We start from the raw sequence: 57,671 nt of genomic DNA on the forward strand, positions 1-57,671 counted from the left end.
ATGCGCCATTACAACGCCCTGCCGATCGACCCTTCGGCCAACGGCGGTTTTGGCCTGCATACCATCTCGACCCACGAGCACAACGGCCACTCCCCCGCCGAAAGCGACGGCTATGCCAACGCCTACTTCTTCCCCGGCCAGTACTACGACTACCGTTGGCCGGTGCAGCTGGCCGGCTACGACACCATCAACACCCGCGCACAAGACCCGCGTGCCGCGTTCCCTTGCTCACCGGGTGAAACCTTGTTCGTCAATGACGGCTCGCCCGGGCTGAAAACCTGCCAGAACGGCAGCATCAAGATTCGTGGCGACTGGCGCGAAACCATGAGTACCCACTGGTTCCACGACCACATGATGGATTTCACGGCGCAGAACGTCTACAAGGGCAACGCCGTGATGATGAACTACTACAGCGCCCTGGACCGCGGCAACGAGGCCTTGCAGGATGGCGTGAACCTGCGCTTCCCCAGCGGTTCGGGCATGCCTTGGGGCAACCGCGACTACGACGTCAACCTGGTGATGGCCGACAAGGCCTGGGATGCAAACGGCCAGCTGTGGTTCAACCCGTTCAACACCGATGGCTTCCTTGGCGACCAGATGCTGGTCAACTGGCAGTACCAGCCCAAGCTCAAGGTGCGCGCGCGCAGTTATCGCTTCCGTCTGCTCAATGGCTCGGTATCCCGCTACTTCAAATTCGCAGTCGTGCGTGAAATCGCCGGGACCAGCGGCGAATTCAAGGGGCCATCCGGCTCCAACGTGTCGTATGCGCGGGTGCCGTTCCACATGATCGCCAACGACGGCAACATCATGGAGCACGCCGTGCCATTCGACGGCACCATGGACCTCAACGGTGACGGCAACCTGCAGGACAACAACGGTATCCTGCCGCTGCAAGGTATTGCCGAGCGCTACGACATCATCATCAACTTCGCCAAGAACGGCATCAAGGTGGGCGACAAGCTGTACTTCGTCAACCTGGAGGAACACCTCACCGGCAAGGGCCCGGAAGGTGCCATCTCGCTGGCCGACGTGCTGTCGGAGAAGTACAAGGCAGTGATCAAACAGACCAGCAAGGGCCCGCTGTGGGAGAACGGCGACCCGCTGGTCGGCAAGTTCCTGCAGTTGATCGTGCAGCCGTACAGCGGCCAGGACGTGAGCATGGACCCGGTGGCCTACGAACCGGCCAAACCCGGCAAGGCCGCAGGCCTGAAAATGCTCCCGCTGCCCATTGACCGCAATTCGGCCGCCGACCAGGCCAAGATCAAGGATGCCCGCCACCGCGAGTTCATCTTTGGCCGCTCTGACGGTACCGATACCAAACCCTGGACTATCAAGACTGACGGGGGCTTCGGTTACAGCATGGACCCACGGCGCATCAGTGCTGCACCACAACTGGCCCAACAGTCCACCGACGGGGGCTTCAGCGGCGACGGCACCCTGGAAGTGTGGAAAATCGTCAACGGCGGCAATGGCTGGAGCCACCCGGTGCATGTGCACTTCGAGGAAGGTGTGATTCTTAGCCGCGACGGCAAGGCGCCGCCAGAATGGGAGAAATGGGCGCGCAAGGACGTCTACCGCATCGGGCCGGATGCCGATTCGTCGGAAGAAGTGGAAATGGCTATCCGCTTCCGCGAGTTCGCCGGTACCTACATGGAGCACTGCCACAACACCCAGCATGAAGACTCTTCGATGCTGCTGCGCTGGGACATTGAACACCCAGGCCAGTTCCAGGTAATGCCGACCCCGCTGCCAGGCTGGGATGGCGTGCAATACATGGCGTCGGTGGGCCTGCCGACCTTCCGCACCAAAGGCAAGGACGACAACGATGATGCTGCCAACAAGCCACCGGTCGCGGCCAACGACAGTGCGGCAACCACTGCTGGCAAGCCGATCACCCTGAGCGTGCTGGCCAACGACACCGACCCGGAAGGTAATCTGCCATTGACTGTCGTCGGCCTCAGCCAGCCCGACTCCGGCCAGGGTAGCGTCAGCACCAATGGCACCACGGTGACCTACACCCCGCCGGCCACGGTCGCCACGCCGTTTACCGCCAGCTTCAACTACACGGCGCGGGATGCCAAAGGGGCCGAGTCGGTGAACCCGGCCACGGTCAGCATCGCGGTCAGCCCGGCTGCAGCGGTCGACCAGATCCAGGTCACCAGTGCCACGGTGCAGGTGCGCAGCGGCAACCGCTTCACCTGGGATGTGCAAGGGACGACCACAGTGGCCACGGGCAACAGCATCAGCGTGACTGCGGCGACCACTGGTGGCCCGGTAAGCCTGGGTAACGCCACGCTGACCGCCACGACCACTGGTGCGCGCTGGCGCGTGTCGGTGACCACCACCGGCTTCGGCCCGGCCACACCGGCGACGGTTACCGTGAAGTCGGCGCTGGGGCAGACCGTGACGGCGCCAGTCAGGTATCAGTGAGTGCAAGGCGGGGGCCGCTTTGCGGCCCCCACTGCCAACCGATGAGGACCGCATCATGTCCGGCTCATGGCGTTTCCTGCTGGTGCTCGCGCTGTTCGCCGCCAGCATCCCGTTCTGGCCGTTGCTGCCGCAACAACCGGTGGCCAAAGACGCTGAAAGCCCTTGGGGTGCCGACTACTTCCCCAACATCCCCCTGCTCACCCAGGACGGGGAGCAAGTGCATTTCTTCGACGACCTGATCAAAGACAAGGTTGTCGCCATCAACTTCATTTTCACCGGCTGTTCCGACTCCTGCCCGGTTGAAACCGCACGCCTGCGCCAGGTGCAGAAGATTCTTGGCGACCGGGTCGGCAACGACATTTTCCTGTACTCCATCAGCATCGACCCTTACAACGACACGCCAGCCACCCTCAAACGCTACGCTGAAAAGTTCGGCATCGGCCCCGGCTGGACGCTGCTCACCGGTGAACCTGACGACATCGAACGGTTGCGCCGTAGCCTGGGGCTGTGGATTGACGGATTGGAAAACGGCCGTTCCAAGGACCACAACCTGAGCCTGATCATCGGCAACCAGGCCACCGGCCGCTGGATGAAGGCTTCGCCCTTCGAAAGCCCGTACATCCTCGCCGATCGCCTGGGCAACAGCCTGCACAACTGGAAACAGGCCAGCGCCAAGAACAATGACTACGCTCAAGCGCCCGAAGTACGTCCGCCAAGCAGTGGCGAGCAGATCTTCCGCACCCGTTGCTCATCCTGCCACACGCTGGGTAACACCGAGCCGGGGCAACCGGGTATAGGCCCCGACCTGCTGGGTGTGACCCGCCAGCGTGATGCCAACTGGCTGACCCGCTGGTTGAAAGAACCCGACCGCATGCTGGCAGAGAAAGACCCCCTGGCCATGCTGCTGTACGAGCAGTACAACCGCCTGGCGATGCCCAACATGCGGTTGGGTGATGCCGAAGTCAGCGCCTTGATGAGCTACATCGAAGAGGAAACCGCACGCCTGCAGGCGCCCTTGGCGGATACGGGGAACCCTTAAAGGCAATTAGCTATCAGTCATCAGTCTGTCATCTTATTGTCGTATTTTTCGAGCATCACCCAGGGTCGGGAACCATCAGCAGTGATTCGCCGTTCGCTTTCGTCCACCAGCCTTTTACGGCTGCTGATCCTGATGCTGTGCGCAGCCACCCTGGCCTTTCTTTGGGGGCTGCACATCCCCTCCGTAACCGCCGCCCACCCGGCGTGCGGCCTTGGCCTGCCTACACCCTCGGCATTGCCCCATTGTCGGCAGTTCTGGCTGAACCTGAGCATGACCCTGCTGATCCTCGGCAGTTTGCTGTGCACCTTGCGTCTGCTGCGCAAGCACCAGGAGGCTTTCAATGCTCTGGAGCAGGCCCAACAGGTCAACCAGCAACTTATCGGGCGCCTTGAGGAGGAACACCGGCGCAGCAGCCATGCCGCCGCCACCGACCACCTCAGCGGGTTGCACAACCGCCGCCAGTTCGTCGAGGTGGCGGGTCAGGCGCTTACCCGGCAACGGGGCAAGCGCCGGCTGATGGCGATCCTGTTCATCGACATGGACCGCTTCAAGTCGATCAACGACTCGCTCGGGCACAAGATTGGCGACCTGCTGCTGCAGGCTGTGGCCGGGCGTATCCAGCGCCTTCTGGAGCCCGGCGACGAGGCTTCGCGCTTTGGCGGCGACGAATTCGTGGTGCTGCTGGCAGGCGAACGCAGCGAGGAACAGATCAATACCTGGGTTCACGAACTGGTTCAGCGGTTGTCGGCCACCTATGCCCTGGATGGCCAGGAGGTCAACACCAGCCCCAGCGTGGGCGTAAGCATCTGCCCCCGCGATGGCCAGGACATCGACAGCCTGGTCCGCAGTGCCGACGCGGCGATGTATTCGGCCAAACAGGCCGGGCGCGCGCAATATCGCTTCTTCGACCCCTCGCTGAACCTGGCCGACATTCAGGCCTTCACCCTTGAACAGGCCTTCGGCAGTGCCTTGGCCGAGCGCCAGTTCGTGCTGCACTACCAGCCACAGATTCGCCTCGACACCCAGCAAGTGCTGGGCTACGAAGCGCTGGTGCGCTGGGATCACCCCGAGTTCGGCCTGCTGTACCCGGACCGCTTCATCGACCTGGCCGAACGCAGTGGTTTCATTGTCGAGCTGGGTTGGGAGGTGTTGCGCCTGGCCTGCGAGGCCCTGTCGGAGTGGGACGCCCAAGGCCGACAGACACGGCTGGCTGTCAATGTCTCCGCCCTGCAACTGCGCCAGGGCGACTTCGCTACGCGGTTGCTGAACGAACTGCAGCAGTATGCGATTGCGCCGCAGCGGCTGGAGCTGGAAATCACTGAAACCACCATCCTCGACCCGGAAAGTACCGCTGTGGCGCACCTGCACACCCTGCGCAGCGCGGGCCTGGGCATCAGCCTGGACGATTTCGGCCGCGGCTACGCTGGCTTCGCCCACCTGCATTCGCTGCCGCTGAGCAAGCTGAAAATCGACCGCTCGCTGATCGCCCCCTTGTCCAACAGCCATGACGACAGCCCGATCGTGTCCTCCACCATCATCCTGGCCAAACGCCTGGGCCTGGAAGTGGTGGCCGAAGGTGTGGAAACCCGTGAGCAAGTGGTGTGCCTGAAACTGGCGGGCTGCGATATAGCCCAGGGCTATCACTTCAGCCGGCCGCTGTCGCCGGCGCAGTTGCGCGACTACCCACACTTCAACGGCATTGAGCCCTCGCACGATACGATGGTGCTGGTGCCGGCCCTGCAGGATGGCGTTGCCCCGGTGCCGCATTAGGTGCTTGTCTTGGGATTTCGGTTTATCGTGTGCCCATCACCCACCGACAGCCGCACCATGACCGATATCGAGCGCTACCTTCGCGCCGCCACCCGTGACAACACCCGGCGCAGCTACCAGGCCGCCATCGAGCACTTCGAAAGCCACTGGGGCGGCTTTCTCCCGGCCACCGCCGAGAGTATCGCCCGCTACCTGGTCGAGCATGCCGAACACCACGCCGTCAGTACCCTGCGCCAGCGCCTGGCCGCGCTCAGTCAATGGCACGTCGCCCAAGGTTTCCCCGACCCGACCAAGGCACCGCTGGTACGCCAGGTTCTACGCGGCATCCGCACCCTGCACCCGACGCCGCCCAGGCAGGCCGCCCCGCTGTTGCTGCAACACCTGCAAACCGCCGTGGCGTGTTTTGAAGAGGAGGCTCGCCAGGCCCACGAACACCACGACCTGGCCGCCCTGCGCCGGGCACGCCGCGACACTGCGTTGCTGTTGCTGGGCTTCTGGCGAGGTTTTCGCGGTGATGAACTGGCACGCTTGCGCATCGAACATATCCAGGCCGAAGCCGGTGTCGGCATCACGCTGTTCCTGCCGCGCAGCAAGGGCGACCGCGAAGCCTTGGGCGTGCAGCACCGCACCCCTGCCCTCAAGGCCCTGTGCCCGGTAACGGCCTACCTGCAATGGCTGGAAGTTGCCGGCATTGCCCACGGGCCGGTGTTTCGCAAGCTTGACCGCTGGGGCAACCTCGGTGAAAGCGCGCTCAACAGCAACAGCCTGGTCGGCCTGCTGCGGCGCATGCTGGAACGTGCCGGGGTACCGGCGGCGCTGTATACCGGCCACTCGCTACGGCGTGGCTTTGCCACCTGGGCCACAGCCAATGGTTGGGAACTGAAATCACTGATGAGCTACGTGGGCTGGAAAGATGCCAAGTCGGCGCTGCGCTACATCGACTCGGCGCAGCGTTTTGGCGAACTGGCCGTGTTACCGGCCAGCCAAGCCCAAGCGCTTATTCCTTGAAGCTGTGCCGGGCGACACCGCCAATTGTCGGGTGGATGGCATACAGGTCGCCAGCATCCGGGTAATGGAGCAGGTCTTCAGGGCTCATGTCGAAACGCGCGGTGCTGATGAACAAGGTATTCATGCCGGGCCCGCCAAAGCAGCAACTGGTGGGGCACGGTACCGGCATCAGTACCTGATCGGTCAGGTGGCCGTGGCGGTCGTAGCGCAGCAGGCAGCTGCCATGGTACTGGCACACCCACAGCCCGCCTTCGCGGTCCAGCGCCAGGCCATCTGGCCGCCCCAGTTCGGCAGGGGTTTCGGCAAACAGCGTAACAGTGCCCAGCCGGCCCTCCATGAGGTACTCGGCACGGTAGATGGCGCGCGCCGCCGAATCGACGAAGTACATCGTCTGGCCGTCTTGCGACCAGGCAACCCCAGTGGGCAAGGCCATGTCATCGTGGATGACCTCGTCGCTCAACTGCCCGTCAAAACGGAACAGCGCCCCGGTATTGCCGCTAAGGGCATCGTCCATCAACCCGGTAACGAAGCGCCCTTGCGGGTCACAGGCGCCGTCGTTGAATCGGTAAGTGGAGCGCGGATGGACCGATGCCGAATGCTGGCATACCTTGCGCGCCGGCACATCGAAAATGGCTACGCTGGCATCTTCGGTGAAAATCAGGTTGCCCCGGTCGGTCAGCGCAAGGGCGCCAATGCGCGCGGCTGACGCGTAAAGGTTCTCGACTTCGCCGTCTGGCGTCAGGCAGTTGATGCGCCCGCCAGAAATATCGATGAAGTACAATGCGCCGTTACGCTCATCCCAGACCAGACTTTCGCCCAGGTCGGCGCGGGTATTGGCGACCTTGACTGGCACGCAGCTGCATTCCTTGATGCGGGGCGATCGTCCGGCCAGCCCCATTCCATAGGCCAAGACCAGGCCCTGTGCGGCATCGGTGACGGCCGCAACTTCGTTGTGGAAAGGCTCTGTAACGGGCATTTCTGGCTACCTTCGATTTTCCTTTTTACGATAACAACAAAAAATTCAATGACTTAATATTAAAAGCATGCAACTTTGATATCTCATGGATATCACCACCGAGTCGCCGCGCTGAAGGAATGCTTGATTGATCGAAACACGTTTGCTCAGGCAGTTCATCGCCGTGGCAGAAGAGCTTCACTTTCACAAGGCTGCCGAGCGCCTGCACATGGCACAGCCGCCGCTGAGCCAGGCGATCAGCCGCCTGGAAGAAAAGCTCGGTTTCAGCTTGTTCTTGCGCAATACGCGCGGGGTGCGTCTGACCCCGGCCGGCACAGCCTTTCGCGATACGGCTTACCGCGTGCTTGCCGAGCTGGAACAGGGTATCGAGTACGCCCGTAATGTCTCTGCGGGTGTCAGCGGGAAACTGACCATCACGGCCATTTCCATCGCCTATTACGACTCGTTGCTCACCAGCTTGCGGCGCTATCGCGAGACTTACCCGAACGTGCAGCTGACCCTGCGCGAGATGCCATCGGCGACGCAGGCCAAGGCGCTGCTGGCCGGTGAGGCGGATATCGGCTTCATGCGCAGGTTACCGCTGCCGGTGGGTACGCTGGAGTCACGGCTGCTGCTTGACGAGCAGATTGTCATGGCGCTGCCCGCCGGCCACGTGAAAGCGCAGCAAGGCGACGTCGACCTGCGCGAGTTTGCCAATGAGGATTTTGTGTTTACCCCGCAAGCGTTGGGCGGCGGCTACCATGCCCAGCTGGTCGCCCTGTGCGAGTCGGCCGGCTTCTACCCTCGGGTGGTGCAGGAAGCCGCACAGATTCATACCCTGCTGGGGCTGGTCGCCTGTGGTTTCGGTGTGGCCCTGGTGCCGGCCTCATTCGCCCGATCGACCCCACGCGAGCGCGTACAGTTCTGTGCGATCCGCCCGATAGACGAGCAAGCCACCCCAGGCATTGGCCTGTACATGAAATGGAACGCCCAGAATGCCTCGCCTGCGCTGGCCAACTTCATCGCCCTGTTCGAAGACGCAAAAGCGCTTTGATCAGGCGCGCGCTGCGCAGCGCCATAACCGGCCCACGTCACAAGCCCGAGCCTGCAGCAGTTCTGCCGCGTTGGCACATGCTTGTTCCAGGCTCATCGGCCCGCTGGCCAACGCAAATGCAGCATCGACCCCATGGGCATACAACTGCTGGTAGCCCTCACCCAGTGTCCCGGCCAGCACCACCACCGGCACACCGTGGCGCCTGGCGACCCGGGCAACCCCCATCGGCGTCTTGCCGCGCAGTGTCTGGGCATCGAAACGCCCCTCACCCGTCACCACCAGGTCCGCGCCCTGCACCAAGGCGTCAAGTCCGGCCAGTTCGGCCACCACCTCTACCCCCGGGCGGAACTGTGCCCCCATGAACGCACGGGCGGCGAAGCCCATACCACCGGCAGCGCCGCACCCAGGGTAGTCGCGCACATCGTCGCCCAGCAGCTGTGCGCAGTGGTCGGCAAAATGGCCCAGCGCCTGGTCCAACGCCTGCACCTGCTGCGGGTTAGCGCCCTTCTGCGGGCCGAAAATCGCCGATGCACCGTTGGCGCCGCACAGCGGGTTGTCGACGTCCGCCGCGACTTCGAATTGCACCTCCGCCAGGCGCGGGTCCAGGTGACTGGCGTCGATCCGCGCCAGCTTCGCCAGTGCCAGGCCGCCTTCTTCCAGCGCTTGCCCGTCGGCATCCAGCAGGCGCAGGCCCAGCGCGCGCAGCATGCCGCTGCCCGCATCGTTGGTGGCGCTGCCACCGATGGCCAGCACCACCCGCTGTGCGCCGGCGGCCAAGGCGGCGGCAATCAGCTCGCCGGTGCCCCAGGTACTGCTGCGGCACGCATCACGCTGGTCGGTAGGCACCAGCTGCAAGCCACTGGCCTGGGCCATTTCGATAATGGCCGTACGGCTTTGCGGCAGCCACCCCCAACCGGCTTCGACGCTGTGCCCCAATGGCCCACGCACCGCTTGCCGGCGCAGTTCGCCGTGGCTGGCGGCCAGGATCGCCTCCATGGTGCCTTCGCCGCCGTCGGCCATCGGGCACTCGACCAAGGCTGCGTCCGACCACGCCTGCCTCAGGCCAGCAGCGATGGCGCGGGCGACACCGGCAGCATCGAGGCTGTCCTTGAACGAGTCGGGGGCAATGACGATCTTCATGGGGATTCTCCTGTCCTGATGAGCGGCATGCTGACAGGTGCCCGCCAGGCTGGCCTCGGTCAAATGCACAAAACGCCGGGCGGGTTGTTTGGGCAGATGCCTTCGTGGCGGTGCCTGCAGGCGCCGCGTCAATCAGCAGGCAACAGCTGCAACCCCAGGTACAAGCTAAGCATCCCCTCCATGCGCAGCGGGTCGACCTCACCCAGTTCGGCAATCCGTTCCAGGCGATAGCGCAGGCTGTTGCGGTGGATGCCCAAGGCATCGGCACAGGCCTGGCTTTGGCCGTCATGGGCACACCACGCGCGCAGGGTGCTGAGCAACTGCCCACTGTTGTCCTTGGCGCGAATGCGCTGCAACGGCTCCAGCAGTTCATCCAGCGCGTCATCGTTGCGATGCCGCCACAGCAGTGCCGGTAGCCGGTAGCGTTGCAGGCTGAGCAAACGCTCGGCGGGCAGTACCTCGCGCCCATAGGCCAGCAAGTCTCGCACCCGGCGATAACCTCGGCGCAGTTGCTCCAGGCTTTGCGCGGTACTGCCCAAAGCCAGGCGCTCCACGCCCCAACCGTGGCGTTGCAGGCGTTCGAGCAGGCGTGGCTCATCCAGCGTCACACCTGCGGGCCGACACCACAACAACGACTGCCGCGCCGGGCTGACACACCAGCTGTCCGGGTAGCGGCTGAGCAACCACGCAGCAAGTGCCTCGGCGGGTGGCCCCGAGGCCAGCTCGAACAGGCAAGGCACCCTTGGCAACTGCGGCTTCAGGCCCAGTTGCCGGGCTTCGTCGAGCAAGCGTGGCGAGTCGCCGCTGCCGCCTAGCAACAGCGCCAGCAGGTCATCACAACGCTGCCGTCGCCATTGCTGGTCGTCTTGCAAATGGCGCTGGGCCAGCAGCATCTCGGCGGTCATGCGTACCAGCTCGCCATAGGTGCGCACCTGTTGCGGGTCACCCGTCAGGCCCAGTACGCCCATCAGCCGGCCATCGAGCATCAGCGGCAGGTTCACCCCGGGCTGCACGCCCTTGAGGCATTTGGCCGCTTCAGTATCCAGTTCGACGATCCGGCCATTGGCCAGGACCAGTTGCGCGCCTTCATGTCGGGTGTTGATACGCTCCGGCTCACCACTGCCCAGGATCAACCCCTGGCTGTCCATGACATTGACGTTGCACGGCAGAATGGCCATCGCCCGGTCAACGATATCCTGAGCCAGGTCATGGTCGAGTTCGAACATTGCGGGGTCCTTTAGGAGTCAGGCTTTTGGGCTCGGGCACAGCAGCCTGGGCCGGGCACTGTGCAAAAGCACAAAGACAGGCCGGCCACAGTCCCCGAGACTCGTCAGGGCGAGCGCCGACACAGGCGACGCGGCGACAACCATAACAACAGAGAACCCGATCATGGCACACAGCCCCGCCCCTGACCAAGGCACGGACACCACCCGCAACGCGCTGTACCGGCGCATCACCCTGCGGCTGATTCCGTTCATTTTCATCTGCTACCTGTTCAACTACCTGGACCGCGTCAACGTCGGCTTTGCCAAACTGCAGATGCTCGACGCCCTGAAGTTCAGCGAAACGGTGTACGGCCTCGGCGCCGGCATCTTCTTCATCGGTTACGTACTGTGCGGTTTGCCAAGCAACCTGGCGCTCAACCGGTTTGGCCCTCGGCGCTGGATTGCACTGATGATGATCGCCTGGGGCAGCCTCTCCACCTGCCTGCTGTTCGTCACCACCCCCACCGAGTTCTACACCTTGCGCCTGCTCACCGGCGCCGCCGAAGCCGGCTTCTTCCCGGGTGTGGTGCTGTACCTTTCGCGCTGGTTCCCGGCGGCCCGTCGCGGGCGCATCATGGCCCTGTTCATGTCGGCGATCCCGGTGTCGGGCTTGCTCGGTGGGCCGTTCTCCGGCTGGATCCTGCAGCACTTCGCCGCCGGCCAACACGGCTTGGCCGGCTGGCAGTGGATGTTCCTGATCCAGGGCCTGCCAACCGTTGCCCTGGGCATACTGGCGGTGTTTCTGCTCAGTGACGGCTACCAGAAAGCACCCTGGCTGAGTACGGCGGAGCGCCAGCTGGTTGCAACCGACCTGGAAGCCGATGCTGCCAGCAAACCGAACACTACCGGCGACAGCGTACTGGCCGTTTTGACCAACCCGCTGATCTGGACCTTCGGCTTCGTCTACTTCTGCATCCAGAGCGGTGTGTACGCGATCAACTTCTGGCTGCCATCGATCATCAAGAACATGGGCTTCGACAACCCGCTGCTGATCGGCTGGCTCAGCGCCATTCCGTACCTGCTGGCAGGTGTGTTCATGATCCTCTGCGGGCGCTCGGCCGACCTGCGCAACGAGCGCCGCTGGCACCTTGTAGTGCCGATGCTGATGGGGGCTATCGGCCTGCTGATCGCGGTGAACTTCGCGGGTAACCCGACCATTGCCATTCTTGGCCTGTCGATCGCCACCATGGGCGCGCTGACCGGCCTGCCGATGTTCTGGCCAATGCCCACCGCGCTGCTCAGTGCCGGTGCCGCTGTGGCAGGTTTGGCCATCATCAACTCGGTGGGCCAGATGGCGGGGTTCCTCAGCCCGTACCTGGTGGGGTTCATCAAGGATCAGACCGGTTCAACCGATGCCGCACTGTATTCGCTGGCGGCGCTGATCGTGCTGGGTAGCCTGGTGGCCTTGCGGGTTACCCGGGCTGGTGCGCTGAGTACTGCCAGGGCCAGTTGAACCCATTCGCGGGCTCGCCCGCACCCACAGGACCGCCACAGTGTTCGAGCTTGTGGTGATCCTGTGGGAACGGGCAAGCCCGCGAACAGGCCAGCCCAGGCCACACACAATCCACACCCTCCACCGATCGTCAGCTCAACGCATCCCCTCCCCGACCCAGGCGTCAAATGGTTCCAAAGGCCCCTTTGGAGAAACCCCATGACCCAGCACGCCGTGGCCCGCCTTAGCCAGCTCGACGAACACCGTCCTCTGCGCGTTCAGGCCGGTAGCGAAGAACTTGTCCTCATCCGCCAGGGCGACCAGGTTCGGGCCTACCAAGGCAATTGCCCCCACGCAGGGGCTCCGCTCGACGAGGGTGTGGTTTGCGCTGGCCTGTTGGTCTGCCCTTGGCATAAAGCCGCCTTTGCGGTTGACGACGGGGTGGTCTGCGAGCCCCCTGCGCTGGCCGACCTGCGTCGCTACAAAACCTGGGTCAAGGGCGATGAAGTCTGGGTCGATGACCAGCCCCTGCCGGCAATCGAGCCGCCACGGCACAGCGATGCCCGCTGCTTTGTCGTGGTCGGTGCAGGCGCCGCTGGCAGCGCTGCCGTCGCCACGTTGCTGGCCCACGGTTTCGCCGGCCGGCTGGTGTGGATTGATCAGGAACGCCAGCCCGCCTACGATCGCACGGCCCTGAGCAAATTCGTGATTGCCGGGCAGATGCCGCCCGATGAAGTGCCCGCGTTGCTTGATGCCGACGCCTTGCGCAAGGGCCAGTTGGAGCGCAAGCACGGCAAGGTGCGCACACTCAACAGCCAGAAACGCCAGCTTACACTCGCCGACGGCCAACAGATCGATTACGACGCCTGCCTGCTGGCCACCGGCGGGAAAGCACTGCGCCCGGACATCCCCGGCGCCGACCTGCCCGGGGTGTTCACCCTGCGCTCACGGGAGGATGCCGCCCAGTTGCTCGATGCAGCCGAACCCGGCCAACCGGTGGTCATCATCGGTGACGGTTTCATCGGCCTCGAAGCCGCCTCGGCATTGCGCAAGTACGGCCTACAGGTGCATGTGGTCACCCGCCACGAAGTCCCCCTGGCCCGGCAGCTGGGTGAACGCATCGGCCGCAGCATCCGTGAGCTGCATGAGCGCAAGGGTGTCACCTTCCATGGCCCTACTGAAGTTCAGCGCATCGAGGGCCAGGACAAAGTCGAAGCCGTGCAACTGGCCAACGGAGAACGGCTCCAAACACCCTTGGTGCTGCTCGGCACGGGGGTAAAACCGGTCACTGCCTTCCTCCAAGGCGTGCCGCTGACCGAGGACAAGTCTGTGAGGGTCGACGCAGAAATGCGCGCTGCCGATGGCCTGTGGGCGGCGGGAGATATCGCCACCTTCCCGCTCACCGGTCGACCTGTGCGCATCGAGCACTGGCGCCTGGCCCAGCAACACGGGGTAATCGCTGCAGCCAACATGCTTGGCGAGCAGCGCCGCTATGCCGATGTGCCGTTCTTCTGGACTTACCAGCACGGCCGCACTTATGAAGTGCTTGGCCACGCCCGGGACTGGAACCGGGTCGAGTTCGTCGGTGAGCCGGAAAAAGGCGATTTCATTGCGCTGCAGTGTATGGATGATCGGGTTGAGGCCGTGGTCGCCAAGGGTTATTCCGATGCCATGGCAACGCTGTCGCAACGCATGAAACGCCCCTTGAGCCTGCAAGAGGCGTTGGCGCTAATTGGCTGAGGTCCGCCTTTCAATGCGCCCCGGTTGTGTGTAAAACAGCTGGATCAGCCGACTGATAAGGACCCAAGCGCATGATCTACCGCCCCCTCGGCCACAGTGGCCTGCAGGTTTCCGCCCTTACCCTGGGCAGCATGATGTTCGGCGAGCAGACCAGTACCGAGGACGCCCTGCGCATCATCGACAAGGCCTGGGACCAAGGCATCAACTTCATCGACACTGCCGACGTGTACAACGCCGGGCGCTCGGAAGAAATCGTCGGTGAAGCGGTGGCACGCCATCGCCAGGACTGGATCGTCGCCAGCAAGGTCGGCTTCGGCCCGGCCGATGGCTTGCCCAACCGCAGCGGGCTGTCGCGCAAACACATCTTCAATGCCCTGGAGGCCACCCTCACCCGCATGGGCATGGACTATCTGGACATCTACTACCTGCACCGCGAAGACCACAAGGTGCCGCTGGAAGAGACCGTGCAGGCCATCGGCGACCTGCTGCGCCAGGGCAAGATCCGCTACTGGGGCGTGTCCAACTTCCGTGGCTGGCGCATTGCCGAGGTCTGCCACATTGCCGAGCGCCTCGGGGTGCCCAAGCCGGTGGTGAGCCAGCCGCTGTACAACATCGTCAACCGTCAGGCCGAGCCGGAGCAGCTTACCGCTGCTGCCGCCCATGGCCTGGGCGTCGTGCCGTTCAGCCCGTTGGCGCGTGGTGTACTCAGTGGCAAGTATGCGCCGGGGGCCGTGCCGGATGCCGGCAGCCGCGCAGGGCGCCAGGACAAGCGCATCATGGAAGTGGAGTGGCGCCAGGAGTCGCTGGCCATCGCCCGGCAGATCCAGGCTTACGTCGAGGCCAAGGGCGTGGGAATCGTTGAGTTCGCCATTGCCTGGGTGCTGAATAACCAGCTGGTGAGCTCGGCGATTGTCGGGCCGCGTACCGAAGAGCAGTGGGACACCTATGGCGGTGCATTGGCGGTGAAGGTCACGGCGGAGGATGAGGCGTTCATCGACTCACTGGTGACGCCGGGGCATGCATCCACGCCGGGGTTCAATGATGTGGCGCATTACGTGAGCGGGCGGCGTGCACGGTCTTGACAACACGGCTGGTTGCTTGAGGCTGGTAAGCGAGTGTCGGCGTAATCATCACTGACTCAGGTGCCTACAAATGCTCTCACAGCTTCATTGTTACGCGCTAGAATATCAGCTGCAATACGTTCCCCCCATGCTTTGGTTACATTGGCACCGTACCCCAACTGCCAGAGCATGCTCAGCGCCATTTTTTGTTTGATGTCTACACCATCACTCCCTAGCTCTTTTATAACCTGATGCTGCACAAGCTCGTAAACAACCTTCGCTCTCTTTTCTGACGTCATTTCCTTAATTCCAAGGGTTTCGGAAAAAGCATCCCAGTGTTTTTTGTCTGCACCGCCATCCCAAGGTTGTTCAGCAGATAGCGCCGGCGTTTTCGTTTTGACACGACGGGTCGAACTGCGTGGCTCTACCCGCGAAGTGGTTGCCAGCAAAGTCGGGTCATCGATAGACTCTACTGCGACGTGGCGAGGCAGCCGACGGGCACCAGAACGCAAATTCTGATCGCGTCGGTAGGCTGAAACCTTGGCATACGAATGACCGCTGGGGTCGACATGGTTTATGGGGTCACCCGAGCAATATCCATAACTATTTAACCCGCCTTTACCAAATGGGCTGAAACTATCCGGAGTCGTGAAGCGCATGAGAGCGCAGCAGTAAAGACGAACGCCATTGCCTAAAAGATAGCCTTGAATGAGTGGCTCAAGCGCCTGCCCGTTAAATGCCAGTAATATCGCTGCGCTTTCGCTATTTGAATGACCATAAGCACTATAAGCTCGCACTCCAGTGATGCTGGTTGACTCATGGAGGCGGTATTCATGAGGCGGCGTTGTTACCTCGGCTGATTTTTTCATAGTTTATTCCTCATAAAAATACACTATTTAACGGTTTGGCTGCTTCATGATAAGTGATGACTGCCCCACCGGTAACTGTCAGAAATGCCAGTTCGCTTAAGTTTTCGTTCATACATGTTCATTGGGGAGCCCTGCGCCGGGCTCCCGGTCCCCCCTTTCCCCAATCACCCCGGTATCGTGCGCACCATTGGTTTTCCACCTCTGGAGCTGCAATGAAACTCTTGCAACCGCTGCAAATCGGCCCCCTCACCCTGCCCAACCGTGTCTTCATGGCGCCCCTCACCCGCCTGCGCAGCCTGGAGCCGGGCGATGTACCCACCACGCTGATGGGCGAGTACTACCGTCAGCGCGCCAGTGCGGGCCTGATCATCACTGAAGCCACGCAGATCTCCTTCCAGGCCAAGGGCTATTCTGGCTCGCCCGGCATTCATAGCGCCGAACAGATCGCTGCCTGGAAGCACATCAACGAAGGCATTCATGCCGATGGCGGCCACAGCGCCGTGCAGGTCTGGCACACCGGGCGGGTGTCACACACTTCTCTGCAACCTGGCGGCGAAGCGCCAGTGGCCCCTTCGGCACTTCCGGCAGGTGCGCGCACTACCCTGCGTGACGAGCAAGGCGACCTGATACGCGTAGAAACATCCGCGCCGCGGGCGCTCAGCGAAGCGGAAATTGCCGGTATTGTCGCCGACTTCGGCCTGGCCGCGATCAACGCCCGTGAAGCCGGGTTCGACTTCATCGAGCTGCATGCGGCCCATGGTTACCTGCTGCACCAGTTCCTTACCCCAAGTGCCAACCAGCGCGAAGACCGTTACGGCGGCAGCGTCGAAAACCGCGCACGTATTGTGCTGGAGGCGGTGGACGCGGCCGTTGCCAACTGGAGCGCCGAGCGCGTCGGCATCCGCGTGTTCCCGTTGGGTGGTTTCAATGGCGTGGACAATGGCGAAGACCAGGAAGCCGCCGGCCTGTATCTGATCCGCGAGCTGGCCAAGCGCAACCTCGCCTACCTGCACCTCTCCGAGCCTGACTGGGCCGGTGGCAAGCCATTGCGTGACGAATTCCGCCAGGCAATCCGCGCGGCTTACCCGGGCGTAATCATCGCGGCCGGTGCTTACACCGCCGAGAAAGGCGAAGACCTGATCGGGCGTGGCCTGATCGATGCCGTGGCGTTCGGGCGCAGTTACATCGCCAACCCGGACCTGGTCGAGCGGCTGCGGCTCCAGGCGCCGTTGAACGAGCACCGGGCGCAGTTCGACTATGCCAATGGGCCTGAAGGGTATACGGATTATCCGTTCCTGAAGCAGGCTTGATACAGAAACGGGAGCCCATATGGGCTAGTGCCAGTCCGGTAAGGTTTTTGGCTTGCACGTGTTCGGCTTTGGTGGTTTTTCGCCTGTGACATCGAGCGCCGCGCGGGCGGCGCTCGATGTCAGCAGCCCCACATGACTCAAGGCAGGCGCATGCAGGCCCAAAAGCCCCATTGCAGCCTAAGCGGCTTAACTGACTGGCATTAGCCCATAAGGGCTCCCGTTTTTTGTTGCCAATGCCGGCCTCCTCTCGGGCAAGCGCGCGAAGAGGCCGGTAGCTTTAACCGAGTTCCGCCAGCGCCTGCGCCGCATAGGCATGCGACCGCTGCCGCGCCAGCGGGTCATGGATGCGGCAATCGATCATCAGCTCATCCGCCCCGGTCTGCTCGATCAGCGAGCGCAGCCCTTCCCTCACTCGCTCAGGCCCACCCGCCACGGTGCAGGCCATCACCTGCTCCAGCACTGCACGCTCGTGCTCAGGCAGGCGTTGCACATAACCCTCCTGCGGCTTAGGCAACAGACCATAACGCCCCACATGCAGGTCCAGCATCCACTTGCGATGGGAGCTGGCCAGGTAATCTGCCTCGGCATCACTGGCGGCGGCGAAGAGATTCATGCCCACCATCACATAAGGTTTGGCCAACTGCGCCGAGGGCTGGAAGTTGGCCCGGTAATGGGCAATCGCCTGCAGCAGGTAACGCGGCGCAAAGTGCGAAGCGAAGGCGTACGGCAGGCCCAGCTTCGCCGCCAGGTCGGCGCCGAACAGGCTGGAGCCAAGGATCCACACCGGCACCTCGTGGCTGCCTGGCACGCCACGCACCCGGCGCTTGCCGTTGTCGGCCAGGTAGTCGCGCAGTTCGGCGATGTCCTGGCTGAAGTCACGTTCTGGCGCGGCACCGCGCAAGGCACGTACGGTCGGCCCGGAAGTGCCTGGCGCACGGCCCAGGCCCAGGTCGATACGGCCCGGGTGCAAGGTATCGAGGGTGCCGAACTGCTCGGCTATCAGCAACGGCGCATGGTTGGGCAGCATGATGCCACCCGCGCCAACACGGATGTGCCGGGTGGCGTTGGCGATTTCGTTGATCACCAGCGAAGTGGCCGCCGAGCCGATGCCTGGCATGTCATGGTGCTCGGCAATCCAGTAGCGGCTGTAGTGCTGTTGCTCGACATGCCGCGCCAGCTGGCGGGACTCTTCGATCGCGTCGGCGAAGGTCTTGCCTTCGCCGATCATGACCAGATCCAGTACGGACAGTGCAGTCATGGGGTCTCCAGGGGGATTATCAGTGGCTGCCAGTTTCCCTGCTGCGCCGCTAGCGATAAACCCAGGTTCAGGCCCGGTATAGGGGCCTGGCATTCCCCAATCAGTACTCCCAAGGCACGCCCGGTTCCCAACTGGCTACCAGCAAGTCGATGAACCCACGCACCCGTGGGGACAAGTGGCGTTTGCTCGGGTACACGATTCGGATAGGGTCTGCCGGCGGCCGATACGCCTGCAGCACTTCTACCAACGTGCCGGCGCGCAAGTCGTCACCGGTGATGTAGGTGGGCAGGTGAATCAGCCCGAAGCCTGCGCGGGCGCCGTCGAGCATGGCTTCGGAACTGTCGATGTTCAAACGGCCGGGGTCTTCGCACAGGTGCAGCCCCGCTTCGGTGTGAAAACGCCAGGGCATGGCCTTTTCACCTGCCAGGAACGCGATCTTGTCATGACCATAGAGGTCCGCTGGCACCCGGGGTACCCCGCGTGCTTCCAGGTAACACGGTGCGGCGCAGGTAACAAACTGCTGCCAAGCCACCGTGCGGGTCAACAACTGTGAGTCTTCCTTGGGTGCGCCAATACGCACCGCAACGTCTACGCCCTCCTCGACCAGGTCGACGAAGCGGTCGGTGAAACGGATGTCTGCGCGCAGTTCCGGCCACTGCTTGAGATAGCGATCCAGGATCGGAAGCACGTGACGTTGGCCGAACGAGAGCGGCGCGGTCAGGCGCAGGGTGCCTGTAGGCTTTCCGCGGCGCTGGGCCATGGTGCTTTCCACCTCATCCAGGTCATCCAGAATCTGCCGCCAGCGCTCAAAGGCCACCAAGCCTTCGTCGGTCAAGCTCAGCTTGCGCGTGGTGCGGTTAAGCAGGCGCACAGCCATGCGCGCTTCCAGGCGGGCGATGCTTTTGCCCACCGCCGAACGCGTCAGGCCAAGGCTGGCGGCGGCAGCGGTGAAGCTGCCAGCCTTGGCGGCACTGACAAAGGCGGCAATGTCGCCGAAGCGGTTGGGTTCCATGAGCGGGTTCCTGGAGTCATCGAACCGGCATAAATGGGGCCGAAGCCAGCTAATGCAAGGCCACAGGCTGGCTAGGGCGTGTTCGGGGCTGGCCTCATGTACGCGTCTGTCCAGGCGGCCAACGGCAGTGGTGGCTGCTGGTCGACAATACGCCGCCAGATCAAACGCAGGTCATTACCGTTGAACATCGAGCCAGGCCCGCTGCCTTGCCACCGCGAAGGTACGTCGGCAACCCAGTGTCCCTGGCGGTCACGGTGGGCCATGCTGAAACGGAAGGTGTAGTTGCCAGGGATGCCCATGCGCAAGTCGGTCACCACCAGCGCGTCGCCCACCTGGTCGTAGCGCAGCCAGTCATCGGTAAACCAGCGCAAACGCTGGTGCAAAGGGCTTCCTGCCAGTGCTTTCGCCAGCTGCAGATTACGCGGCAAACGCTGCATTTCAGGCGCTTGCCGGTCGAACCCGCTGCTGATGCCCTCGTAGTAATCACCCTCCGGGGTCTTGGCCAGTACTCGCCAGACCAGACTATTGAAAGCGATCGGCACGGCGCGCACTTCACTGGCGACAATGCCTTGCTGATCCAGCGCCGCCTGGAAGCGCTGCTCCGCCGCCATACGCCCGGCGAGGCCGAAACCCAGGTAAGCGGTACTGAACACCAGCGCCAGGGTCAGCAGACGTGTCGCCTTTGCGGTCACCCCCTTGAAGATGGCGTAGATAACCGCCGCCAGCAGCGGCAAGGTGTAGACCGGGTCGATGATGAACACCGCCGCCCAGCTTTGCGGGGTGACTTGCAGTGGCCAGAACAACTGCGTGCCATAAACCGTGAAGGCATCCAGCAACGGGTGAGTAACCAGTACCAGCCAGAACGCCACGAACAACCTGGACAAGGTGTAAGCCTTGCCAGGCCAGCATTTGTGGACCAGCCAGGCCAGTAGCAAGGCCAGCCCGGTAAGCACGAACAGCGAGTGGGAGAACCCGCGATGGTAGGTCATCTGCGACACCGGGTCGGCGTAGCGGATGATCACGTCCAGGTCGGGCAGCGTGCCCAGCGCAGCGCCATACAGCAACGCGCGCCGCCCCTGGATGCGGTCAAGCACGGTACCCTGCAGGGCCGCGCCGAGTACGGCTTGGGTGATGGAATCCAAGGGGCGCGCTCCTGAAAGGGATATTTGCGCAAGCTACCTTCATACGACCTCGGTGCGCAATTCCCTTGGCTGGCTCAGAACAGCTGCCAGGTGTACACCAACGTCAGGCGGTTTTCGTCGATGTCACTGCGGTAATTGGAGCGTGCCATGGCGTTCCTCACCCGAATCCCCAGCCCCTTCAGCACGCCGCTCTGCACGGCATAGCCAATGTCCAGGTCACGTTCGCGATCCCGCCCTTCGTAACCCAGCCCGGTATCGACATTGTTACCGGTTATGTACCGCACGGTCGCCGTCAGGCCGGGTACGCCCAGGGCGGCGAAGTTGTAGTCGTAGCGTACCTGGTACGAGCGCTCATCGGTGTAGGCAAACTCATACGTCGGCACCTCGTTACCCAACGGCGAAATGTTGGCGAATACCCGAGGGAACGGGCTATCGCCATAGATGCCCTGGTAGCCAGCATGGAAGCTGTGCCCGCCATGCCGGGCGGTGAACATCGAGAAGAACGCCTGGTTGTCGATATTGCCCAGCAGCGCATCGCCATCCTCACGCGCGGTGAAATAGCCCAGGTTTGCGCTAAGCACCCAGTCCCCTACTGGCTTGCTGTGCTTCAGGCCGATAAACCCTTGTTCATAGATGTCTTCCAACTGTCCGTACCATAGGCTGACGCTGCTCTGGTTGGCGTTGAACGCATAGTCCCCGCCCACATAGTTGAAGGCATCGCTTTCAGCCTGGCGCATCGGCACATGGCCGAGCATGGCGTTCATCTTGCCGTCGCCGCCTTCATTACGCAGGTGAGTGCTTTTCAGGTGGCCGGCCTGCAAGGTCAGCCCGTCGATTTCCGACGAACTCAAACTGGCGCCCTGGTATGTCGGCGGCAACAGGCGGATATCACTGAACGTCAGTACCGGCAGGTTGGGTTGCAGTTCACCGACGCGCAGTTCGGTCTTCGACAGGCGGGCCTTGAAGGTGGGCGCCAGGCGGCTGTACTCGTCGGCGGCACGGCCATCGCCATGCACCGGCAGCAGGCCGGTATTGGCCCGTTCGGGGCTGCTGTCGAGCTTGATACCCAGCAGGCCCAGCGCGTCCACGCCAAAACCGACGGTACCGGGGGTGTAGCCCGACTTGAAGTCGAGGATGAAGCCCTGGGCCCACTCCTCGGCCTTGGACTGCTTGTTGGCCCCGACGATGTCAGAGAAATCGCGGCTGAAATAGTAGTTGCGGGCACTCAGGGTGGCCTTCGAATCCTCGAAGAAGCCGCCTTCGGCAGCCAGCAGCGGTTGGCTGAGCAAAGTCAGGCCCAGGGCGACACAAGGGGTGTGATTCATTCCGAAGCTCTCTTGATCTTGTTTTTATGGGTAAAGCGTTGGGAACACGGCAGTTCATGGGGTACGGCGCAGCACCTCCCGGGCACGTGGCCGATGTAACCTGAGCAGCGCATGGGCCAGCAGGCCGAACAGCAGCCCCCAGAACGCCGCCGACAGCCCCAGGAACGCCACCCCCGAAGCGGTGACCAGGAAGGTGAACAGCCCGGCGTCGCGCTCGGCCGGCTCTGCCAGGCTACGGGCCAGGGCCTCGCTGATGGCGCTATACAGGGCCAAGCCGGCCAGGGCAGCGATCAGTGCGGCTGGAAAGGCGGCGAACAGCGACATCAACGTGGCGCCGGCAATGCCCAGCAGCAGGTACAGCGCACTGCCAGCCACCGCCGCTACATAACGCCGCCGAGGGTTTTCATGGGCTTCATGGCCGGTGCACAGGCTGGCGGTAACCGCCGCCAGGTTCAGCCCGTGACAGCCGAACGGCGCCAGCAGCGCTCCAGCCAGGGCACTGGCGCTGATCAACGGGCTGGCGGGTGTGGCGTAGCCGGCGTTGCGCAGTACCGCCATGCCTGGCATGAACTGCCCGGTGAGCGCCACCAGCACCATTGGCAAGGCCAGGCTGAATACCGCCGAAAGGCTGAACTGCGGCGTGACCCACTGTGGCGAAGCCAGCTCCAGCACCAGTGCATCGCTGCGAAACGCCCCGCTGCCAACGGTCACCAGGGTGCCCACGCACAGCACCGCCGCCACTGCATAGCGTGGCTGTAGCCGGCGCATCAGCACGTAGGTAACGAACATCGTCAGCACCAGCAGCGGCTGCACTGGCAGGGCGCGGAACACTTCGATGCCGAAGCTGAACAGAATGCCCGCCTGCATGCCGGCAGCGATGGAGCCCGGCAGGCGGACGATAATGCGGTCGAAGGCCCCGCTGATGCCGATCATCAGCAGCACCAGATTGGCCACCAGGTAAGCCCCCACGGCCTGCTCCAGGCCGAGCTGCGGCAAGGCGGTGACCAGCAGCGCGGAACCTGGAATCGACCAGGCGATCACCACAGGTACCCGGTAGCGCAGGCTGAGCAGTGCGCCGAGCACGGCACTGCCCATGGACACGGCCCAGACCCAGGATGACAACTGTTGGTGGGACAGGCCGGCGGCTTCGGCGGCGTGGAAGATGATGACCAACGGGCCTGCGTAGGAGATCAGCGTGGCGATGCAGCCGGCGACGATGGCGGACAGCGAGCTGTCCTTGATCAGGGTTTTCATGGGACCTCTGGCAAGGCATCGGCCGGGCGCGGTGCCCGGCGCTTGTTCTTCGGGTTATGCCTGCGCCGCAAGGGCCTGAGCTTGCCGACGGCCACTGGCCAGGTGCACAGCCATGGCCAGCGCAGCGATTGCGCCAGGGATGGCGAAGGCGATGAAGTTGAGTTGCAGCGGCAGGTTGATGCCCATCAGCGCGCCGCCCAGCAGCGGGCCGACGATGGCACCATTGCGACCGATGCCCGAGGCCCAGCCCAGGCCGGTGGAGCGCACCGACAGGCCGTACATTTGCGCAGCGCCCGCATACAACAGGATCTGCGTGCCGATGGTGGTGGCGCCGGCAATGAAGATCAGCAGGTAAAGCACCGGCATCGGGCTGTTCACCCCCAGCAAGCTGATCGACAGCGCAGCGGCAATGAAGAATGCCACCTTCACCTTGACCAGGTTGTAGCGGTCGCCCAGCCAGCCGCCCAGAATTGCCCCGGCCATGCCGCCAAAGTTCAGCGCCAGCAGGAACGACAGGCTCGAACCCAGGCTGTAGCCCGCGTTGGCCATCAGTTTCGGCAGCCAGGAACTGAGTGCATAGACCATCAACAGGCAGCAGAAGAACGCCAGCCACAACGCCAGTGTGCGTATGGCCAGGCCATTGCGGAACAGCTCCAGTACCGATGCCCCGCTGCCTTTGCGGTCAGCGGCCTGCAACACGTCATCCGCCTGTACATCGCATTCTGGGTCCAGCCGTTTCAACAGTTTGCGAGCTTCTTCGGTACGGCCCTGGCGCACCAGGAAACCGATCGATTCAGGCAGGTAGTAGAGAATCACCGGCAACAGCAGCAGTGGTACGGCAGCGGCGAAGAACATCGACTCCCAACCAAAGCGCGGCAGCATGAAGATGCCCACGCCTGCCGACAGCATGCCGCCCAGCGAGTAGCCACTGAACATGATCGCCACCAGCGTGCTGCGCAGGCGCTTGGGCGCATATTCGTTCATCAGTGCCACGGCGTTGGGCATCAGGCCGCCGCAGCCCAGGCCAGCGATGAAACGGTAGATGCCGAACTCGCTCGGGCTGCTGGCAAAGCCATTGAGAATGGTTGCCCCCGAGAACAAGGCGAAACAGATGGCAATGCCCTTCTTGCGCCCGATACGGTCGGCCAGGCTGCCGAATGCCAAGGCGCCGAACATCATGCCGAACAGCGCGTAGCTGCCCAGCGCACCGGCCTGCAACGGGGTAAGCCCCCACTCTTTCATGATGACCGGCAGTACCACGCCGTAGATGAACAGGTCATAGCCGTCGAAGATCAGCAGCAGGCCACACCAGGCCATGACCATCCAGTGGAACGGGGTAAAGCGCGCGTTATCGATGATCGGGTGTACGTCAAGGGTTCGCATGGCATCTGTCGCTCTTGTTTTTGTTGTGAGGGAAAGCTGTTGCCTTGAGGTTGCTGCTCAGCCGAGGTCGCCGCCTCCTACCGGCAAGGTCACGCCGGTGATGTATGAGGCTTCGTCAGAGGCAAGGAACAGAATCGCGCCCACTTGCTCGTCGATGCTGCCGTAGCGGTGCATCAGGCTGCTGTCGAGGGTCTGGTCGACGATCTGCTGGTACCAGTGTTTTTCCTGTTCGCTTTGTTCGGCGCTGTTGCGTGGCACGCGACGGGGTGGCGCTTCGGTGCCGCCGGGTGCGGTGGCGTTGACGCGGATGCCACGGCCAGCGGTTTCAAAGGCCAGGCACGCGGTGAGCGCGTTGACGCCGCCCTTGGCCGCGCCATAAGGCACCCGGTTAACGCCACGGGTGGCGATGGACGAGACGTTGACGATGGCGCCGCTGCCGCGTTCGAGCATGTAGGGCAGCGCGGCATGGCAGCACCACAGGGTGGGGAACAGCGAGCGGCGCACCTCGGCCTCGATCTGCTCCACCTCGTAGTGTTCGAAAGGCTTGGCCCAGATGGTGCCGCCGACGTTGTTGACCAGGATGTCGAGGCGGCCGAAGGTTTCCACTGCACTGGCCATGACACGGGCGCAGTCGGCGTGTTGTTCGAGGTCGGCGGTGAGTGTAAGCATGCCCTCGCCTGCCAGCTCGTGGACCAGTTCGGAACGGTCTACCGCCACCACTTGCGCGCCTTCGGCCTTCAGCCGCCAGCACACGCCACGGCCGATGCCTTGAGCGGCACCGGTGACCAGCGCGACCTTGCCTTGGAATCGGTTGTTCATGTGTTTCTCCTGCTTGATCCGTCAGGCCGCTGCCGCGAACTTCTCGTAGTAGAAGTTGGCCGGGGTAATGCCCTGTTCGCGTACGTACTGGCTGACCGCTTCCACCATGGGTGGCGGCCCGCACAGGTACAGGTCCACATCGCCATCGTTCAGGTGGCGCGGCTCGATGTGCTGGGTCACATAGCCCTTCTGCGGGTACTGGCTGTCCGGGTTGGCTACGCAGGCGCTGAAGGTGAAGTTGGGGATACGCGCTGCAAAGTCTTGCAGCCGATCCAGCTCGACCAGGTCGAAGTCATTGGTCACGCCATAGATCAGATGCAACGGGTGCTCACTGCCCTGCTCGGCGATCTTCTCCAGCATCGCGGTGAACGGGGCAAGACCAGTGCCGCCAGCCAGCAACAACAGCGGGCGCTGGATTGGCCGCAGGTAGAAGCTGCCCAACGGCCCCGCCAGGCTCATGCTGTCGCCGGCCTTGGCCAGGTTGGTCAGGAAGCTGCTCATCAAACCGCCCGGCACGTTGCGGATCAGGAAGCTGACTTCGCCGTCCTTCTGCAACGAACTGAACGAATAGGCACGGCTCTGCTCGCTGCCCGGCACCTTGAGGTTGACGTACTGCCCCGGCAGGAAGGCCAGGCGGCTGAGGGCCTCGCCCTTGATCGACAGGGCAATGGTGCTGGCCGACAGCTGGCGTACTTCGCTGATGGCCGCCTCGAAGCTGGCCTGTTCGGTCTTGCACAACTGCGACGAGGCCGGAATGCGGATGACGCAGTCGCTTTCAGCGCGCATTTGGCAGGTCAGTACGTAGCCTTCGGCAATTTCGTCTTCGTTCAGGGCGTCTTCGATGAAGTTGTCGCCTAAGTCGTAGCGGCCAGATTCGGCCTTGCACTTGCAGGTGCCGCAGGCGCCGTCGCGGCAGTCCAGCGGGATGTTGATGCCTTGGCGGTAGGCAGCGTCGGCCACGGTTTCATGGCCGGTGGCTTCAATGAAACGGGTAACCCCGTCTTCGAAATTCAGTGCGATCTGGTAGCTCATGTTGCACCTCGCGGGCGAGCCGGCCCACGGCGCGTCGCAGGACGCACCGGGCAATGCTCGCAAAACCCTGTATCAGATGTGGTAGATGTCGATGACCTGGCGCACGTAGTCGTTCTTCAGCACCACTTTCTTGGCCTTGATCAGCGGCTGCTCGCCGCGCAGGTCGAGGGTGTAGAAGCTGGTACCGAAGTAACTGTCGGTGGTCTTGTAGCGGAAGCTCAGGGTGTGCCAGTTGAAACGCACCTGACAGCTGCCCTCGCACTGCGAGACGATCTCGATGTTGCTGATGTTGTGCGAGGTGCGGGTATCCGGCACGGTCGCACTGGAGCGCTCAGTCTTGATACGGAACACGCGGTCTTCCAGGCCGCCACGGTTGCCGTACCAGATCAGCGAGATTTCGCTTTGCGGATCGATGGTGAGGGTGTCATCGTCATCCCAGCTCGGCATCCAGAAGCTGGCGTCGCTGGCGTACAGCTCCAGCCACTGGTCCCACTGGGCGTCGTCCAGGTAGCGCGCTTCGCGGTAGAGGAAGTCGCGCACGGTTTCATACAGGCTCATTGCACGGCCTCCACAGGGATCAGCTGCTGTTCGTCCTTCAGGGCCTGGATCATGGTGTCCTGCCAGTACTTGTGCTGCAGCACGAACAGGCCTTCGTCCTCGGTGCGCACGCCAGACAGCAGCGGATGGAGCTCGATCTCTTTAGCGGCTTCATCGGCGCCTTCGACCCAGTGCTTCGCGCCACGGGACATGTCGTTCCAGCCAGTGCCGCCGCCGTAGCCGGTCTGGCAGGAGCGGAACTCTTCCAGGTCGTCCGGGGTGGCCATGCCGCTGACGTTGAAGAAGTCTTCGTACTGGCGAATGCGCTTGGCGCGGGCATCGGCGCTCTCGCCTTTGGGCGCGATGCAGTAGATGGTGATTTCGGTCTTGTTCACCGAAATCGGCCGCGCAACGCGGATCTGCGAGCTGAACTGGTCCATCAGGTACACGTTCGGGTACAGGCACAGGTTGCGCGAGTTCTCGATCATCCAGTCGGCACGGGCCTGGCCGAAGTCGGCAGCCAGCTGGTCCCGGCGCTCGTAGGCCGGGCGGTCTTCCGGGTTGGCCCAGCGGGTCCACAGCAGCAGGTGGCCATGGTCGAAGGAATAGAAGCCCCCGCCTTGCTTGGCCCAGGCGCCGGCGCTCATGGTCTTGATCTCGTCACCGGCTTCACGCTGCTTGCGCTGGTTCTGGGTAGCGGCGTAGTTCCAGTGCACGGAGCTGACGTGGTAGCCATCGGCGCCGTTTTCGGCGGTGAGCTTCCAGTTGCCTTCGTAGATGTACGAGCTGGCACCGCGCAGCACTTCCAGGCCTTCTGGCGACTGGTCGACGATCATGTCGATGATCTTGGCCGATTCACCCAAATGTTCTACCAGCGGTTTTACATCGGCATTCAGGCTGCCGAACAAAAAGCCCCGGTACGACTCGAAGCGCGCCACCTTGGTCAAGTCGTGGGAGCCGTCGCAGTTGAAGCTGTCGGGGTAGCCGGCGTTGCTGGGGTCTTTCACCTTCAGCAGTTTGCCGCTGTTATTGAACGTCCAGCCGTGGAACGGGCAGGTGTAGCTGGAGCGGTTGCCGCGCTTGTGCCGGCACAACATGGCGCCGCGGTGGCTGCAGGCGTTGAGGAAGGCATTGAGCTCACCGTCCTTGTTGCGCGCGATGAAAATCGGCTGGCGCCCCATGGTCAGGGTGAGGAAGTCGTTCTTTTCGGGGATCTGGCTTTCATGGGCCAGGTAGATCCAGTTGCCCTCGAAGATGTGTTTCATCTCCAGGTCGAACAGGCGTGGGTCGGTGAACATCTCGCGCTTGCAGCGGTAGATGCCCTTTTCACGGTCGTCCTCGAGCATGGCATTGAGGTAGTCGAATCCCAGGGACATGGCCAGGGTCTCCCTTGTTATTGTTTAGACCTGGTCAGTTTGGGCGCTGGTATTAGGCGGGAGTATCCGGTTTGTGCGCAGTGATATCCGTTTTGTGCAGGTTAACGGACCTCTTCGCGGGCGAACCCCATGAAGAGACCCGCGAGTTCAGCGCCGCTTGCGTAAGGTTTCCGAGGGCAGCTCGCCAAATTGCTGCCGATACACTTCGGAGAACCGCCCCAAGTGCAGGAAGCCATAGTCCATGGCCAGCTCGGTCACGCTGCGTACCGAGCAAGTGGCATCGCCCAGGCAGGCACGCACCTGCTCCAGTTTGCGCTGGCGTACGTACTGCTTGGGTGTAGTGCCCAGTTGCCGGTCAAACAACGCGTACAACGAGCGCAAGCTCATGCACGCCTGCTCCGCCAGCGCCTCGGCTGTCAGCTCAAGCTTCAGATTACGGTCGATGTGGTCGATGATTCGCTCAAGGCTAGCCCCTGGCGAACCCAGGCTTTCGCGGCGGATATTGGTGCTCATCAGGGTTAGCAACTTGCTGGCGACAATCTGGCTGTAGTGCCCCTGCACGCGCGGCAGCGAATCGGTCACTTCCGCTTCGTGGCAAACCATGGCCAGCAGGTTCACGAACCCGTCCAGCTCATCCAGCCGGTAATGGTTGCGCAAGAACCGAACACCGCCTTCTGGCCGATGCCAACGCTGTTCGTCGCAGATCGAATCCAGTAGCCGGGTGGGCACCTTGAGGATGAACTTCTCGCAGTCTTCCGAATAGGTCAGGTCAACCGGGTCGTCGGGGTTGATCAGCAACAGCTCGCCCGGCACGAGGTGATGCTCGCGCTTGTGCCCGCGCCACAGGCAGTTGCCGTTGAGCAACACTTGCAGGTGGTAGATGGTTTCCAGCGCCGGCGAGGTAACGCGCACGCTGCCGCCGTAGCTGATGCGGCACAGGTCGAGTTCGGCGAACTTGCGGTGGCTGAGGCTGGCTTGAGGGTGGGTGGTGCGCGACAGACCGATGCAATGCTGGCCTACGTGCTGGTTCACATAATCGGACACAGCATAAGGGTCGGCGTGATGAAACACGCTACTGCGCTCGCTCAGCAGGCGGCTTTCCATAGGCAAGGCACTCGGTATCGTTATTGTTCTGGTCGCCGCCTCCTACCGCCTTGTGGGCAGTGGTCGCGGTCGTCACGGTCATTCTATCGGGCCGGTTGCGGGTCGCGGGGGCAGGCGACAACCGGCGGATAGCCACACTACAGCAAAAAGGTGGGGGTTGGGCAATGTGGAGAAGGGATTGGATGGGCGGATAGCGGACATGCCGAGGGAAACCAGTGTTCGTTTATCGAACGGTAATTACAACATCCTGAGCATGGAATACCACATAGCAATGGCACACCAAGATAATTGTGTAACTAGCAAAAATATCAATATGATTTGACGATCTTTCACTGCACCGGCAGAAAATTCATCAACAGCAGGCTTTGCGCGTAATTCAGGCCAATCCGCCGATAACGCTCATCCAGCAACTCCGCCAGCAGATCCAGCCGCGCAACGATTTTGCCAAACTCCACGGCAAAACTCAGGTTACTGCCCTCTTCGGAGATCTCGTTGGAGAACAGCAGCAGCACCCCATTCGCGTCCTGCCGCTGGCTGAGCATCCAGGTCGCCTTCTCGATATTGCGCGCCGCGTTGTTGACGAACAGCGGGTCGATGGTATCGGTCATATAGAACTCGGTACGCCCACCATGCGCGGTAATCAGCATGCTGCCGATGGCGTAAATGAAGGCGCCAACACGATCACCGCGAAACTCCGGGCTCAGGGCGTAGCTCAATGCCGCCAGGTCGCGGCGGTTGCCCAGTTGCGGCAATGGCTGGCGTTGCTCGATGGCGATGCGGATCTGTCGCTCGGCGGTGGCGGCGTCGATGTAGCCAGACATCTTCCACTGGTTGGGATTGCGCTGGTACAGCTTGTTCATCAGCAGGTACAGGCTTTGCAGGTTGTCACGCATGGACAGCGTGGCCATGCGGTCGACGCTGGTCTGGAACAGCTCGCTGGGCTTGCCGTTGCCGAACTGATTAACGATGTCACGGCCTTGCTCCTGGGTGCAGGCGCACAGGCATGTGAGGGCGCCTGCCAGCAACAGGCGGGAGAAGAAACTTGGGTAGCTTGCAACCATCGGCACCGGGTCGATATTCGGCGGCTGCCTTGGGGGTCAAGGCAGCCTGGCCAAGCATAGAGCCTCGAAAACGGAAAAAGTGCAGTGGTTGGGGATTTGCGGACGACGCTTCAACTACATGGCGTGGCGCAACATCTCCACGACCTGCGCATGCAACGCCGGGTCACCACACGCCACCACGCAACCACCATGCTGCGCCGAGCTACCATCCCAAGCCGTAATCACCCCACCTGCTCCCTCGATGATCGGCATCAATGCCTGCACGTCATACGGCTGCAGGCTGGCCTCTACGATCACATCGACAAAGCCCGAAGCCAGCATGCAGTAGGCATAGCAATCACCGCCATAACGCATCAACCGCGCCCGGCCGGCAACGGCCTCGAACGCAGCCTTGCGCTCGACGGTATCGAACATGTCGGGGGTGGTGCACATCAGCGTGGCCGAGGCCAGGTCGGCGCAGGCACGGGTTTTCAGCGGCGTGCCGCTGCGCCACGCACCTTCAGGGGTGCCGACAAAGCGTTCGCCAGTGAACGGCTGGTTCATCACGCCAACCACTGGGCGCGTGCCGTCGTTCAGGGCAATCAACGTTCCCCACAGCGGCAGGCCGGTGATGAAGGCACGAGTGCCGTCGATTGGGTCGAGCACCCAGGTCAACGGGCTGCTGCCGACGGCGACACCCGCTTCCTCACCCAGAATACCGTGGTCGGGGTAACGGGCCTGGATCAGCTCACGCATGGCGTCTTCCGCCGCCTTGTCGGCTACGGTGACAGGGTCGTACAAACGCCCGCCCTTGTCCTCGACAGCCAGGCTGGCACGGAAATAAGGCTGGATCGCCACAGCGGCAGCATCGGCCAACTGCTCGGCAAAGGTGCGCAATTCACCGATCTGTTCAGCACTCAGGGACATGGGACGGCCTCAGGACAATGATTAGGGGCAGCATCATACCCGATCGCCAGCCTGCTGCTCATGCAGCCTGAAGCGAACTAGACTGAACAAGACCAGAGCACCGGGGGGCTGCCACACGTGGAGGTGTGAGATGAGCCAGTTCAAGCGTTTGTTCGTCATGCTCGGCCCGCAAATGCGCCATACGCCCGCGCTGCAACGCGCAGCGGCGCTGGCGGAGTCCAGCGGCGCACTGCTGGATATCAACGTTTTCGTCGATGATGTCGACACCTTTGGCTTGATGAGCGATGGTCGCGAACGTGAGCGGCTGCTCAGCGACAACCGCCAGTGGCTGGCGGACGAGGCCGAACAGTTGGGCGATGCAGGCCTGGACGTGTCCACCGAGCTGTTATTGACCCGCGACCCGCTGGGCAGTGTGCTGGAGCGGGTCGAGCGGCTGGGTTGCGACCTGCTGGTCAAGGACGTGCAGCACGAACCGATTCTCAAACGCCTGCTGGTCACGCCCCTGGACTGGCAACTGCTCAAGGACAGCCCGGTCGCCGTGCACCTGGTGAGCGACATCCGCCTGCCCCTGCCCCGGCAGATTGCCGCAGCGGTGGACCTGAACAGCCACGGCGCAGGTGAACACCTGGATGAACAGGTCATACAGACTGCCCATGCCTTGGCGCTGCAATGCAACGGCGAGCTCCATCTGCTGCATGTGTGCGATGCAGCCAAGACCCATATCGCCGATTTTGGTGCGGGTACGGTAACCATGCCTGGCTTCGACAGCAGCGTGCGTACCGCGCAGCGGGCAGCGTTCAACCGCCTGGGTGACCATCATCAGATTCCGCTGGAGCGCAGGCACTTCCTGGAAGGAGCAGCGATCAGGGCGATTGCCCAGTTTGTCGGCCACAGCCGGGCCGATGTGATTGTCATGGGCAGCCACCGGCATGACGCGATGCAGACGTTCCTGGGCGGGACCACGGCCCATGTACTGGAGCATCCGTTGTGTAATGTGCTGGCGATCAAGGCCGTTCACTGAGTTCTGGCATATCTGAACCGGCCGCTTCCCGGGATAACCCGCTCCCTTAGGGATATTAATGGTGGGAGCGGTTTACCTGCGTAGAGACCGGGGTGTATTTCACCGGTTGGTATTTGGTACACCAGTGCCACACAAAAAGAATGCATTTGATAATGATTCGTAGTAATTTCGCGGCGCTTCCCTACCCTTTCCCTCAGCGCCCCACTCCAGGATCGTACCGTCGATGCGTCGCACGTTCGTTTCGCTTTGTGTGCTTCATGCTGTCTCCCCGCTGGCCTTTGCCGAGCCCGAACCGCTCAGCGACCCTGCCCAGATTGAACTCCAGGCTTTGAACATCACCAGCAACGCCGACAGCGAACGCGCCGACGGCCCGGTCTTTGGCTACAAGGCCACCCGCTCGGCCAGCGCCACCCGCACCGACACGGCGCTGCACGAAACGCCGCAGTCGGTCAGCGTGGTGCCCAAGGATGTGCTGACCGATACGGCCAGCACCCGCCTGCAAGACGCCCTGGACTATGCCGGTGGCGTGGGCCGCGCCAACAACTTTGGCGGGCAGGGCCTGACCACGGTCACTGTCCGTGGTTTCACCACTGGCGAGTACTACCGCAACGGCTTCCCGATGAACCGCGGTTACCCGAATGCGCCTGATGCCAACAGCGTCGAGCGTCTGGAAGTGATCCGTGGCCCGGCCAGCAGCCTGTACGGCCGTGGCGACCCCGGCGGCACCTTCAATGTGGTTACCAAGCAGCCGCAGGCTGAACAGCAGGTAACCCTGGGCAGCCAGCTCGACGATCAGGGCATGCACCGCGCCACCCTCGACGCCACCGGTGCCTTGAACCAGGACGGCAGCCTGGCCTATCGCCTGAATGTGTTGGGCGAAGGTGGCGACAGCTTCCGCGACAACGTCGAAAGCGAACGCTACGACGTCGCGCCGGTGCTTAGCTGGCAGGTGAACGATGCGACCAAAATCGTCTTTGAAGGCGACTTCATGCGTAACAACCACCCGCTTGACCGCGGCCTGACGCATTACACCAACCAGGCTGGCAGCGCCTCGCGCGATACCAACATCTGGGGCAAAGGCAGCGACAACATGCTGCACAACGATAACAACATGGCGCAGTTGCGTTTCGAGCATGCGCTCAATGATGACTGGACCCTGGGCGGCGGCATGCAGTGGCTGGACGGTACCCTCAAGGGCAACGCCATCGAGGCCAACCGCTTGCAGGCCGATGGCCGGACCCTGGGGCGTAACTTCAACTACCGCAAGCTGGAATGGCGGGACCGCGACTACCAGCTCAACCTGACCGGGCATTTTGACACCGGTGGTTTCAGCCATACGTTGCTTACAGGTGTCGAGTACGAAGACTACGACTACAACTCGATCATCCAGCGTTCGGCTACCACTCCAACGTCCTATCCAATCGACCTTTTCGATCCGGTATATGACCAGTCGCGCCCAGCCCTATTGAGTACACCCACCACCCATGACAAGGAAAACCTCAAAACCTGGGCATTTTTCGTTCAGGACCAGGTTGCCCTGACCGAGCGCCTTAAAGCTTTGGCAGGTGTGCGCTTTGAACGCTTTGAACATGACTATGTCAACAAGCTCAACAGTGCGGGTAACTTCGATAAAGGCGAGAACGGTGTAACCCCGCGGTTCGGCCTGCTGTTTGACCTGACCGATACCGTCGCGGTCTATGCCAACACCGCACGCTCATTCAAGCCCAATAGTGGCGCGCCTGCCGGTGCAACAGGGCGTGGTTTCGACCCCGAGAAAGGCAAGTCCTACGAACTGGGTGTGAAATGGGAGGCACTTGATCGCCAGTTGAGCGTTGACGCGGCGATCTACCACATCGTCAAGGAAAACGTGCTGGCCAACGATCCCAGCGACCCTACCGGCACCTACAAAATCGCAGCCGGCGAAGTGCGCAGCCGTGGCCTGGACATCAACGTTGCCGGCAACATCACGCCTGAGTGGCGGGTGATTGGTGGCTATTCGTACGTGGATGCCCAAGTCACAAAGGACACCAGCCTGCCGACCGGCACGCGCCTGGCAAACATCCCGCGCAACAGCTTCAGCCTGCTCAACACGTATGAATTCCAGGATGGCGTGGCCAAGGGGTTGGGTCTGGGCGTTGGCGTAAAGTATGTGGATGACCGTCAAGGCCAGACCGCCGCGACGACCTACACCATGGAGCAATACACCGTGGTCGACTTGCTGAGCTTCTACCAGGTCAACGAACACGTCCGTCTGAACCTGGATGTGAAGAACGTGTTCAACAAAGGCTATGACGAAGGGGCGTTCAACAGCTATGTGTACCCGGGGGCGCCTCGGACAGTGCAGGCTGGGGTTTCGTATACCTTCTGACGGGTGTGGGGCCGCCTGGCGGCCCCAAACTGCTAGAAACCCTTGCTGTAGAACAGCGAGTACGACTCGATCCCGTCGTTGGGCTGCTTGATGCCCGCGTTGGAGTAATGCATCGCGCGGATGCCCACCTTCTGTTCCCCCGGCAACTTCAAGCCAAAACCGATGCGGTCTTCGAAGTTGACCGAAGAACCCAGACGCTGATCGCCCACGTCGGTCTTGGAGAACGCCGCCAGGCCAATGCCGGCCTCGATGTACGGCGTGTAAGTGAAACCGCTGAATTCATAGGTGAACACCGGGCTGAACGACAGCGAATGTGCGCCACTGGCGTCCCCGCCCTCCCAGTAGGTGTACGCAGCGTCCCAGTATCCGCTCAGATACCCGGTGCTGCTTTCCAGCCATTTCTTGTCCCAGTCGAACGACATGCCAATACGGTAGGTCATGTCGCCTTGGCCGGTGGCGCCAACGGCACCGGACACCTGCGCGGCCTGGGCCAGGTTGGCCCCTGCAAAGGCCAGCACTGCAGCGGCCAGCGACGCTGCTAGACGGGTTTTCATCAACGACTCTCCTGATGGTCTACACGGCAAGCGGGGGCTTGAGCCCCTCGATCTTATGCGGTGCCCGGCCCTTCCAGGCCGGTCACACGAAGTAATATTTTTTTATTATTGTCCAAATAATCAGAAAGTTGAAAGTGAATTGCCACTATTGGCTAATTCGCTTCTTCAAGATGTGCCTCGCCGTGCGCAGGGCTGCAGTTGTATTCCGCCTCAGGGGTTCGAGCACATCCGGGATCAATACATACCCCCGCTCGTCCACCATCTCCAGTTGAAGGCTATGCTCCGACCCGACAGGAGTACATGTGTACTCCTGCCCGTTATCCCTTAACGCCAGTTAAGGCTCACCGTCGTAGGGGCCTTGCCGTTAACAGTCACCATTTGCTGCACCGTCTGCCCTTGAGCGTTACCGGTGACTTTGTATTTGCCAGGCGGCAACTGCACATACAGCAGCGGCCCGGCATCCATGACGCTGAGCACGGGCTGCCCCTGGGCGTTCTGGATATCGATAGTGGCCCCGCTCTGGAACTTGCCTTCCGGCCCCGTGGAAAGCTCTACGTGCAAGTCGTAACCTGGGGTTTTGCGCAGGGCGTTGGCCTCATCCTGGCCGATACCTCCCTGCAGAAAGCGCACGCCGTTCTGTTCCTGTGGTTGTAACTGAACGGCCTGCATATCGATGGGGGCATTGAGGTTGGCGGCGGCTGCCAAGGTCCATGGCATGGCAAAAGCGACCAGCAGTGCCGCACCGAGGGCATAGTGATGGTTACGCATGGTACGACCCTCCTTCAGAGGATGGCTTACCTAGTATCTGATCCTTCAGGCGTATCGGTGTTCGTGCCGATGTGTGGTTACCCTCGTGATATTCGGCACTAACGCATGAAGCGAACGTAAATTTATATAAATATCAGGATGTTGTACGCGCTTCTTCAAGAAGTTTTACAAACATGCTCAAGCTGCGCGATACCGTGCCCCGCCGCCACACCAGCCAGGTTTTCAGGTAGCGGAAATCCTCCGACATCGGCCACGCACTGACGGTGCTGCACCCGGGCATATTGTCGAGCATGCTGCGCGGCATCATGGCCAGGCCTGCGCCAGCGCTGACGCAGGCCAGCATGCCGTGGTAAGACTCCATCTCGTGGATCTTGCCCGGCACCGCCTGGTCCTGCACGAACCAGTTTTCAAAGTGATGGCGGTAGGAGCAGTTGGCACGGAAGGCGTAGATGCTCTCCCCGTTCACGTCCTGTGCACGGGTAACCGGGGCATGGTTGAGCGGCGCGATCACCATCATCTCTTCCTCGAACACGGGCATGCCCTCCAGTGTCGGGTGCAGCACCGGGCCATCGACGAACGCCGCCACCAGGCGACCAGACAACACGCCTTCCAGCATCGTGCCCGAAGGGCCGGTAGACAGGTCCAGGTCGACCTTGGGATAGCGCTGGTTGTAGGCCGCCAGCAGCGCCGGGATGCGCACGGCCGCGGTGCTTTCCAGTGAGCCCAGGGCGAAGGTGCCCTGCGGGTCTTCACCGGCCACGGTCAAACGCGCCTCGTGAACCAGGTCGAGAATGCGCCGGGTGTATTCGAGAAAATTCCAACCGGCAGGCGACAGGCGCAGGCGGCTCTTTTCGCGAATGAACAGTTCAACGCCGAGGTCTTCCTCCAGCTGCTTGATGCGTGTGGTCAGGTTCGACGGCACCCGATGGATGTGCTGCGCGGCGGCACTGATGCTGCCCTGCTCTGCCACGGCCTTGAACATCTCCAGTTGCACCAGGTCCACAGTCTTTCTCCAAACGTGAATGTTTCACTCATTATTATTCAGTTTTCATTAAAGCCATAGCCCACTAGTCTGGCGTCACTGATTAACAACAAAGAGAGTGTCCGCCATGAGCGCGATCAGCAGCCTGACCCACGCCATCTCCCTCGACCCGTACAGCGGCGAGCAGATCGGCGCCTACCCGTTCGACACCGACGCCGCACTGGAAGCGGCGCTGCAACGTGCCAAGGTTGGCTACCGCCAGTGGCGCCAAGTGTCGCTGGGTCAGCGCAGCGAGTACCTGCTCGCCCTGGCCAGCACCCTCGAAGCCAAAGCCGAAGCCTTCGCCCAGATGATCAGCCGCGAAATCGGCAAGCCAGTCGCCCAGGCCCGTGGCGAAGTCAGCAAGTGCGTTGGCCTGTGCCGTTGGTATGCCGAGCACGGCCCGGCCATGCTCGCGCCGGAGCCTACCCAGGTTGAAAAAGCCCGTATCGAATACCGTCCGCTTGGCCCGATCCTGGCCGTGATGCCCTGGAACTTCCCGGTCTGGCAGGTATTGCGCGGCGCCGTGCCGGCGATCCTGGCGGGTAACACGTATGTACTCAAGCATGCGCCGAACGTGATGGGCAGCGCTTACCTGCTGGGCGAGTTGTTCAAGGATGCCGGGCTGCCAGAGGGCGTGTTCGAAGTGCTGAACGTGACCCCGGATGGCGTCACCCGCGCCATCAACGACACGCGCATTGCCGCCGTGACCCTAACCGGCAGCGTACGTGCCGGCATGGCGATCGGTGCCCAGGCCGGTGCCGCGCTGAAGAAGTGCGTGCTGGAGCTGGGTGGTTCCGACCCGTTCATCGTGTTGGCCGACGCCGACCTGGATGCCGCCGTCAAGGCTGCGGTCATCGGCCGCTACCAGAACACCGGCCAGGTCTGCGCCGCGGCCAAGCGTCTGATCGTCGAAGAAAGCATCGTTGACGAATTCACCCGCAAGTTCGTTGAAGCCACCCGTGAACTGAAAGTGGGCAACCCACTGGACGACGACACCTACATTGGCCCGATGGCCCGTTACGACCTGCGCGATGAGCTGGACGGCCAGGTGCAAGCGACCCTCGCCGAAGGCGCCACCCTGCTGCTGGGCGGCAACAAAGTCGAGGGCGTGGCCAACTTCTACGCGCCGACCGTGTTCGCCAACGTCACGCCGGGCATGACGGCGTTCAAGCAGGAGCTGTTCGGGCCGGTGGCCGCGATCATCACTGCCCGTGATGCCGACCATGCGGTGGAGCTGGCAAACGATAGCGAGTTCGGCCTGGCCGCAACCATCTACACCGCCGATTATGCGCTGGCTGAGCGCATGACCGCAGCACTGGATACCGGTGGCGTGTTCATCAACGGTTACTGCGCTTCGGACCCCCGCGTGGCGTTTGGCGGTGTGAAGAAGAGCGGTTTCGGGCGTGAGCTTTCGCACTTTGGTGTGCGTGAGTTCACCAATGCCCAGACGGTGTGGCTGGACCGTAACTGATTGTGTAAATGGGGGCCGCTTTGCGGCCCCCAACAATCTCAATCGCGAACCTGGTCCTTGACCCAGTCCAGCATCCCTCCCGGCACGATCAACTCATGCCGCGCCCGCGAACAGGCGGTGTACAACCCCGCCAGCATCCGCGCCCGCTCATTGCGGTTACCCGCCACCTGAGGCGCCACCATCAGCTCCGGCGACACCATCACCCGGGCGAATTCCATGTTCTTCACGTCCCTTACCCGCCCCAGGAACAACTTGGGTGCCTTGTCCCAACGGTAACGGCTCTTGGCCTTGGCAAAGTGCTCAGGCGTGTAGCCCTTGCGCAGCATGTTGGCCACGGCAACGAAGGCCTTGTCATCGCCCTTGTCCTGCTCCAACGCCTGCCAGCTGGCATAGCGGAACAGCATCGGGTGCCGGGGCCGCGTGCCGTAACGGTACAACTCGATGCAGTCTTCGACGAACAATTCGAAGTCCTTGCGCGCGCTTTTGAGCAGCACGAACGGCACGCCCTGGTGTGTCAGACGCTGGAACCAGCCAAACAGGCCCCATTCGTCATCGACGATCAGCGCCGTGGGCTGTTCCGGCACCGTCACGGCATCGAAGAAGCTGACCCGGGTGTAGTGCTCGGCGCTGCCACTGAAAGCGGCCTGAATCGAGGCCGGGTGCGCCTGAATCAGCGGGTTCAGCACGTTGTCCATCGCCGGCCCGGCACGCAGCGAATGGTCGATGCAGCGCTGGCGAATAAAACCGCCATGGTGCGGACTCAGACCGTTGAGGTTCTGCAGCTCGTCCCCCAGGGCAATGATCGACTGCGGGCTGCGATCAAGCACGGCAAGCATCGGTGCGGACAGCTCGTGGGATTCGTCGACGATGACGTGGGTATAACGGCTGTCGATCACATAGTCGGTCAGTGACAGCAGCTTTACCCGGTGGTAGTCGCGCACCGGTAGCTGGATTTCTCGTGCCGACGGGCGAATCAGTTCCTGCCAGTACGACCTCGCCTTTTCCAGCAGCACCTCTTGGTCCAGCGGCGAGGTGCCCGGCCCGGCCCATGGCAAATGGTGCAATTGCAGCTGGGTGTCGGCGCTGTGGCAGAACGTGCGCACGGCGCGCACGCACAAGGCAACCACATCGCGTGCAGCAACTGGGCCGATGTCGGGAATGGCCAGCCAGCGCACCACCTGTGCGTCCTGCGGGCGCCACGACAGCTTGGTACGGTACGGGTCGCGCAAACGCCAGCCATTGCTGGTGAGGTCGCGGTTCAGCAGCTCGTCTGCCAGCTGGCCGAAGGTCATCGCGGTGTAGGCGGCAGCGTCCTTCACCCGCGCCTGCAGGGCGCGCAACTGGCCCTCGGTCAGTGCCAGCAGCAACGTGCGCTGTGGCTCCAGCAGCCGGGCGAACTGGTGAATCAGGAAGGTTTTGCCGGTGCCGGCGAAGCCTTGCACGGCCACCGACTCGTCTATGCCACTGAGAAACTCGCGCAGCAGGCGGTTTTGCTGATCGCTGAGCATCAGGTCACTGGCCAGGGACGGCAAGTACACCGGGTGCAGCGGTGTGGCCCGCTGGCGGTAGGTGTCGGCGAACTGGAAGCTCCACTGGCCTTCGGCATCCAGCAGCTCGTCTGCGGTGTACTCCACCTCGGCCGACAACAGGGCAATGCCGTTTTCACCCAGCATGCCAAGGCCCATGGCAAAAGCTTCGCGATCGAAGTGCTGCGCCACCTGGCCCTGGAAACGCCCGGGCGCGACGCTTTCGACTTCGTTGGCGATGCGCACGATTCCGGCGAAACGGCGCTCTTGCGCGTCGGCCGATGCGGTGCCGGGCTGGCGTGGGAGGTTTTGCACGAACAGCACTGCGGCGGCGTCGAGCACGCTGGCAGTGGTGAAAAAGTCAGTGTTGGGTTCGCTGGCGAGGCGATCGGCCTGGTCGCTGGGCAAAGGCAGGTAAAACATCGGCACCTCGGGTGGAAACAGGGCGGCACGATAGCAACTTTCGGTAGGGAATGCTGGGTTTAACCCCTGCGCCGCTTCAACGTCTCGCTGGGAAACTCCTTGAACAACTGTTTGTAACTCTCTGAAAACCTTCCCAAATGCCAAAATGACCAGCGCATCGCTACTTCGGCGACCGTTACGCCACCACCGCGCAACAAGTCGCGCCGCGCACCGTTCAGCCTGCGCAACCGCAGCCACTGCGCCGGCGGCATGCCGGTAAATGCCTTGAACGCCTGCTGCAACTGACGCAGGGAAACCCCGGCAACCCCCGCCAACTCCATCAGGTTTAGCGTCTCTTCCGGGCAGTCGGCCGCCCATTCGCTGACCCGGCGCATGATCGCGCGCTCTTCGTCACGGCGCCCCAACGCCACACCCTGCAAGCGCTGACAGGCATTGTCGAGAATGAACAGGCAGTCCTCCAGCAATTGCTCGGCCAAGGCCTGCCCCTGCAGCCGGCAATCCGCGTCGCCCAGGCGCGTCAGCGTGGCGCTCAGCCAGCTACCGAACAAGGCATTCTGCCCGCTGCCCAATGGCACCATGAATAAACCTTCGAGACGCTGCGGGTCCAGCCCATGGCGGGCCAGAAAGGCCTGATCGAACACCACCGCCACCTCCTGGTAGTTCTCCGGCGTGATCCAGATATTGCGGCTTTGCTCGTTCAGCAGGTACAGGCTGTTCTCGCTACGGTCGAAGCAGAACGCCAGCGAACCGCTCGGCGCGCGGAAAAACTGCTCCACCCGGGTATTCAGCCGCTCTTCGTACACCTCCACGCCATCGAGCCCCAGGCAACGCAGTTCACCGCTGAAATGCCCGGGTGACATCTGCCGATACTGTTGCTGCCAGCCAGGGGTGGCGCGCACTTGCTCGGTAACGTCGGTGGTATGAAAAGCCTGGACCTGCAACGCATTGGCGGTTGTCACGCATTGTCCTGTATGCACTCTTTTGGTGCATTCATTGCTGAAGAAAGTGGATAGATTGCCTCGGGGGGCTGCGACCAAGATAGTCTCCAGCGCGTCACCTGGGAAGCGTGATGCCCCGGAAACCCTGAGACGGCTTTCTCGGGCTTACGCGTTCCCACACTAAAACCCAACCAAGAGGTCTGTATGAACGCCCCCTTCGATCAGCTGTACACCTGGCTGAAAGAACACCGCATCACCGAAGTCGAATGCGTGATCAGCGACTTGACCGGCATCGCCCGTGGCAAGATCGCGCCCACCGCCAAGTTCCTCCATGAACGTGGCATGCGCCTGCCAGAAAGCGTGCTGCTGCAGACGGTCACCGGCGACTACGTTGACGATGACATCTACTACAACCTGCTCGACGCCGCCGACATCGACATGGTCTGCCGCCCCGACCCAAGCGCTGTGTACCAGATCCCGTGGGCGATCGAGCCGACTGCGATCGTGATCCACGACACCTTCGACAAACAAGGCAACCCCATTGAGCTGTCGCCGCGCAACGTGCTGAAGAAGGTGCTCAAGCTGTACGCCGACAAAGGCTGGCAGCCGATCGTCGCGCCGGAAATGGAGTTTTACCTGACCAAGCGCTGCGAAGACCCGGACTTGCCACTGCAGGTCCCGCTGGGGCGCTCTGGCCGTGCCGAAAGCGGCCGTCAGTCGTTCTCGATCGATGCCGCCAACGAATTCGACCCGCTGTTCGAAGACGTCTACGACTGGTGCGAGATCCAGGGCCTGGACCTGGATACGCTGATTCACGAAGACGGCCCGGCGCAGATGGAGATCAACTTCCGCCACGGAGACGCGCTGGACCTGGCCGACCAGATCACCGTGTTCAAGCGCACCATGCGTGAGGCAGCCCTCAAGCACAACGTCGCCGCTACCTTCATGGCCAAGCCGATCACCGACGAGCCGGGCAGCGCCATGCACCTGCACCAAAGCGTGGTGGACATCGCCACCGGCAAGCCGATTTTCGCCAATGAAGACGGCAGCATGAGCCCGCTGTTCCTGCACCACATCGGCGGCTTGCAGAAGTACATCCCCAAGCTGCTGCCGATGTTCGCGCCCAACGTCAACTCGTTCCGCCGCTTCCTGCCGGACACCTCGGCACCGGTCAACGTCGAGTGGGGCGAAGAAAACCGCACCGCGGGCTTGCGTGTGCCCACGTCCAGCCCCGAGGCGATGCGCGTGGAAAACCGCCTGCCGGGTGCGGATGCCAACCCGTACCTGGCGATTGCCGCCAGCCTGCTGTGCGGCTATCTGGGCATGGTCGAGCAAATCGACCCCAGCGCGCCGGTACAAGGCCGTGCCTACGAACGGCGCAACCTGCGCTTGCCGATCACCATCGAGGATGCGCTGCAGCACATGGAAGACTGCGAAACCGTGCAGCAGTACCTGGGCAAGCAGTTCGTCCAGGGCTACGTGGCGGTCAAGCGGGCCGAGCACGAGAACTACAAGCGCGTGATCAGCTCGTGGGAGCGCGAGTTCCTGATGCTCAGCGTTTGACCCACACAGGGGGGGCTTGAAGCCCCCTGCACCGAATTCGAAGAACAAGACCAACGAGGTGTCCCCATGCGTCATCTGCAAGCCCTGATACCCGCTGCATTCACCCTGCTGTTCGCCACCACCACCCACGCCACCCCTTCGGTCAGCGTGTACAACTGGACCGACTACATTGGTGACACCACCCTGGCCGACTTCCAGGCCAGCAGCGGGATCAAGGTGGTGTATGACGTGTTCGACTCCAACGAAACCCTCGAAGGCAAACTGCTGGCCGGGCGCACCGGTTATGACGTGGTGGTGCCGTCGAACCACTTCCTCGCCCGCCAGGCCCAGGCCGGTGCCTTCTTGCCGCTGGACCGCAGCAAACTGCCGAACTGGCAGCACCTGGACCCCAAGCTGCTCAAACAGCTTGAACAGAACGACCCAGGTAACCAGTACGCGGTGCCTTACCTGTGGGGTACCAATGGCATCGGCTACAACGTCGATAAGGTCAAGGCGGCTCTAGGCGTGGACCATATCGACTCGTGGGCGGTGCTGTTCGAGCCGGAAAACCTCAAAAAGCTCAAACAGTGCGGCGTGGCCTTCATGGACTCGCCCGATGAACTGTTCCCGGCTGTCCTCAACTACCTGGGCATGGACCCGCGCAGCGAAAAACCGGCCGACTACGCCAAGGCCGAAGCCCGCCTGCTGGAGCTGCGCCCCTACATCACGTACTTCCATTCATCCAAATACGTCTCCGACCTGGCCAATGGCGATGTCTGCGTGGCCTTCGGCTACTCCGGCGACGTGTTCCAGGCCGCCAACCGTGCCGTGGAAGCGAAGAACGGCGTGAAAGTGGCCTACAGCATTCCCAAGGAAGGCAGCAACCTGTGGTTCGACCTGCTGGCCATCCCCAAGGACGCCAGCAACCCCGAGCAGGCCCTGGCATTCATCAACTACCTGCTCGACCCCAAAGTGATCGCCAAGGTCAGCGCAACCGTCGGCTATGCCAATGCCAACCCGGACGCCAAGGCCTACATGGATGCATCGCTGGTCGGCAATCCCGAAATCTACCCACCCCAGGACGTGCTGGACAAACTGTACATCTCCAGCACCCCGAGCCCGAAGATCATGCGCGTCATGACCCGCTCCTGGAGCAAGATCAAGTCCAACCGCTGAGTCGAGAACGCCCATGTCTTTCACTACTCAACACGCCGCTTCGTACTACGCCGCCACGGCGCGCGATGCGGCCCCCTACCCCAGCCTGGACGGCGAACTGACGGCTGACGTATGCGTGGTCGGCGGCGGGCTGACCGGGGTCAATACCGCCCTGGAGCTCGCCGAGCGTGGCCTTTCGGTGGTGCTGCTGGAAGGCCGGCGCATCGGCTGGGGCGCCAGTGGGCGCAATGGCGGCCAGCTGATTCGCGGTATTGGCCACGATGTCAGCGGTTTCGCCCGGCATGTTGGCCAGGACGGCGTGCGTTACCTGAAGCAGGCCGGCATCGATTCGGTGGCGCTGGTGGCCGAGCGTATCGCCCGCTACGGTATTGCCTGCGACCTGCGTTGGGGTTTCTGCGAGCTGGCCAATACACCTGCCCAGTTCGCTGCCTTCAAGGATGAACAGGACGACCTCGCGGCGCTGGGCTATCGCCATGCAACACGCCTGGTCGGTGCGGGGCAGTTGAACGAGATTGTCGCCAGCGACCAGTACGCCGGCGGCCTGGTCGACATGGGCTCGGGCCACTTGCACCCCCTCGACTTGGTCCAGGGCGAAGCCCGTGCCGCGCACGGCCTGGGTGTGCGCATTTTCGAGCAGAGCCCGGTATTGCGCATCGAACACGGACCTTGCGTCACCCTGCACACGGCTCGCGGCAAGGTGCGGGCCAGTAGCCTGGTACTCGGCTGTAACGCCCACCTCGACGAGCTGGAGCCGCGACTGAGCGGCAAGGTGCTGCCAGCCGGCAGTTACGTGGTGGCCACCGAACCATTGCCCGAAGCACTGGCCAGCAGCCTGATTCCGCAGAACATGGCACTGTGCGACCAGAAGGTCGGCCTGGACTACTACCGCCTCACCGCCGACCGCCGCCTGCTGTTTGGCGGCGCCTGCCACTACTCCGGGCGCGACCCCAAGGACATCGCGGCCTATATGCGGCCCAAGGTGCTGAAAGTGTTCCCCCAGCTGGCCAATGTGCGCATCGATTTTCAGTGGGGCGGCATGATCGGCATCACCGCCAACCGCTTCCCCCAGGTTGGGCGCCTGAGCCACCACCAGAACGTATACTACGCCCAAGGCTACTCCGGGCATGGGCTGAACGTGACGCACTGGACGGCGAAACTGCTGGCCGAAAGTATCGCCCTCGGCCATAGCCATGGCCTGGATGTGTTCAGCGCCGTGCCACACCTGACCTTCCCCGGCGGCAAGGCACTGCGCTCGCCGCTACTGGCACTGGGCATGTTGTGGTACCGGTTGCGCGAAGCGTTGGGGTGAGTCCAGCACATGAATTGCGGCGCCAGACAGACCAGGCACCGCAATTCATTGTCCAGATTGAACGCCCCCACTGGCCAACTGCCGCGCACCTGCTAGCGTTGTTCTGGCCGACCTCTCATGGATGCACCTCCATCATGAAATCACTGCCTCGCATTACCCTGTTGTGCGCCGCGCTGCTTGCCGTGGCCGCCTGCTCCAGCAAAAGCGTGGACCCCAAGGACTATTCCGGCTTCCTCAAGGATTACAGCCGCCTGCAGGAAGCCAAGAGCCCTTCGGGTGACCCGGTGATGCGCTGGATCGACCCCAACGTTAACGTCAACCAGTACAGCCAGGTGTTCATCGAGCCCAGCCAGTTCTACCCCAAGCCACAGCCAACGGCGGTGATTTCGCAGCAGACGCTGCAAGAAATCACGCGTTACTTCAATGAAGCCTTGCGCCGTGAAATGGGCAGCGTGATACCGCTGGCCAAGGGGCCAGGCCCGGGAGTGATCGTGGTGCGCCCCGCCATTACAGCGGTGTCGACCAGCAACGAAGGCCTGAAGCCTTACGAAGTCATCCCTATCGCACTGATTTCGGCGGGCGTGAACACGGCCATGGGTGGCCGTGATCAGGAAGTGGATGTCGGCGTGGAGGCAGCGTTCCTTGATGGTGCCAGCCAGAAGGTGCTGGCCCAGGTGGTGCGCAAAGGCACGGGGCAGGAACTGGAGAACGATACCCAGAAGCTGACCTTGAATGACGTAAAGCCAGTGCTGGATGGTTGGGCGAAGGACATGCGTGCCAGCTTTTTAGCAGCGAAGCAGAAGGCTCGTTAAGTTTAGGGCCGCTTTGCGGCCCTAAACCTGATCTAGCCTGTTAGCACTCTACGAATGCAACCGCCAAACCGCCGCGCGAAGTTTCCTTGTAATTGGCATGCATATCCGCCCCGGTATCCCGCATGGTGCGGATCACCCGGTCAAGCGAGATGAAGTGCTCGCCATCCCCACGCAACGCCATCTGTACGGCGTTGATCGCCTTTACCGCAGCAATCGCATTGCGCTCGATGCACGGCACCTGCACCAGGCCACCGACCGGATCGCAGGTCAGCCCGAGGTTGTGCTCCAGCGCAATTTCGGCGGCGTTCTCAAGTTGTGGCGGGGTCGCACCCAGCACCTGGGCCAGGCCGGCAGCGGCCATCGAACACGCTGAGCCCACCTCGCCCTGGCAACCGACCTCGGCGCCGGAGATCGACGCGTTTTTCTTGCACAGAATACCAACTGCAGCGGCGCCGAGCAGGAAGTCCACCACATCCGCGTCATTGGCACTGGGGTTGAACTTCATATAATAGTGCATCACCGCCGGGATAATGCCCGCCGCACCGTTGGTTGGTGCAGTGACCATGCGCCCACCGGCCGCATTCTCTTCATTGACCGCCAGGGCGAACAGGTTCACCCACTCCATGGCGCTGAGGGTCGAGCCAATCACGTTGGGCTTGCCCAGTTCCTGCAAGCTACGATGCAAACGCGCGGCGCGGCGCTTGACATGCAGCCCACCCGGCAGAATGCCTTCGTTGCGCAGGCCGTTCTGAACACACTCCTGCATGGCCGCCCAGATACGCAGCAAGCCTTCACGCACTTCGGCTTCCGGGCGCCAGGCACGTTCGTTGGCCATCATCAGTTGCGCAACGCTCAAACCGTGGGTTTTACACAAGGTCAGCAGCTGGGCCGCACTGTCGAACTCATACGGCAAGATCACTGCGTTGCTTTCGGCGGCAGGGGCATCGATTTCGGCCTGCTCGACGATAAACCCACCGCCCACTGAATAGTAGGTCTGGCACAGCAGGCTGCCCTGCCCGTCCAGCGCCTCCAGGCTCATGGCATTGGGGTGATAAGGCAGGTTTTCGTCGAGCAGCAACATGTCACGGCCATACTCGAAGTCCAGCGGGTGGCTGCCATCCAATATCAGGCAACGCTCCTGCAGCACCTGGCTGATACGCGAATCGATGGTGGCCGGGTCGATCCGGTCTGGCCATTGGCCCATCAGGCCCAGCAGGCAGGCGCGGTCGGTGGCATGGCCAACCCCGGTAGCCGACAGCGAGCCATACAACCGCACTTCAACGCGCGTCACCCGCGTCAGCACCCCCTGCTCACGCAGGGCCTGGGCGAACGTCGCTGCTGCCCGCATCGGGCCGACGGTGTGAGAGCTGGACGGCCCGATGCCGATTTTGAAAAGGTCGAAAACACTGATAGCCATGCTAATGCCTGACCGTACCCTGAGATGAATCCACGGCACGGTTATCTGAAGAAATTGAGCGGTATTGCGATTTTGCGCGATACTGACGCGCTCATTCACGAATGACCAACGAATCTTTCTAAGCAAGACTTTAGTGGTACTAAACGATGCGACGACAACTCAATGGTCAGGTGTTCGTCTGGCTGCATGTATTCGCCTGCGCAGCCCGGCACCTGTCCTTCACCCGCTGCGCCGAAGAGCTGCACATCACCCCAGGTGCTGTCAGCCAGCAGATGCGCCAGCTGGAAGAACGCCTGGGTTACCGGCTGTTCCTGCGTCGGGCACGCGGTGTGGAGCTGAGCGCCGAAGGGCAACGCCTGGCCCAGACAGTGGCAGAAGCCTACGGCAGCATCGAGGCCGAATTGTTGCGCCTGGATGCCGGAGAAATCCGCGGCACCTTGCGGGTGCGCTCGATCCCGTCTTTTTTGGCCAAATGGCTTACCCCGCGCCTGCCGCGCTTTCAGCAGCGTTACCCGGACATCGAGCTGCGCCTGGTGGCCGAGGACAGTGCCCAGGCATTGACCCCAGGCGATTTCGACCTGGCTATCGACCTGAACGATGGCAGCTACCCTGGCATGCTCTCGACACCGCTGCTGGACGAGCAGATCTTTCCGGTGTGCTCACCTACCCTGCTACGCGGGCGCCCGCCGCTGCATGGGCCGGCAGACCTGGCGCACTACCCACTGCTGCACGACATCACGGCGTGGCGTGGCAGTTCGGAGTATGCGGAGTGGGAGTTCTACCTGGAGGGTATTGGCGCCGCAGGCCTGGATGTGCGGCGTGGGCACACTTTCAACCGCAACCACCTGACCATCGAAGCGGCCATCGCCGGTATCGGCGTAGCGATCGCCCGTCGCACACTGTTGAATGACGAGCTGGAGCGCGGCGCATTGATCGTGCCGTTCGGCGTTCCGATCGCCAACCACAAACGCTACGTGGTGCATTACCCGCCAGGCGGGCTGAACCAGCCTGGGGCGCGGGCGGTGCATGACTGGCTGGTGGAGGAAGCGCGAGGATTCCGGGAATTGCACCCGCTAAACAAGGAATAGCCAGCCTGTACGCTCCTACAAGGGTCTCGCCAGCTTTATGACTAGTAAGCCTGCTTGCCGGTAAAGGCGTTCAGGGTACGCACCAGAATCACGAAGTCCAGCCACAGCGACCAGTTGTTGATGTACTCGATGTCCGAGTCCACCCGCTGGATCATCTGCTCGATATCCTTGGTCTCTCCCCTGAAGCCACGTACTTGGGCCAAGCCGGTCATGCCTGGTTTGATGTTGTGGCGGGCGAAGTAATCAACGATGTCCTGCGAATACAAGGTGTCATGCTGCAACGCATGCGGTCGCGGCCCGACCAGCGACATTTCCCCGGTCAGTACATTGAACAACTGCGGCAATTCATCCAGGCTGGTGCGTCGAATGAAGGCGCCAATCTTGGTGAGCCGCGGGTCATCCTTCTGTGCCTGCTTGACCACACCACCTTCGGGCTGGTGGACATGCATGCTCCTGAATTTCCAGATCCGGAACGATTCCCCGGTCCAGCCCGTGCGTTCCTGGCGGAAGAACACCGGCCCGGGGCTGGTGAGTTTGATGGCCAGTGCAACCGTCAGCAACACAGGCGAAGCGCACAGTAGAATCACCGCTGCCAGCACCCTGTCCTCAAGGTTTTTCAGGAAAAGGCTCATGCCCGTCAGGGGCGTTTCCGACAAGGTCAGCACAGGAATCCCGGCAATTTCCCGCACACTGTGGTTGATCAGGCGCAACGAAAAGATATCCGGCACCCAGTTCACCGCGATGCACTTGTCGAGCAACTTGAAGTACACATCGTTGATGACCTCGGAGCCACCGAGCGGCGTGACCAGGTAAACGGTGCGTATGCCATGCTGGGCGACGATTTCATCCAGGTCTGCAATGTGCCCCAGCACAGGCAGGCGCTGCTTGCCCTCGCCGTTGTCACGCCCCTGGCCGTCGCCCTTGTCGAGCAGTACGCACCCCAATACCCGTTCACCAAACCAGGGGTTGTTGCTGATTTTCTGATAAAGAAAATTCGCCAGGTCGCCGTCGCCGATAATCAGCGCGTTATCCAGGCGTGCATGGGCGGTAAAACGCTTTTGCAGTTCACGAACGGCAAAGTGCAGGAATAACTGCGCGATGTAGCCAATGATGAACAACTGCACCACCAACAAACGCGAGTACGTTTCACTCTGCTTGGTCAGGAAGGCCATGACCACGAGAAAACAGAACGTTGCCGACCAGGCCTTGAACAGGCGGAAGGCTTTGATCGAAAGCCCGACATTGGTGCGGTAGATCGCATAATGGTCGTAAATGACGGCCAGTGCGCCAATCAGCAACAGCAGCATGATTACATAATCGGAGGTAATGTAACCAAACTGGTCGTAGATGAGATACCAGGCAATACCGGTGACTGCAATGCCATCGAGCCCTGCCTGAATGGCGTTACTTACGCTGCTTCTTCTTTGGAGTAAGGAACGACTGCTTCTGGGTTCGAAAACCATTTCAGACCTCATCTGTGTCAGCGTAGCCAGTGCCTTCCATCAAGCATCAAGTCTTGAAAACAGCGTGTACAACGCCAGATAAGCAGCCCCCAAGCCACTGCTCTCACTGTAGCAGCCACCCGCCATCAGCGCGGATTTTGGCCGATTTATACAGTGCCCCTGGCCGAATCGGCTGCCTTGCGGTAAAGCAGCGTGCGCAGCAAGAACAGCGGGTTGCCCACCACATAACGCATGAACAGACGTTTTGGCTCGCGCAACAGCCGGTAGGCCCACTCTCCCCCCAGCCGCCTTAGCCAAGGCGGTGCCCGGCTGACCTTGCCGCCGAGAAAGTCCAGAATTGCCCCACCACACACGATCAGGCACGGCCCGCCAACGGCTGCCAGCCTGGCCGCCACCGCCTCCTGTTTGGGCATGCCCATGCCCAGAACGATCAGCTCGGGTTGTTGCTCACGGGCCAGCTGCAGGTAGGTTTCGAGGCTGGCGAAGCCGTCATGTACCGACACGGGTACTACACCAAAATCGGTTTCACACCGCTGCACAGCCTGATTCAGGTAGGGTTGTCGGGTGCCCCAGAATGCGACCTTGCGCCCACGGTATGCGGCCATGAGCCTGGGAATGAAGTCAGTCCCGTTCATGTTAAGCCCGGGTGCCAGGCCCAGACGTCGGTACAGGATGGCCATGCCGGAGCCGTCGCGCAGCAACACGTCGGCTGCCGACAGTGCCTGGCAGTAGGCGCCGTCACGGACCACCAGGTTCATCGCATGGGCATTGACGAAGCCCAGCACGGTCGCGGCTTGCGGGGCTGCCAGCCTGTCGAGCAGGCGCTGTGCCGCGCCGCTGTCGGGCACCACCTCGAGCGCATCGATTATGCGTTGCCAGCGATTCTGCCATTGCCACAGTGCCATCAGTCATCATCCCGTTTTGAGCGCACCCACTCAACCTGGCGCTTGATCAGGAACCCTAGGTACAAAGGGATTTTCTTTGCCGCGTAGAACGGTGCGTAAAGCAAGACGGAAAACGGGATCAGCTCACGGCAGAAGCGCGCCCAAGCCAGCAAAACCGCAAGGCTGAGCATGGCCAAGGCTATCAGGGCGATCCACGCTGGCGCGGCAACATCGAACAGCAAGTACGCCAGCCAGGCCACCAGATTGAGCCCCAGCAGGGTCAGTACCAACAACGCCAAAGGCGGTACCAGCAAGTCGAGGGTCATCGCCAGCAGGCTACCATTGCCTTGGGTCACGGCGGCCAACGCACGCTTGGGCGCATCGGCCAGCATCAAGCCCAGGTGGCCATGCTCCCAGCGGGTGCGCTGGCTGTTCAGGCCTTGCTGGCTGGCAGGAAACTGGCTGGTGACCAATGCCTCAGGGCAGAACACGGGAGGCTTGCCCTGCTGACACAGGTCCAGGCCCAGTTTCACGTCCTCTACCAGGTGCCCATTGGCAAGGTTGATCAAGGTCAGGTCGTGCCAACCGAATGCCATGCCCGCCCCCATCAGTTGACAGGGCAAGCCCAGCCGCGCCCAGCCACGCGGGCGCACCAGGTTTTTCACCCGCCAGGCAAACTCGGCGACTTGCACTTTCAGCCCGGTACCCACGGGCGCACGCATCAGGTACAGCGCCTGTACCGGCCGCCGGGTCTGGTGATAACGACGCGCCAGGCAGTCAATTGCCCCCTCACCCACCTGGCAATCGGCATCCACCACAATCACCACCTCGGGTGGCTGTTCGGCCAGGTGACGCACGCCGAAGTCCAGCGCATAGCCTTTGCCACGCAACACCGCGTCGAAGCGTTCCACCACCTCGGCGCCGGCGTCGCGGGCCAGCTGCGCCGTATCATCGGTGCAGTTGTCTGCCACCACCAGCAAGCGGTCACCGTCAAGCAATTGCGGGGCAATGCTCGCCAGCGTTGCACGAATGATCGCAGCCTCATCGTGGGCAGGTACCAGCACCGCCACCCGGGGGCGCAGACTATGGCCCAGGTACTGCGAGCGTGGTGGCAGACACGCCAGCAGCATCTGTACAAAAAAAATCGACACAGGCACAAGGACGATGAACGTCAGCAGGCCCAGCGACCAACTCAATACACTTATCATGCGGATGCCTTGAAGTAAGCGGCCAGCCGGGCCGCTTCGGTGTCGATATCATGCCGCTGCAGCACACGCTGGTAGGCTGCCTCGCCCATGCGCTGCAATACGTCGGCCGGTTGGCACAGGCAATCCGCCATGGCTTCAGCCAGCTCGTCGACGGCGCCAGCGGGGAAAAGCCAGCCGTTCTCACCCGGGCGCACCAGCTCGGGGATGCCCGCCACATAGGTAGTCAGCACGGGCCGGCGCAAGGCCATGGCCTCCATGATCACCACCGGCAGGCCTTCGGCGAAGCTGGGCAATACCAGCGCACGGGCGGCGAGGATTTCTTCGCGCACCTGTGCACTGCTGATCCAGCCAGTGATGCGCACGCGCTGCTGCAGGCCATGCCGGGCAATCAGGGCCTCGATCTGCTGGCGCATTTCACCGTCACCCGCCAACACCAGTTCGAAGTCAATCGACTGTGCAGCAAGCTGACGCGCCGCCTCAAGCAACAGCAGCTGGCCTTTCTGCTCACACAGGCGCCCCACGCAAACAAACCGTGCTACTGACGGTACATCGACCGGCGCCACCTCATGGAAACCCCGCTCCAGGCCGCAATGCACCACCTTTACCTTGGGCCAATGCTCGTGCGCCACCCAGCGGAACAGCTGGCTGCGCCCGTAGGAACTGACCGCTGCGACAAAGGCGGCTCGCCGCACCTTTTCGCCCATGTGCAGGAACTGCGGTTTGTCGAACTCTTCCGGTCCATGCACGGTAAAACTGTAGGCCGGTCCGCCCAGTTGGTTGGTCAGCATGACCACCTCGGTGGAGTTGGTGCCGAAATGGGCATGCACGTGTTTCGCCTCACTGGCCTGTAGCCACTGCAGCACCAGGCAAGCTTCGGCCAGGTAGACCAAGTGGTAGGGCCAGGCGCGGTCGGCGCGCAGGCCAAGGCGCATGGCCAGCCACAGGGCCTGGAAGAACCGCCCGGGTTGTGCTCGCAGCACCTGTAACGTGGGCCTCAGCAAGCCCTTTACACCAGCCCGCAGCACATAGCGGGTCTTGTCGCGCTCGGCCGTATCCTCGGCATCCTGCAACTCGGCGTCCCATCCCCGCAGGGCGATGCGTTGCACCTCTACGCCCTGACGCTCCAGCGCCAGGATCTCGCGGCGGATGAAACTGTGGCTGACCTTCGGGTACTGATTGATGAAGTAAGCAATGCGCATACGAATCCAGATCCCAACCCGCTTGATGACCGGCCTGCCCTGGCAACCTTCACTTCAGGCTGTCGACTACCGGTGGTCTGTCTACTGCCGATGCACTCAAAGCAAATGCATCCCCCTGTTTTCCTTGTAGTCCAAGGTTGTGACCGCTGCCCGGCAATGCGGCCTGCAGGCGAATAAAAACATCGTCGAGCAGCGCCTGCCGGCGGCGGTACATCGCGCGCTTTTTGGCCGGGATGTCCTGCTCGGCCCGTTGTGCCGGTGCCAAGGGGATAGTGAAGAAGTCGTCGCGGTTCGACGCCGTAGCGCCATTTTCCTGCCAGATGACGTCGTAATTGGCCGCCAGATCCTGGGCCTTGTCGCTGCCAAAGTACGGGTGGCGATGGTGCCGGCAGGCATCGCTGACGGCATACAGGTGCGCAACGCCCAGCATGCGTGCCAGGCACTTCAACGCTTCGAGCAGCAGGCTGCGCGGGCGCAGCCCCTCGAAGTCCTTGGTCAGGTCACGGTAGATGGCCAGCGAGGTGTCACTGTCGATGCCCTTGTGAATGCCTTGGACGGCACCGATGAACATCGACAGCCCCCCCTGATCACGGCACAGGCTAAACGCCAACGACGCCACGCGCAGGTCGCCCTGGAACAGGTTCAGTACCAGTTCACCTTCGCGCTTGAACCAGATCGGCCGGTCCAGCACCAGGCGGCAGCCCGGCGAATAACTGGCCAGCTCGCACAGCGTCAGGCTTTCGTCCCGCCCCAGTAGCAACAGCGCCGGAAACTGCCCGGCCAGCACTTCAAAGTGCGAAGCCACCACCTCCAGGCGCTGCGGGGCCTCCCAGCATTTGCTGAGGTAAGGCCACTGCACCACGCCGATGCAATCCACACCCAGCCGCTGCAGCCCCTGCTGGCCCAGCGCCGCCGTCATGCGCTGCATGAAGGCATTCAGCTCAGGCCATTGCCTGACAATCTCTCGGGTCAACTTGTACTTGTTGTTCAATGCCCGCAACGAGTAGCCCGGTTGCAGGGTAAACACGCTTTTGACGAGGGCGCCGAGCATCATGGGGTTTCTCACTTGTACTCGATCAAAGCCGATTTGCCGGCCGCGAAGCGGTGGCGCATGAATTTCAGCTGGCCGAGCATTTCCGGGAACTTGCCCAGCACCAGGAACACCGCCTGCAGCCAGTTCGCGCGCGCCGATTTGGCACCACGACGGGCCAGGCGCACAGCCTGAAGCGGATAAACCAATAGCAGTAACAGGCCCCAGCCACCCAGCAGCAGGCAAGCCAGCACAATCACAACAGGAATGCCCAAACCCCACAGCCAGGCCCGGCGTGACTCGCGTATCCAGTGCTGCTCTGGCGGCTGCCCATGCAGGTAAGCCCCCTCGGCATAGGCATGGCCGGCCCGCAGGCTGCGCCGCCACCATTGGCTGAAGCGGGTCATGGCCGCGTCGTGCAGGGTCATCTCGGCGTCCAGGCGCCAGACTTTCCAGCCATTGCCTCGCAAGCGCACGCACAGCTCGGGCTCCTCGCCAGCGATCAGGTCAGCGCGGAAGCCGCCAGCGCCAGCGAAGGCGTCTGCGCGCATCAACGCATCGCCGCCACAAGCCTTGGCTTCACCGATGGGGGTGTCCCATTCCAGATCGCACAACAGGTTGTACACCGATCGTTCCGGGAAGCGCTCACGGCGGCGGCCGCACACCACTGCCACCTCGGGATGGTGGTCGAGAAATGCCTGCGCCGTAGCCAGCCAGCGGGCATCCACCTCGCAGTCACCATCGACGAACTGCACCAACTGCATCGACGGCAACAGCCGCTGCAAGGCGCTAAAGCCTTCGTTGCGGGCGCGCGCGGCAGTGAACGGAACACGCATGTCCAACGCCAGCACCTCCACCCCCAGGCTGCGGGCCAGCTGCGGCGAACCGTCGGTGGAGCCCGAGTCGACGTACATGACCTTGCCCACACCCTGCATCAGCGAACGCAGGCAACGCTCCAGGCGTGTGCCTTCATTGCGGCCGATGACCACCACACCGATTACCGTTGCCATAAGCCTCACTCAACGGGCGCGGTGCTAGCCGGCTGCTTGGTCTTGATGGTGGCCGGCACCCCTACCGCCAACGAGTTGTCCGGCACATCCACCAGTACCACGGCATTGGCGCCGATGATCACGTTGTTGCCTATACGAATACTCCCCAGCACCTTGGCGCCGGTGCCGACATCGACGTTGTTGCCGAACACCGGGGCAATCGGCTCGTCGACATTTTTCAAGCCCACCACCACGCCGTTGCGGATGCGGCAATCATCGCCAAAGCGGGCATAGCCGCTGACAACGATGCCGCCAAAATGGTCGATGACGAAGTTGCGGCCAATCACCACTTCGCACGGCAGTTCGATGCCGGTGATGATTTGCACGAATTTGAACAGCACCTTGTAGATCAACGAGCACAGCTTGCGCAGCAGCGCCGGGCGCACGGTATAGCGCCAGCGGCCAAAGCGATACACCAGCAGTACCCAGAACCCCTGGGCGCCCCAGTCACCGCCGTGGGCCCGCAGGTCAGCACGAATATTCTCGAACATGGCTCCACCTACCTTGTCGCCTGGCTGGCGTACCGGGTCTTGAACAACAATGACCAGGTTGCCTGGCAATGACGCCAGCAGGCCTGTATCGCGCCCCAGCCGCGTCGTTTCAACAGCGCCTTGAGTGCCAGCACCAGGTCACCCAAGGTGACCAGCAGCATGTGCAGGGCTAGCCCCGCCACCCCGTGGTGCTTGCGGAAGTACAGCAACTCGCTTTCGATCTGGTACGCCGAGATCTGCCGGCTTGCCGCCTCCAGCTCGGCCACCGATTTGGAGCTTTCACCCCCGATGTGCACCACGGTTGTATGCGGATAGAACACCACTTTCCAGCCCGCCTCCTTCACCCGCTTGCAGTGGTCCACCTCTTCGTAATAAAGGAAGTAGCGAGGGTCGAACAGGCCTACCTTGTCCAGCACTTCGCGGCGTACCAGGTAGAAGCAGCCGGGCAACCAGTCACACTCGCGAACCGATGCGTGGTCCCAGTTCATTTCGTCGACCATTTTCAGCCCGGGGAAAAACCGCCCCAACCCGGTACGCGCGACAAAAACGTTGAGCGGTGTGGGGAAGTAGCGGCAACTGGGCTGCAGGTCACCGTCTCGGCCCTCAAGGCGCACCCCCAGCACACCGCACTCCGGGTGGGCCTCCATGTAGTCGAGGGTTTTCTGCAAGGAGTCGGCGGCGACAAAGGCATCGGTATTGAGTAGCAAGGCGTACTTGCCCTTCAGGTGTGCCAGCAGCTGGTTGTTGGCCCGGCCGAAGCCCACATTCTGTTTGTTGCTCAACAGCAGTGCTTCGGGACACACCTGGGCCATGCGCTGCACCGAGTCATCGCGTGATGCATTGTCCACCACCAGGTAGCTGGCCAGCCGCTCGCCGTCGGCGCGGCGCAGGGCGTCGAACATCGGCTGTAGCAGCCCGGCGGTATTGAAGTTGACCACCATGACATCCACAGGTTTGCTAGCCATTTTTGCTGTCCCCGAAGAAATACTGACGCCTTTGCGCCATCAACAGCGGCTCCACTTCCGGGTCGTAGGCGCCATTGCGCTGCTTGACCAGGTCGATCCACGGGTACGCTTCGCAACGCGCCTCGACCCGTTTGATCAGCTGTTCGGTGGTACAGATGAATTCAGCCGGGTTGCCACCGTAGACTGTGCCAGGCGGTACATCCTTGGTCACTACCGCGCCGGCAGCCACGATCGATTCCGGCCCGATGGTCACACGGGGCATGATGATCGCACCGTGGCCGATGAAGCAGTTGTCCTTGATATCGATGAACCCGACTGAATCCAGGTGCTTGCCGAAGCGATGCTCGATCAGCAATACCACCCCGTCATGACCGATCAGCGTGCAGTCGGAAAGGCCCACACTGTTGCCAATGCGCACCAGCGACGGGTCGAGGAACTTGCAGCCTGTATTGACAAAGAAGTTGGTGCCGACCGAGTGAAAGTTGCCCCAACGGGTGAGGTAGGCGCCCCATTCAAGCCCTGAAGGCCTGCAGAACCGCCTGTAGAACGTGCCGCCCCGCCCGGTTGCATGTGCATAATGCGCCACTGCCTTGCGTATCCATCCCTTCATACTGCCTGGCCTCGCAATCAAATCCGTCTGGAATGTTCCTGAGGCGTTCCGGT

At 62.2% G+C, this 57,671-nt stretch carries 48 protein-coding genes and 1 pseudogene (1 of these 49 running past the window's edge); 17 read left to right on the top strand and 32 right to left on the bottom strand.

The window, feature by feature from the left end; all coding sequences use genetic code 11:
- From D906_RS16870 to D906_RS16885, 4 genes and pseudogenes are all read left to right on the top strand, one after another.
- Window positions 1-2,430: the 3' portion of an Ig-like domain-containing protein gene (locus tag D906_RS16870; protein ID WP_027615558.1), read on the top strand. 966 nt of this gene lie to the left of the window's left edge; only the last 2,430 of its 3,396 coding nucleotides appear in the window; the start codon falls outside the window, past its left edge; it ends in the stop codon at window positions 2,428-2,430.
- Window positions 2,431-2,485: 55 nt separating this feature from the next.
- A complete protein-coding gene (locus D906_RS16875) occupies window positions 2,486-3,469 on the top strand; it encodes an SCO family protein (RefSeq protein WP_019098389.1) in 984 nt (327 codons plus the stop codon).
- A gap of 225 nt (window positions 3,470-3,694) precedes the next feature.
- A pseudogene (locus tag D906_RS16880) lies at window positions 3,695-5,239 on the top strand (putative bifunctional diguanylate cyclase/phosphodiesterase); the annotation flags it as partial.
- Window positions 5,240-5,296: 57 nt separating this feature from the next.
- Window positions 5,297-6,247, top strand: coding sequence for a site-specific integrase (locus D906_RS16885; RefSeq protein WP_025754128.1), 951 nt, complete (start codon window positions 5,297-5,299; stop codon window positions 6,245-6,247).
- Here the strand turns inward: D906_RS16885 and D906_RS16890 are convergent.
- Entirely contained in the window at window positions 6,237-7,145 is a 909-nt protein-coding gene (locus tag D906_RS16890) for an SMP-30/gluconolactonase/LRE family protein (protein ID WP_232062866.1), read from the bottom strand. The genes D906_RS16885 and D906_RS16890 overlap by 11 nt on opposite strands.
- A 205-nt stretch (window positions 7,146-7,350) precedes the next feature.
- Between D906_RS16890 and D906_RS16895 the strand changes: the two genes are divergently transcribed.
- Complete coding sequence (locus D906_RS16895; protein ID WP_027615556.1) at window positions 7,351-8,256, top strand: LysR substrate-binding domain-containing protein; 906 nt, start codon at window positions 7,351-7,353, stop codon at window positions 8,254-8,256.
- Here D906_RS16895 and D906_RS16900 read toward each other — a convergent pair whose 3' ends face one another.
- Entirely contained in the window at window positions 8,257-9,396 is a 1,140-nt protein-coding gene (locus D906_RS16900; protein WP_027615555.1) for a glycerate kinase, read from the bottom strand.
- 128 nt (window positions 9,397-9,524) lie between these two features.
- Window positions 9,525-10,622, bottom strand: a complete 1,098-nt coding sequence (locus D906_RS16905; RefSeq protein ID WP_019096244.1) for a sugar diacid recognition domain-containing protein — start codon at window positions 10,620-10,622, stop codon at window positions 9,525-9,527.
- Between the two features lie 163 nt (window positions 10,623-10,785).
- Here D906_RS16905 and D906_RS16910 point away from each other — a divergent pair, with 163 nt between their 5' ends.
- The 3 genes from D906_RS16910 to D906_RS16920 all read left to right on the top strand — a co-directional run bounded on the left by D906_RS16910 (window position 10,786) and on the right by D906_RS16920 (window position 14,915).
- Window positions 10,786-12,114 carry an MFS transporter gene (locus D906_RS16910; protein ID WP_019096245.1) on the top strand — a complete coding sequence of 443 codons (1,329 nt, stop codon included), beginning with the start codon at window positions 10,786-10,788 and terminating at the stop codon, window positions 12,112-12,114.
- A 198-nt stretch (window positions 12,115-12,312) separates the two neighbouring features.
- The gene (locus D906_RS16915; RefSeq protein WP_016715250.1) at window positions 12,313-13,833 is read left to right on the top strand and encodes an apoptosis inducing factor family protein; all 1,521 of its coding nucleotides are present in this window, start codon (window positions 12,313-12,315) and stop codon (window positions 13,831-13,833) included.
- A gap of 71 nt (window positions 13,834-13,904) precedes the next feature.
- Complete coding sequence (locus D906_RS16920) at window positions 13,905-14,915, top strand: aldo/keto reductase (RefSeq protein ID WP_027615554.1); 1,011 nt, start codon at window positions 13,905-13,907, stop codon at window positions 14,913-14,915.
- Window positions 14,916-14,971: 56 nt separating this feature from the next.
- On the opposite strand, the gene D906_RS16925 is transcribed toward D906_RS16920, so the two are convergent.
- Entirely contained in the window at window positions 14,972-15,763 is a 792-nt protein-coding gene (locus D906_RS16925; RefSeq protein ID WP_080587325.1) for an RHS repeat-associated core domain-containing protein, read from the bottom strand.
- A gap of 212 nt (window positions 15,764-15,975) precedes the next feature.
- Here D906_RS16925 and D906_RS16930 point away from each other — a divergent pair, with 212 nt between their 5' ends.
- Entirely contained in the window at window positions 15,976-17,073 is a 1,098-nt protein-coding gene (locus D906_RS16930) for an alkene reductase (protein ID WP_019096249.1), read from the top strand.
- Window positions 17,074-17,350: 277 nt separating this feature from the next.
- Here the strand turns inward: D906_RS16930 and D906_RS16935 are convergent, their stop codons facing one another.
- The 13 genes from D906_RS16935 to hisN all read right to left on the bottom strand — a co-directional run bounded on the left by D906_RS16935 (window position 17,351) and on the right by hisN (window position 31,282).
- A complete protein-coding gene (locus tag D906_RS16935) occupies window positions 17,351-18,331 on the bottom strand; it encodes an LLM class flavin-dependent oxidoreductase (RefSeq protein WP_019096250.1) in 981 nt (326 codons plus the stop codon).
- 100 nt (window positions 18,332-18,431) lie between these two features.
- On the bottom strand, window positions 18,432-19,343 hold the full coding sequence (locus tag D906_RS16940; RefSeq protein ID WP_019096251.1) for a LysR family transcriptional regulator: 912 nt from the start codon (window positions 19,341-19,343) through the stop codon (window positions 18,432-18,434).
- A 71-nt stretch (window positions 19,344-19,414) separates the two neighbouring features.
- Window positions 19,415-20,485: a metal-dependent hydrolase gene (locus D906_RS16945; protein ID WP_027615553.1), complete on the bottom strand. Its 1,071-nt coding sequence runs from the start codon at window positions 20,483-20,485 to the stop codon at window positions 19,415-19,417.
- A 74-nt stretch (window positions 20,486-20,559) separates the two neighbouring features.
- Complete coding sequence (locus tag D906_RS16950; RefSeq protein WP_027615552.1) at window positions 20,560-21,810, bottom strand: OprD family porin; 1,251 nt, start codon at window positions 21,808-21,810, stop codon at window positions 20,560-20,562.
- Between the two features lie 54 nt (window positions 21,811-21,864).
- Window positions 21,865-23,064 (bottom strand): benzoate/H(+) symporter BenE family transporter, encoded by a 1,200-nt coding sequence (locus D906_RS16955; protein WP_027615551.1) that lies wholly within the window; start codon window positions 23,062-23,064, stop codon window positions 21,865-21,867.
- Between the two features lie 54 nt (window positions 23,065-23,118).
- Window positions 23,119-24,447, bottom strand: a complete 1,329-nt coding sequence (locus D906_RS16960; RefSeq protein ID WP_019096255.1) for an aromatic acid/H+ symport family MFS transporter — start codon at window positions 24,445-24,447, stop codon at window positions 23,119-23,121.
- 57 nt (window positions 24,448-24,504) lie between these two features.
- The gene (locus tag D906_RS16965; protein WP_019096256.1) at window positions 24,505-25,266 is read right to left on the bottom strand and encodes a 1,6-dihydroxycyclohexa-2,4-diene-1-carboxylate dehydrogenase; all 762 of its coding nucleotides are present in this window, start codon (window positions 25,264-25,266) and stop codon (window positions 24,505-24,507) included.
- A gap of 21 nt (window positions 25,267-25,287) precedes the next feature.
- A complete protein-coding gene (gene benC / locus D906_RS16970) occupies window positions 25,288-26,298 on the bottom strand; it encodes a benzoate 1,2-dioxygenase electron transfer component BenC (protein ID WP_027609265.1) in 1,011 nt (336 codons plus the stop codon).
- Between the two features lie 72 nt (window positions 26,299-26,370).
- On the bottom strand, window positions 26,371-26,856 hold the full coding sequence (gene benB, locus D906_RS16975) for a benzoate 1,2-dioxygenase small subunit (RefSeq protein WP_027609266.1): 486 nt from the start codon (window positions 26,854-26,856) through the stop codon (window positions 26,371-26,373).
- Window positions 26,853-28,211, bottom strand: a complete 1,359-nt coding sequence (gene benA, locus D906_RS16980) for a benzoate 1,2-dioxygenase large subunit (RefSeq protein WP_019096258.1) — start codon at window positions 28,209-28,211, stop codon at window positions 26,853-26,855. The genes benB and benA overlap by 4 nt, the downstream gene beginning before the upstream one ends.
- Window positions 28,212-28,358: 147 nt before the next feature.
- On the bottom strand, window positions 28,359-29,315 hold the full coding sequence (locus tag D906_RS16985; protein WP_025754138.1) for an AraC family transcriptional regulator: 957 nt from the start codon (window positions 29,313-29,315) through the stop codon (window positions 28,359-28,361).
- Between the two features lie 329 nt (window positions 29,316-29,644).
- On the bottom strand, window positions 29,645-30,376 hold the full coding sequence (locus tag D906_RS16990) for a hypothetical protein (protein ID WP_025754139.1): 732 nt from the start codon (window positions 30,374-30,376) through the stop codon (window positions 29,645-29,647).
- A gap of 114 nt (window positions 30,377-30,490) precedes the next feature.
- Window positions 30,491-31,282, bottom strand: coding sequence for a histidinol-phosphatase (gene hisN, locus D906_RS16995; RefSeq protein ID WP_027615550.1), 792 nt, complete (start codon window positions 31,280-31,282; stop codon window positions 30,491-30,493).
- A gap of 130 nt (window positions 31,283-31,412) precedes the next feature.
- On the opposite strand from hisN, the gene D906_RS17000 reads away from it, so the two are divergent.
- Window positions 31,413-32,303 carry a universal stress protein gene (locus D906_RS17000; RefSeq protein ID WP_019096261.1) on the top strand — a complete coding sequence of 297 codons (891 nt, stop codon included), beginning with the start codon at window positions 31,413-31,415 and terminating at the stop codon, window positions 32,301-32,303.
- Between the two features lie 223 nt (window positions 32,304-32,526).
- A complete protein-coding gene (locus D906_RS17005) occupies window positions 32,527-34,671 on the top strand; it encodes a TonB-dependent siderophore receptor (protein ID WP_027615549.1) in 2,145 nt (714 codons plus the stop codon).
- Window positions 34,672-34,703: 32 nt separating this feature from the next.
- Here D906_RS17005 and D906_RS17010 read toward each other — a convergent pair whose 3' ends face one another.
- The 3 genes from D906_RS17010 to D906_RS17020 form a co-directional block, all read right to left on the bottom strand.
- A complete protein-coding gene (locus D906_RS17010; protein ID WP_019096263.1) occupies window positions 34,704-35,225 on the bottom strand; it encodes an acyloxyacyl hydrolase in 522 nt (173 codons plus the stop codon).
- Window positions 35,226-35,549: 324 nt separating this feature from the next.
- Window positions 35,550-35,993 carry a hypothetical protein gene (locus D906_RS17015; protein WP_027615548.1) on the bottom strand — a complete coding sequence of 148 codons (444 nt, stop codon included), beginning with the start codon at window positions 35,991-35,993 and terminating at the stop codon, window positions 35,550-35,552.
- A 133-nt stretch (window positions 35,994-36,126) separates the two neighbouring features.
- Window positions 36,127-36,996 (bottom strand): LysR family transcriptional regulator, encoded by an 870-nt coding sequence (locus D906_RS17020; RefSeq protein WP_019096265.1) that lies wholly within the window; start codon window positions 36,994-36,996, stop codon window positions 36,127-36,129.
- A 106-nt stretch (window positions 36,997-37,102) separates the two neighbouring features.
- On the opposite strand from D906_RS17020, the gene D906_RS17025 reads away from it, so the two are divergent.
- Window positions 37,103-38,488, top strand: a complete 1,386-nt coding sequence (locus D906_RS17025) for an aldehyde dehydrogenase family protein (protein WP_019096266.1) — start codon at window positions 37,103-37,105, stop codon at window positions 38,486-38,488.
- Window positions 38,489-38,526: 38 nt separating this feature from the next.
- On the opposite strand, the gene D906_RS17030 is transcribed toward D906_RS17025, so the two are convergent.
- Window positions 38,527-40,437 carry an AAA family ATPase gene (locus D906_RS17030; protein ID WP_027609268.1) on the bottom strand — a complete coding sequence of 637 codons (1,911 nt, stop codon included), beginning with the start codon at window positions 40,435-40,437 and terminating at the stop codon, window positions 38,527-38,529.
- Between the two features lie 59 nt (window positions 40,438-40,496).
- The gene (locus D906_RS17035; RefSeq protein WP_019096267.1) at window positions 40,497-41,396 is read right to left on the bottom strand and encodes a helix-turn-helix domain-containing protein; all 900 of its coding nucleotides are present in this window, start codon (window positions 41,394-41,396) and stop codon (window positions 40,497-40,499) included.
- 183 nt (window positions 41,397-41,579) lie between these two features.
- Between D906_RS17035 and D906_RS17040 the strand changes: the two genes are divergently transcribed.
- From D906_RS17040 to D906_RS17055, 4 genes are all read left to right on the top strand, one after another.
- On the top strand, window positions 41,580-42,938 hold the full coding sequence (locus tag D906_RS17040) for a glutamine synthetase family protein (RefSeq protein ID WP_016715275.1): 1,359 nt from the start codon (window positions 41,580-41,582) through the stop codon (window positions 42,936-42,938).
- A gap of 66 nt (window positions 42,939-43,004) precedes the next feature.
- Window positions 43,005-44,093, top strand: a complete 1,089-nt coding sequence (locus D906_RS17045) for a polyamine ABC transporter substrate-binding protein (RefSeq protein WP_027609269.1) — start codon at window positions 43,005-43,007, stop codon at window positions 44,091-44,093.
- 13 nt (window positions 44,094-44,106) lie between these two features.
- Window positions 44,107-45,402, top strand: a complete 1,296-nt coding sequence (locus D906_RS17050; RefSeq protein WP_019096269.1) for an FAD-binding oxidoreductase — start codon at window positions 44,107-44,109, stop codon at window positions 45,400-45,402.
- A 134-nt stretch (window positions 45,403-45,536) separates the two neighbouring features.
- A complete protein-coding gene (locus D906_RS17055) occupies window positions 45,537-46,214 on the top strand; it encodes a DUF3313 domain-containing protein (protein ID WP_019096270.1) in 678 nt (225 codons plus the stop codon).
- A gap of 40 nt (window positions 46,215-46,254) precedes the next feature.
- Here D906_RS17055 and D906_RS17060 read toward each other — a convergent pair whose 3' ends face one another.
- On the bottom strand, window positions 46,255-47,631 hold the full coding sequence (locus tag D906_RS17060) for an L-serine ammonia-lyase (protein WP_027615547.1): 1,377 nt from the start codon (window positions 47,629-47,631) through the stop codon (window positions 46,255-46,257).
- Window positions 47,632-47,777: 146 nt separating this feature from the next.
- Here D906_RS17060 and D906_RS17065 point away from each other — a divergent pair, with 146 nt between their 5' ends.
- Window positions 47,778-48,719 (top strand): LysR substrate-binding domain-containing protein, encoded by a 942-nt coding sequence (locus D906_RS17065; RefSeq protein WP_016715280.1) that lies wholly within the window; start codon window positions 47,778-47,780, stop codon window positions 48,717-48,719.
- A 41-nt stretch (window positions 48,720-48,760) separates the two neighbouring features.
- Here D906_RS17065 and D906_RS17070 read toward each other — a convergent pair whose 3' ends face one another.
- The 9 genes from D906_RS17070 to D906_RS17110 form a co-directional block, all read right to left on the bottom strand.
- Window positions 48,761-50,182, bottom strand: coding sequence for an undecaprenyl-phosphate glucose phosphotransferase (locus D906_RS17070; RefSeq protein ID WP_019096272.1), 1,422 nt, complete (start codon window positions 50,180-50,182; stop codon window positions 48,761-48,763).
- Between the two features lie 146 nt (window positions 50,183-50,328).
- Entirely contained in the window at window positions 50,329-51,087 is a 759-nt protein-coding gene (locus D906_RS17075) for a WecB/TagA/CpsF family glycosyltransferase (protein WP_019096273.1), read from the bottom strand.
- Window positions 51,087-52,274: a glycosyltransferase family 2 protein gene (locus D906_RS17080; protein ID WP_025754145.1), complete on the bottom strand. Its 1,188-nt coding sequence runs from the start codon at window positions 52,272-52,274 to the stop codon at window positions 51,087-51,089. Before D906_RS17080 ends, D906_RS17075 begins: the two co-directional genes overlap by 1 nt.
- The gene (locus D906_RS17085; protein ID WP_019096275.1) at window positions 52,271-53,473 is read right to left on the bottom strand and encodes a glycosyltransferase; all 1,203 of its coding nucleotides are present in this window, start codon (window positions 53,471-53,473) and stop codon (window positions 52,271-52,273) included. Before D906_RS17085 ends, D906_RS17080 begins: the two co-directional genes overlap by 4 nt.
- Window positions 53,474-53,522: 49 nt before the next feature.
- On the bottom strand, window positions 53,523-54,527 hold the full coding sequence (locus tag D906_RS17090) for a VirK/YbjX family protein (protein ID WP_027609271.1): 1,005 nt from the start codon (window positions 54,525-54,527) through the stop codon (window positions 53,523-53,525).
- Window positions 54,528-54,535: 8 nt separating this feature from the next.
- A complete protein-coding gene (locus tag D906_RS17095; RefSeq protein ID WP_027615546.1) occupies window positions 54,536-55,513 on the bottom strand; it encodes a glycosyltransferase family 2 protein in 978 nt (325 codons plus the stop codon).
- A 5-nt stretch (window positions 55,514-55,518) separates the two neighbouring features.
- Window positions 55,519-56,043: a serine O-acetyltransferase gene (locus tag D906_RS17100; RefSeq protein ID WP_027615545.1), complete on the bottom strand. Its 525-nt coding sequence runs from the start codon at window positions 56,041-56,043 to the stop codon at window positions 55,519-55,521.
- An 8-nt stretch (window positions 56,044-56,051) separates the two neighbouring features.
- A complete protein-coding gene (locus tag D906_RS17105; protein ID WP_019096279.1) occupies window positions 56,052-57,008 on the bottom strand; it encodes a glycosyltransferase family 2 protein in 957 nt (318 codons plus the stop codon).
- On the bottom strand, window positions 57,001-57,618 hold the full coding sequence (locus D906_RS17110; protein WP_016715289.1) for an acyltransferase: 618 nt from the start codon (window positions 57,616-57,618) through the stop codon (window positions 57,001-57,003). The genes D906_RS17105 and D906_RS17110 overlap by 8 nt, the downstream gene beginning before the upstream one ends.
- Window positions 57,619-57,671 lie beyond the last annotated feature (53 nt).

Origin of the sequence: Pseudomonas sp. LAIL14HWK12:I1 (assembly GCF_003202095.1) — a bacterium.
Taxonomy (GTDB): Bacteria; Pseudomonadota; Gammaproteobacteria; order Pseudomonadales; family Pseudomonadaceae; genus Aquipseudomonas; species Aquipseudomonas monteilii.

Coding starts and splice junctions, on each gene's coding strand:
- D906_RS16875 (WP_019098389.1), top strand. CDS start 2,486: ATGTCCGGCTCATGGCGTTTCCTGCTGGTGCTCGCGCTGTTCGCCGCC.
- D906_RS16885 (WP_025754128.1), top strand. CDS start 5,297: ATGACCGATATCGAGCGCTACCTTCGCGCCGCCACCCGTGACAACACC.
- D906_RS16890 (WP_232062866.1), bottom strand. CDS start 7,145: ATGGGGCTGGCCGGACGATCGCCCCGCATCAAGGAATGCAGCTGCGTG.
- D906_RS16900 (WP_027615555.1), bottom strand. CDS start 9,396: ATGAAGATCGTCATTGCCCCCGACTCGTTCAAGGACAGCCTCGATGCT.
- D906_RS16905 (WP_019096244.1), bottom strand. CDS start 10,622: ATGTTCGAACTCGACCATGACCTGGCTCAGGATATCGTTGACCGGGCG.
- D906_RS16910 (WP_019096245.1), top strand. CDS start 10,786: ATGGCACACAGCCCCGCCCCTGACCAAGGCACGGACACCACCCGCAAC.
- D906_RS16915 (WP_016715250.1), top strand. CDS start 12,313: ATGACCCAGCACGCCGTGGCCCGCCTTAGCCAGCTCGACGAACACCGT.
- D906_RS16920 (WP_027615554.1), top strand. CDS start 13,905: ATGATCTACCGCCCCCTCGGCCACAGTGGCCTGCAGGTTTCCGCCCTT.
- D906_RS16925 (WP_080587325.1), bottom strand. CDS start 15,763: ATGAAAAAATCAGCCGAGGTAACAACGCCGCCTCATGAATACCGCCTC.
- D906_RS16930 (WP_019096249.1), top strand. CDS start 15,976: ATGAAACTCTTGCAACCGCTGCAAATCGGCCCCCTCACCCTGCCCAAC.
- D906_RS16935 (WP_019096250.1), bottom strand. CDS start 18,331: ATGACTGCACTGTCCGTACTGGATCTGGTCATGATCGGCGAAGGCAAG.
- D906_RS16940 (WP_019096251.1), bottom strand. CDS start 19,343: ATGGAACCCAACCGCTTCGGCGACATTGCCGCCTTTGTCAGTGCCGCC.
- D906_RS16950 (WP_027615552.1), bottom strand. CDS start 21,810: ATGAATCACACCCCTTGTGTCGCCCTGGGCCTGACTTTGCTCAGCCAA.
- D906_RS16955 (WP_027615551.1), bottom strand. CDS start 23,064: ATGAAAACCCTGATCAAGGACAGCTCGCTGTCCGCCATCGTCGCCGGC.
- D906_RS16960 (WP_019096255.1), bottom strand. CDS start 24,447: ATGCGAACCCTTGACGTACACCCGATCATCGATAACGCGCGCTTTACC.
- D906_RS16965 (WP_019096256.1), bottom strand. CDS start 25,266: ATGAACAACCGATTCCAAGGCAAGGTCGCGCTGGTCACCGGTGCCGCT.
- benC (WP_027609265.1), bottom strand. CDS start 26,298: ATGAGCTACCAGATCGCACTGAATTTCGAAGACGGGGTTACCCGTTTC.
- benB (WP_027609266.1), bottom strand. CDS start 26,856: ATGAGCCTGTATGAAACCGTGCGCGACTTCCTCTACCGCGAAGCGCGC.
- benA (WP_019096258.1), bottom strand. CDS start 28,211: ATGTCCCTGGGATTCGACTACCTCAATGCCATGCTCGAGGACGACCGT.
- D906_RS16985 (WP_025754138.1), bottom strand. CDS start 29,315: ATGGAAAGCCGCCTGCTGAGCGAGCGCAGTAGCGTGTTTCATCACGCC.
- D906_RS16990 (WP_025754139.1), bottom strand. CDS start 30,376: ATGGTTGCAAGCTACCCAAGTTTCTTCTCCCGCCTGTTGCTGGCAGGC.
- hisN (WP_027615550.1), bottom strand. CDS start 31,282: ATGTCCCTGAGTGCTGAACAGATCGGTGAATTGCGCACCTTTGCCGAG.
- D906_RS17000 (WP_019096261.1), top strand. CDS start 31,413: ATGAGCCAGTTCAAGCGTTTGTTCGTCATGCTCGGCCCGCAAATGCGC.
- D906_RS17005 (WP_027615549.1), top strand. CDS start 32,527: ATGCGTCGCACGTTCGTTTCGCTTTGTGTGCTTCATGCTGTCTCCCCG.
- D906_RS17010 (WP_019096263.1), bottom strand. CDS start 35,225: ATGAAAACCCGTCTAGCAGCGTCGCTGGCCGCTGCAGTGCTGGCCTTT.
- D906_RS17015 (WP_027615548.1), bottom strand. CDS start 35,993: ATGCGTAACCATCACTATGCCCTCGGTGCGGCACTGCTGGTCGCTTTT.
- D906_RS17025 (WP_019096266.1), top strand. CDS start 37,103: ATGAGCGCGATCAGCAGCCTGACCCACGCCATCTCCCTCGACCCGTAC.
- D906_RS17030 (WP_027609268.1), bottom strand. CDS start 40,437: ATGTTTTACCTGCCTTTGCCCAGCGACCAGGCCGATCGCCTCGCCAGC.
- D906_RS17040 (WP_016715275.1), top strand. CDS start 41,580: ATGAACGCCCCCTTCGATCAGCTGTACACCTGGCTGAAAGAACACCGC.
- D906_RS17045 (WP_027609269.1), top strand. CDS start 43,005: ATGCGTCATCTGCAAGCCCTGATACCCGCTGCATTCACCCTGCTGTTC.
- D906_RS17050 (WP_019096269.1), top strand. CDS start 44,107: ATGTCTTTCACTACTCAACACGCCGCTTCGTACTACGCCGCCACGGCG.
- D906_RS17055 (WP_019096270.1), top strand. CDS start 45,537: ATGAAATCACTGCCTCGCATTACCCTGTTGTGCGCCGCGCTGCTTGCC.
- D906_RS17060 (WP_027615547.1), bottom strand. CDS start 47,631: ATGGCTATCAGTGTTTTCGACCTTTTCAAAATCGGCATCGGGCCGTCC.
- D906_RS17065 (WP_016715280.1), top strand. CDS start 47,778: ATGCGACGACAACTCAATGGTCAGGTGTTCGTCTGGCTGCATGTATTC.
- D906_RS17070 (WP_019096272.1), bottom strand. CDS start 50,182: ATGGTTTTCGAACCCAGAAGCAGTCGTTCCTTACTCCAAAGAAGAAGC.
- D906_RS17075 (WP_019096273.1), bottom strand. CDS start 51,087: ATGGCACTGTGGCAATGGCAGAATCGCTGGCAACGCATAATCGATGCG.
- D906_RS17080 (WP_025754145.1), bottom strand. CDS start 52,274: ATGATAAGTGTATTGAGTTGGTCGCTGGGCCTGCTGACGTTCATCGTC.
- D906_RS17085 (WP_019096275.1), bottom strand. CDS start 53,473: ATGCGCATTGCTTACTTCATCAATCAGTACCCGAAGGTCAGCCACAGT.
- D906_RS17090 (WP_027609271.1), bottom strand. CDS start 54,527: ATGATGCTCGGCGCCCTCGTCAAAAGCGTGTTTACCCTGCAACCGGGC.
- D906_RS17095 (WP_027615546.1), bottom strand. CDS start 55,513: ATGGCAACGGTAATCGGTGTGGTGGTCATCGGCCGCAATGAAGGCACA.
- D906_RS17100 (WP_027615545.1), bottom strand. CDS start 56,043: ATGTTCGAGAATATTCGTGCTGACCTGCGGGCCCACGGCGGTGACTGG.
- D906_RS17105 (WP_019096279.1), bottom strand. CDS start 57,008: ATGGCTAGCAAACCTGTGGATGTCATGGTGGTCAACTTCAATACCGCC.
- D906_RS17110 (WP_016715289.1), bottom strand. CDS start 57,618: ATGAAGGGATGGATACGCAAGGCAGTGGCGCATTATGCACATGCAACC.